This is a genomic window from Lactococcus sp. KTH0-1S (genome assembly GCF_052544945.1).
Genome location: NZ_CP195165.1, coordinates 2,246,689 through 2,303,522 on the forward strand (window position 1 = coordinate 2,246,689; position 56,834 = coordinate 2,303,522).

General features: G+C 37.4%; 59 protein-coding genes, 1 tRNA gene, 3 rRNA genes, 3 pseudogenes, 1 riboswitch and 1 other annotated feature (2 of these 68 only partly in view). Of the genes and pseudogenes, 26 read left to right on the top strand and 40 right to left on the bottom strand.

The genetic code is table 11. The annotated features are described in order from the left end of the window. Positions 1-239 carry the 3' portion of an anti sigma factor C-terminal domain-containing protein gene (locus ACRYLU_RS11065; RefSeq protein ID WP_445080994.1) on the top strand. 868 nt of this gene lie to the left of the window's left edge, so only the last 239 of its 1,107 coding nucleotides appear in the window; the start codon falls outside the window, past its left edge; the stop codon is at positions 237-239. A gap of 95 nt (positions 240-334) precedes the next feature. On the opposite strand, the gene ACRYLU_RS11070 is transcribed toward ACRYLU_RS11065, so the two are convergent. Beyond that, on the bottom strand, positions 335-1,681 hold the full coding sequence (locus ACRYLU_RS11070) for a glucose-6-phosphate isomerase (protein ID WP_010906353.1): 1,347 nt from the start codon (positions 1,679-1,681) through the stop codon (positions 335-337). Positions 1,682-2,024: 343 nt separating this feature from the next. Here ACRYLU_RS11070 and ACRYLU_RS11075 point away from each other — a divergent pair, with 343 nt between their 5' ends. Next, complete coding sequence (locus ACRYLU_RS11075) at positions 2,025-2,531, top strand: YkgJ family cysteine cluster protein (protein ID WP_021467077.1); 507 nt, start codon at positions 2,025-2,027, stop codon at positions 2,529-2,531. A gap of 33 nt (positions 2,532-2,564) precedes the next feature. Here ACRYLU_RS11075 and ACRYLU_RS11080 read toward each other — a convergent pair whose 3' ends face one another. After that, complete coding sequence (locus ACRYLU_RS11080) at positions 2,565-3,410, bottom strand: NAD(P)H-binding protein (RefSeq protein ID WP_058206112.1); 846 nt, start codon at positions 3,408-3,410, stop codon at positions 2,565-2,567. A 173-nt stretch (positions 3,411-3,583) separates the two neighbouring features. Between ACRYLU_RS11080 and ACRYLU_RS11085 the strand changes: the two genes are divergently transcribed. Continuing rightward, positions 3,584-3,916 carry a winged helix-turn-helix transcriptional regulator gene (locus tag ACRYLU_RS11085; protein WP_038602439.1) on the top strand — a complete coding sequence of 111 codons (333 nt, stop codon included), beginning with the start codon at positions 3,584-3,586 and terminating at the stop codon, positions 3,914-3,916. Positions 3,917-4,139: 223 nt separating this feature from the next. On the opposite strand, the gene ACRYLU_RS11090 is transcribed toward ACRYLU_RS11085, so the two are convergent. From ACRYLU_RS11090 to ywfG, 8 genes and pseudogenes are all read right to left on the bottom strand, one after another. Beyond that, positions 4,140-6,794 carry a valine--tRNA ligase gene (locus ACRYLU_RS11090; protein ID WP_118263640.1) on the bottom strand — a complete coding sequence of 885 codons (2,655 nt, stop codon included), beginning with the start codon at positions 6,792-6,794 and terminating at the stop codon, positions 4,140-4,142. Positions 6,795-6,835: 41 nt separating this feature from the next. Continuing rightward, positions 6,836-7,002, bottom strand: a binding site (T-box leader). A gap of 47 nt (positions 7,003-7,049) precedes the next feature. Further along, positions 7,050-7,706 (bottom strand): FusB/FusC family EF-G-binding protein, encoded by a 657-nt coding sequence (locus ACRYLU_RS11095; protein WP_445080995.1) that lies wholly within the window; start codon positions 7,704-7,706, stop codon positions 7,050-7,052. A 349-nt stretch (positions 7,707-8,055) separates the two neighbouring features. Beyond that, the gene (locus tag ACRYLU_RS11100; protein WP_003132639.1) at positions 8,056-8,304 is read right to left on the bottom strand and encodes a DUF1912 family protein; all 249 of its coding nucleotides are present in this window, start codon (positions 8,302-8,304) and stop codon (positions 8,056-8,058) included. 38 nt (positions 8,305-8,342) lie between these two features. Then, positions 8,343-8,687: an MmcQ/YjbR family DNA-binding protein gene (locus tag ACRYLU_RS11105; RefSeq protein WP_003132638.1), complete on the bottom strand. Its 345-nt coding sequence runs from the start codon at positions 8,685-8,687 to the stop codon at positions 8,343-8,345. Continuing rightward, the gene (locus tag ACRYLU_RS11110) at positions 8,688-9,197 is read right to left on the bottom strand and encodes a GNAT family N-acetyltransferase (protein ID WP_038602449.1); all 510 of its coding nucleotides are present in this window, start codon (positions 9,195-9,197) and stop codon (positions 8,688-8,690) included. A gap of 154 nt (positions 9,198-9,351) precedes the next feature. Further along, positions 9,352-10,059 carry a B3/B4 domain-containing protein gene (locus ACRYLU_RS11115; protein ID WP_445080996.1) on the bottom strand — a complete coding sequence of 236 codons (708 nt, stop codon included), beginning with the start codon at positions 10,057-10,059 and terminating at the stop codon, positions 9,352-9,354. 332 nt (positions 10,060-10,391) lie between these two features. Further along, entirely contained in the window at positions 10,392-11,933 is a 1,542-nt protein-coding gene (rlmD, locus tag ACRYLU_RS11120) for a 23S rRNA (uracil(1939)-C(5))-methyltransferase RlmD (protein ID WP_003132635.1), read from the bottom strand. Between the two features lie 226 nt (positions 11,934-12,159). After that, positions 12,160-14,960: pseudogene (gene ywfG / locus ACRYLU_RS11125) on the bottom strand (LPXTG-anchored alpha-1,2-linked mannose-binding protein YwfG). Positions 14,961-15,245: 285 nt separating this feature from the next. Between ywfG and recX the strand changes: the two are divergent. Continuing rightward, positions 15,246-16,055 carry a recombination regulator RecX gene (gene recX / locus ACRYLU_RS11130; protein WP_098394227.1) on the top strand — a complete coding sequence of 270 codons (810 nt, stop codon included), beginning with the start codon at positions 15,246-15,248 and terminating at the stop codon, positions 16,053-16,055. A gap of 97 nt (positions 16,056-16,152) precedes the next feature. Here the strand turns inward: recX and rrf are convergent. The 7 genes from rrf to gnd form a co-directional block, all read right to left on the bottom strand. Further along, positions 16,153-16,268 (bottom strand): 5S ribosomal RNA (gene rrf / locus ACRYLU_RS11135). An 83-nt stretch (positions 16,269-16,351) separates the two neighbouring features. Next, a 23S ribosomal RNA gene (locus ACRYLU_RS11140) occupies positions 16,352-19,252 on the bottom strand. A 138-nt stretch (positions 19,253-19,390) separates the two neighbouring features. Then, positions 19,391-19,463: transfer RNA gene (locus ACRYLU_RS11145), tRNA-Ala, on the bottom strand. A gap of 93 nt (positions 19,464-19,556) precedes the next feature. Continuing rightward, a 16S ribosomal RNA gene (locus ACRYLU_RS11150) occupies positions 19,557-21,103 on the bottom strand. The 16S, 23S and 5S rRNA genes sit together here with 1 tRNA gene alongside, the layout of an rRNA operon. Before the next feature lie 316 nt (positions 21,104-21,419). After that, positions 21,420-22,835 carry a gluconate:H+ symporter gene (locus tag ACRYLU_RS11155; protein ID WP_445080997.1) on the bottom strand — a complete coding sequence of 472 codons (1,416 nt, stop codon included), beginning with the start codon at positions 22,833-22,835 and terminating at the stop codon, positions 21,420-21,422. Between the two features lie 134 nt (positions 22,836-22,969). Beyond that, a complete protein-coding gene (gntK, locus tag ACRYLU_RS11160) occupies positions 22,970-24,481 on the bottom strand; it encodes a gluconokinase (RefSeq protein ID WP_003131772.1) in 1,512 nt (503 codons plus the stop codon). Positions 24,482-24,601: 120 nt separating this feature from the next. Then, on the bottom strand, positions 24,602-25,507 hold the full coding sequence (gene gnd / locus ACRYLU_RS11165) for a phosphogluconate dehydrogenase (NAD(+)-dependent, decarboxylating) (protein ID WP_445081387.1): 906 nt from the start codon (positions 25,505-25,507) through the stop codon (positions 24,602-24,604). 192 nt (positions 25,508-25,699) lie between these two features. Between gnd and ACRYLU_RS11170 the strand changes: the two genes are divergently transcribed. Next, positions 25,700-26,548, top strand: a complete 849-nt coding sequence (locus tag ACRYLU_RS11170; protein WP_012898662.1) for a MurR/RpiR family transcriptional regulator — start codon at positions 25,700-25,702, stop codon at positions 26,546-26,548. 37 nt (positions 26,549-26,585) lie between these two features. Then, positions 26,586-26,894, top strand: a complete 309-nt coding sequence (locus ACRYLU_RS11175; protein WP_010906371.1) for a DUF960 domain-containing protein — start codon at positions 26,586-26,588, stop codon at positions 26,892-26,894. An 81-nt stretch (positions 26,895-26,975) separates the two neighbouring features. Here ACRYLU_RS11175 and ACRYLU_RS11180 read toward each other — a convergent pair whose 3' ends face one another. The 5 genes from ACRYLU_RS11180 to ACRYLU_RS11200 form a co-directional block, all read right to left on the bottom strand. Continuing rightward, positions 26,976-27,749, bottom strand: a complete 774-nt coding sequence (locus ACRYLU_RS11180) for a metallophosphoesterase (RefSeq protein ID WP_445080998.1) — start codon at positions 27,747-27,749, stop codon at positions 26,976-26,978. A gap of 199 nt (positions 27,750-27,948) precedes the next feature. Further along, entirely contained in the window at positions 27,949-28,194 is a 246-nt protein-coding gene (gene rpsR / locus ACRYLU_RS11185) for a 30S ribosomal protein S18 (RefSeq protein WP_003131952.1), read from the bottom strand. Positions 28,195-28,368: 174 nt separating this feature from the next. Then, positions 28,369-28,869 (bottom strand): single-stranded DNA-binding protein, encoded by a 501-nt coding sequence (locus tag ACRYLU_RS11190; protein ID WP_003131953.1) that lies wholly within the window; start codon positions 28,867-28,869, stop codon positions 28,369-28,371. Between the two features lie 29 nt (positions 28,870-28,898). Next, positions 28,899-29,192 carry a 30S ribosomal protein S6 gene (gene rpsF / locus ACRYLU_RS11195; RefSeq protein ID WP_003131954.1) on the bottom strand — a complete coding sequence of 98 codons (294 nt, stop codon included), beginning with the start codon at positions 29,190-29,192 and terminating at the stop codon, positions 28,899-28,901. Between the two features lie 191 nt (positions 29,193-29,383). Continuing rightward, on the bottom strand, positions 29,384-30,238 hold the full coding sequence (locus tag ACRYLU_RS11200) for an undecaprenyl-diphosphate phosphatase (RefSeq protein ID WP_058206133.1): 855 nt from the start codon (positions 30,236-30,238) through the stop codon (positions 29,384-29,386). A gap of 182 nt (positions 30,239-30,420) precedes the next feature. Beyond that, a riboswitch (Lysine riboswitch) is annotated at positions 30,421-30,603 on the top strand. Between the two features lie 157 nt (positions 30,604-30,760). Here ACRYLU_RS11200 and ACRYLU_RS11205 point away from each other — a divergent pair. After that, positions 30,761-32,227 (top strand): amino acid permease, encoded by a 1,467-nt coding sequence (locus ACRYLU_RS11205; protein WP_445080999.1) that lies wholly within the window; start codon positions 30,761-30,763, stop codon positions 32,225-32,227. 34 nt (positions 32,228-32,261) lie between these two features. Here the strand turns inward: ACRYLU_RS11205 and dnaX are convergent, their stop codons facing one another. From dnaX to ACRYLU_RS11220, 3 genes are read right to left on the bottom strand one after another with little or no spacing between them, the layout of a single operon-like run. Next, entirely contained in the window at positions 32,262-33,920 is a 1,659-nt protein-coding gene (gene dnaX / locus ACRYLU_RS11210) for a DNA polymerase III subunit gamma/tau (protein ID WP_445081000.1), read from the bottom strand. Between the two features lie 48 nt (positions 33,921-33,968). Then, the gene (locus tag ACRYLU_RS11215) at positions 33,969-34,610 is read right to left on the bottom strand and encodes a phosphotransferase (protein WP_445081001.1); all 642 of its coding nucleotides are present in this window, start codon (positions 34,608-34,610) and stop codon (positions 33,969-33,971) included. A gap of 31 nt (positions 34,611-34,641) precedes the next feature. Next, the gene (locus tag ACRYLU_RS11220) at positions 34,642-35,130 is read right to left on the bottom strand and encodes a GAF domain-containing protein (RefSeq protein ID WP_003131959.1); all 489 of its coding nucleotides are present in this window, start codon (positions 35,128-35,130) and stop codon (positions 34,642-34,644) included. Positions 35,131-35,473: 343 nt separating this feature from the next. Here ACRYLU_RS11220 and ACRYLU_RS11225 point away from each other — a divergent pair, with 343 nt between their 5' ends. Beyond that, positions 35,474-35,938, top strand: a complete 465-nt coding sequence (locus tag ACRYLU_RS11225) for a chorismate mutase (RefSeq protein WP_259757796.1) — start codon at positions 35,474-35,476, stop codon at positions 35,936-35,938. Between the two features lie 88 nt (positions 35,939-36,026). On the opposite strand, the gene ACRYLU_RS11230 is transcribed toward ACRYLU_RS11225, so the two are convergent. The 9 genes and pseudogenes from ACRYLU_RS11230 to ACRYLU_RS11270 form a co-directional block, all read right to left on the bottom strand. Then, the gene (locus ACRYLU_RS11230) at positions 36,027-36,473 is read right to left on the bottom strand and encodes a hypothetical protein (protein ID WP_058219796.1); all 447 of its coding nucleotides are present in this window, start codon (positions 36,471-36,473) and stop codon (positions 36,027-36,029) included. A 289-nt stretch (positions 36,474-36,762) separates the two neighbouring features. Further along, positions 36,763-37,947, bottom strand: coding sequence for a tyrosine-type recombinase/integrase (locus ACRYLU_RS11235; RefSeq protein WP_225513070.1), 1,185 nt, complete (start codon positions 37,945-37,947; stop codon positions 36,763-36,765). A gap of 259 nt (positions 37,948-38,206) precedes the next feature. Next, positions 38,207-38,512, bottom strand: a complete 306-nt coding sequence (locus ACRYLU_RS11240) for a bacteriocin immunity protein (RefSeq protein ID WP_010905062.1) — start codon at positions 38,510-38,512, stop codon at positions 38,207-38,209. A gap of 121 nt (positions 38,513-38,633) precedes the next feature. Then, positions 38,634-38,798: a hypothetical protein gene (locus ACRYLU_RS11245; RefSeq protein ID WP_058224134.1), complete on the bottom strand. Its 165-nt coding sequence runs from the start codon at positions 38,796-38,798 to the stop codon at positions 38,634-38,636. A gap of 333 nt (positions 38,799-39,131) precedes the next feature. Further along, on the bottom strand, positions 39,132-39,473 hold the full coding sequence (locus tag ACRYLU_RS11250) for a hypothetical protein (protein ID WP_225513069.1): 342 nt from the start codon (positions 39,471-39,473) through the stop codon (positions 39,132-39,134). A 278-nt stretch (positions 39,474-39,751) separates the two neighbouring features. After that, a complete protein-coding gene (locus ACRYLU_RS11255; RefSeq protein ID WP_058223674.1) occupies positions 39,752-40,075 on the bottom strand; it encodes a hypothetical protein in 324 nt (107 codons plus the stop codon). Positions 40,076-40,857: 782 nt separating this feature from the next. Continuing rightward, on the bottom strand, positions 40,858-41,403 hold the full coding sequence (locus tag ACRYLU_RS11260) for a GNAT family N-acetyltransferase (protein ID WP_017865215.1): 546 nt from the start codon (positions 41,401-41,403) through the stop codon (positions 40,858-40,860). 695 nt (positions 41,404-42,098) lie between these two features. Further along, positions 42,099-42,650, bottom strand: a pseudogene (locus ACRYLU_RS11265) (hypothetical protein). A gap of 11 nt (positions 42,651-42,661) precedes the next feature. After that, positions 42,662-43,045 carry a helix-turn-helix domain-containing protein gene (locus ACRYLU_RS11270; protein ID WP_445081002.1) on the bottom strand — a complete coding sequence of 128 codons (384 nt, stop codon included), beginning with the start codon at positions 43,043-43,045 and terminating at the stop codon, positions 42,662-42,664. Positions 43,046-43,326: 281 nt separating this feature from the next. On the opposite strand from ACRYLU_RS11270, the gene ACRYLU_RS11275 reads away from it, so the two are divergent. Continuing rightward, the gene (locus ACRYLU_RS11275; protein WP_445081003.1) at positions 43,327-43,533 is read left to right on the top strand and encodes an XRE family transcriptional regulator; all 207 of its coding nucleotides are present in this window, start codon (positions 43,327-43,329) and stop codon (positions 43,531-43,533) included. A 398-nt stretch (positions 43,534-43,931) separates the two neighbouring features. Here ACRYLU_RS11275 and ACRYLU_RS11280 read toward each other — a convergent pair whose 3' ends face one another. After that, on the bottom strand, positions 43,932-44,627 hold the full coding sequence (locus tag ACRYLU_RS11280) for a DUF4145 domain-containing protein (protein WP_445081004.1): 696 nt from the start codon (positions 44,625-44,627) through the stop codon (positions 43,932-43,934). Positions 44,628-44,705: 78 nt separating this feature from the next. On the opposite strand from ACRYLU_RS11280, the gene ACRYLU_RS11285 reads away from it, so the two are divergent. The 16 genes from ACRYLU_RS11285 to ACRYLU_RS11360 all read left to right on the top strand — a co-directional run bounded on the left by ACRYLU_RS11285 (position 44,706) and on the right by ACRYLU_RS11360 (position 53,314). After that, positions 44,706-44,891, top strand: coding sequence for a helix-turn-helix domain-containing protein (locus ACRYLU_RS11285; RefSeq protein WP_063282780.1), 186 nt, complete (start codon positions 44,706-44,708; stop codon positions 44,889-44,891). Between the two features lie 113 nt (positions 44,892-45,004). Continuing rightward, positions 45,005-45,199, top strand: a complete 195-nt coding sequence (locus ACRYLU_RS11290) for a DUF1655 domain-containing protein (protein ID WP_046780971.1) — start codon at positions 45,005-45,007, stop codon at positions 45,197-45,199. A gap of 4 nt (positions 45,200-45,203) precedes the next feature. Then, positions 45,204-45,629 carry a hypothetical protein gene (locus ACRYLU_RS11295; RefSeq protein ID WP_445081005.1) on the top strand — a complete coding sequence of 142 codons (426 nt, stop codon included), beginning with the start codon at positions 45,204-45,206 and terminating at the stop codon, positions 45,627-45,629. Positions 45,630-45,640: 11 nt separating this feature from the next. Then, positions 45,641-45,919, top strand: coding sequence for a hypothetical protein (locus ACRYLU_RS11300; protein ID WP_195928045.1), 279 nt, complete (start codon positions 45,641-45,643; stop codon positions 45,917-45,919). 34 nt (positions 45,920-45,953) lie between these two features. Beyond that, entirely contained in the window at positions 45,954-46,193 is a 240-nt protein-coding gene (locus ACRYLU_RS11305; RefSeq protein WP_311867080.1) for a hypothetical protein, read from the top strand. Then, a complete protein-coding gene (locus ACRYLU_RS11310; RefSeq protein WP_311867078.1) occupies positions 46,190-46,444 on the top strand; it encodes a hypothetical protein in 255 nt (84 codons plus the stop codon). Before ACRYLU_RS11305 ends, ACRYLU_RS11310 begins: the two co-directional genes overlap by 4 nt. After that, complete coding sequence (locus ACRYLU_RS11315) at positions 46,441-46,752, top strand: hypothetical protein (protein WP_311867076.1); 312 nt, start codon at positions 46,441-46,443, stop codon at positions 46,750-46,752. The genes ACRYLU_RS11310 and ACRYLU_RS11315 overlap by 4 nt, the downstream gene beginning before the upstream one ends. After that, positions 46,749-47,075 (top strand): hypothetical protein, encoded by a 327-nt coding sequence (locus tag ACRYLU_RS11320; RefSeq protein WP_081200176.1) that lies wholly within the window; start codon positions 46,749-46,751, stop codon positions 47,073-47,075. Before ACRYLU_RS11315 ends, ACRYLU_RS11320 begins: the two co-directional genes overlap by 4 nt. A gap of 117 nt (positions 47,076-47,192) precedes the next feature. Beyond that, positions 47,193-47,987 (top strand): bifunctional DNA primase/polymerase, encoded by a 795-nt coding sequence (locus ACRYLU_RS11325; RefSeq protein ID WP_445081006.1) that lies wholly within the window; start codon positions 47,193-47,195, stop codon positions 47,985-47,987. Positions 47,988-47,997: 10 nt separating this feature from the next. Further along, positions 47,998-49,632, top strand: coding sequence for a DNA primase family protein (locus ACRYLU_RS11330; protein ID WP_311867071.1), 1,635 nt, complete (start codon positions 47,998-48,000; stop codon positions 49,630-49,632). Positions 49,633-49,767: 135 nt separating this feature from the next. Further along, positions 49,768-49,902: a hypothetical protein gene (locus ACRYLU_RS11335; protein ID WP_445081007.1), complete on the top strand. Its 135-nt coding sequence runs from the start codon at positions 49,768-49,770 to the stop codon at positions 49,900-49,902. Positions 49,903-50,134: 232 nt separating this feature from the next. Continuing rightward, positions 50,135-50,716 carry a hypothetical protein gene (locus ACRYLU_RS11340; protein ID WP_445081008.1) on the top strand — a complete coding sequence of 194 codons (582 nt, stop codon included), beginning with the start codon at positions 50,135-50,137 and terminating at the stop codon, positions 50,714-50,716. A 41-nt stretch (positions 50,717-50,757) separates the two neighbouring features. After that, positions 50,758-51,078 (top strand): hypothetical protein, encoded by a 321-nt coding sequence (locus ACRYLU_RS11345; protein ID WP_143459262.1) that lies wholly within the window; start codon positions 50,758-50,760, stop codon positions 51,076-51,078. Between the two features lie 123 nt (positions 51,079-51,201). Then, positions 51,202-51,468, top strand: coding sequence for a hypothetical protein (locus ACRYLU_RS11350; protein ID WP_133278216.1), 267 nt, complete (start codon positions 51,202-51,204; stop codon positions 51,466-51,468). A 484-nt stretch (positions 51,469-51,952) separates the two neighbouring features. Beyond that, complete coding sequence (locus tag ACRYLU_RS11355; protein ID WP_445081009.1) at positions 51,953-52,672, top strand: hypothetical protein; 720 nt, start codon at positions 51,953-51,955, stop codon at positions 52,670-52,672. Between the two features lie 441 nt (positions 52,673-53,113). Further along, positions 53,114-53,314 carry a hypothetical protein gene (locus ACRYLU_RS11360; RefSeq protein ID WP_003131983.1) on the top strand — a complete coding sequence of 67 codons (201 nt, stop codon included), beginning with the start codon at positions 53,114-53,116 and terminating at the stop codon, positions 53,312-53,314. A gap of 59 nt (positions 53,315-53,373) precedes the next feature. Here the strand turns inward: ACRYLU_RS11360 and glnA are convergent, their stop codons facing one another. The 5 genes from glnA to ACRYLU_RS11385 form a co-directional block, all read right to left on the bottom strand. Further along, positions 53,374-54,714 carry a type I glutamate--ammonia ligase gene (gene glnA / locus ACRYLU_RS11365; RefSeq protein WP_003131984.1) on the bottom strand — a complete coding sequence of 447 codons (1,341 nt, stop codon included), beginning with the start codon at positions 54,712-54,714 and terminating at the stop codon, positions 53,374-53,376. 61 nt (positions 54,715-54,775) lie between these two features. Continuing rightward, positions 54,776-55,141 (bottom strand): MerR family transcriptional regulator, encoded by a 366-nt coding sequence (locus tag ACRYLU_RS11370; RefSeq protein ID WP_003131985.1) that lies wholly within the window; start codon positions 55,139-55,141, stop codon positions 54,776-54,778. Between the two features lie 100 nt (positions 55,142-55,241). Beyond that, on the bottom strand, positions 55,242-55,679 hold the full coding sequence (locus tag ACRYLU_RS11375) for a low molecular weight protein-tyrosine-phosphatase (protein ID WP_015427213.1): 438 nt from the start codon (positions 55,677-55,679) through the stop codon (positions 55,242-55,244). A 156-nt stretch (positions 55,680-55,835) separates the two neighbouring features. Next, positions 55,836-55,988, bottom strand: coding sequence for a hypothetical protein (locus tag ACRYLU_RS11380; RefSeq protein WP_394530238.1), 153 nt, complete (start codon positions 55,986-55,988; stop codon positions 55,836-55,838). Between the two features lie 291 nt (positions 55,989-56,279). Further along, positions 56,280-56,447, bottom strand: a complete 168-nt coding sequence (locus ACRYLU_RS11385) for a hypothetical protein (protein ID WP_229049639.1) — start codon at positions 56,445-56,447, stop codon at positions 56,280-56,282. Between the two features lie 281 nt (positions 56,448-56,728). On the opposite strand from ACRYLU_RS11385, the pseudogene ACRYLU_RS11390 reads away from it, so the two are divergent. Next, positions 56,729-56,834, top strand: a pseudogene (locus ACRYLU_RS11390) (integrase core domain-containing protein); its annotated part runs 197 nt beyond the window's last position; the annotation flags it as partial.

Genomic DNA, 56,834 nt, shown 5'->3' on the forward strand with positions numbered 1-56,834 from the left:
AAAAGTCAGTAGCTGCTATTGCGAAAAAGAACCAAATCACAATTAACGACTTTAGCCCAAGTAAAGATGCACTTAAACAAGTTAAAAAATATCCTACTCTTAAATCAGCTAAATTTTCGGGGGTCATTTTAACAGGACAAACTAAGAATTTTGTGAATTTTGATAAAAATTCTTGGGTTTATGCAAGTAATGTCGGGCTTACAGTAGAACTTCGCCCTGATATTAAGCCACTTAAATAATAATTTTACTTACAGGATTTGTCAGTAAGAAATGGATACAAAAAATCACTGACAGAAATCTTGTCAGTGATTTTTATGACACTTTTAATCAAAGATTAAAGGCGGTCATTCAATTCTTTGCTGAGTTCTTCAAATCCTGGTTTACCAAGAAGAGCGAACATATTTTTCTTGTAAGCTTCAACACCTGGTTGGTTGAATGGGTTAATTCCGTTCAAGTAACCAGAAACACCGATAGCAAGTTCAAAGAAGTAAATTGCATATCCAAGTGTGAATTCGTCTTGTTCAGGCAATGTCACGATCATGTTTGGAACATTTCCGTCAGTGTGAGCAAGAAGCACGCCGTCAGCTGCTTTTTTGTTAACGAAGTCAACATCTTTACCTTGCAAGTATCCAAGTCCATCAAGGTCAGCGTCAAGTTCTGGAATGTTGATGTTTTTACGTGGTTTTTCAATACGGATTGCTGTTTCAAAAACAGTACGTGTTCCTTCTTGAATCCATTGTCCTAATGAGTGAAGGTCTGTTGAGAAGTTAGCTGAAGTTGGGTAAATTCCTTTTTGGTCTTTCCCTTCTGATTCACCAGCCAATTGTTTCCACCATTCTGAGAAATATTGAAGGCTTGGTTCGTAATTGATCAAGATTTCTGAGAACTTACCTTTACGGTAAAGGATATTGCGAAGTGCAGCATAGGCGTAAGCATCATTTTCATGAACATTTGTAGAAGTGTATTCTTTACGCGCAGCGTTAGCACCTTCCATCAAAGCTGTGATATCAGCACCTGAAGCTGCAATTGGCAAAAGTCCAACAGCTGTCAATACTGAGAAGCGTCCACCAACTGAATCTGGAACAACGAAAGTTTCCCAGTTGTTTGCGTCAGCATTAACTTTTACAGCACCTTTTTCTTTATCAGTGGTTGCGTAAATACGTTTGTTTGCTTCTTCACGACCGTACTTTTTAACTAACATTTCTTCGAAGACACGGAAAGCAATCGCTGGTTCTGTTGTTGTACCTGATTTAGAGATTACATTTACAGAGAAATCTTTGTCAGCAACGTAATCTACAAGGTCAGCCAAGTATGATGAAGAAATTGAGTTACCAGCATAAAGAATACGTGGTGCTTTACGTTCTTCGGCAGTTTGCAAGTTAACAAAGCTGTTGCTCAAAAAGTCAATTGCTGCACGTGCACCGAGGTATGAACCACCGATACCGATAACAATAAGAACTTCTGAATCAGATTGAATTTTTTTAGCTGCTTTTTGAATACGAGCAAATTCTTCTTTGTCGTAATCTTCAGGAAGGTCAAGCCATCCGATATAATCGCTCCCAGCACCTTTTCCTTCGTGGAGCAATTTAGCTGCCCCGTCGATTTGCCATTGGATTTCGTCTAATTCATTTTCAGCTACAAATGGAGTGAGTTTTGAATAGTCAAATTTAATATGAGCCATTTTAATTCCTTTCAATTTCTCGTTTTTTACGAGAATTTAGCTATTGAAGAACGACAACTTTTGCATTGTTTTATCTTCGAATTTTCTAGTTCATTTTATCACTTTTTCGGCTTTTTAACAATACTAAAGGTTATGTAAGCGCTTATTTGTTTAGCTTTCTATCTGTGAAACTTTTCCAGCTCTGAGACAGCTTTTTGTATCAAAATTTAGTTTAAGATTTCAATGAATATTTATTGTCATCAAAAAATTTACTGATAAGATAAGTCCTAACACTTTTGAGGGTGTCAAATCTCTTTGACGACTGACAAATCAGTCTTTCATGTAAATTTTTGCTAAAATATTAATGATGAAATATACATTTGAAATTGACCTTGACCGTTATAAAAATCTGGCCCAACAAAAACAAAAGACACATAAGAAATTTTTAGCTGGCCTTGCCAAAAAACCACCAAAGCAATTAGATAAAATCGTTAAAGAAGTTCATGAAGAGGTTTTTTTAGAAATTGATTGCACCAAATGTGCTAATTGTTGCAAAACCTTAGGTCCTCTTTGGACAGAGGCCGATATTGAACGCGTCGCCAAACATTTAAAAATGAAAGTGAGTGACTTTGAAGCCGCATATCTCCGAACTGACGAAGATGGTGACAAAGTTTTTCAAACCATGCCTTGTCCGTTTCTTGGTTCTGACAATCTCTGTAGCATTTACGAAGTTCGTCCTAAAGCTTGTCGCGAATTTCCCCATACTGACCGTAAAAAGATTTATCAAATCAATAATTTAACGATAAAAAATACACTTTATTGTCCAGCTGCTTATGAATTTGTTGAGAAATTATCTTATAGACTCAAATAAAAATTACTGACAGGTCTGTCAGTAATTTTTTTATTATGCCAAAAGTTCTTTCAAAGCTTCTTTTGTATCTGTCAGTGAATGTCCCAAGGCTTTTTCAAAATCTTTAGATTCCACATCTAAATCTTTTGCTTCAATATCTTTTTGGAAGCCGAGGAAAAGTTCCGCTACAAAATCTGGAAGTCCAGTTTCAACTAAATGACTGACAAAAGCTTTGTCATCAGCAGCGACTACTTCAAATTCCTTATCAGAAACTGCTTTTAGTGCTTGAGCAAGTTCGGCGTAAGTCAATATTTTTCCTGAAAGCTCCAAAACTTCTGGAAAATCTGCTCCAGCAAGTGCTTTTGCTCCAACTTCTGCATATTCGCGTTTCAAAGCCCAGCCCACTTTACCTGTTGGTGCATTGTAAACAAATTTTCCAGTTGAAAGTGCAGCAGCAATAATTGGCATTTCATTTTCAAAGTACCAGTTATTACGTAAAAATGTGTGGGCAATTCCTGATTTTTCAATCGCCTTTTCAGTATAGATGTGGTCAGCAGCTAAGTCACTTGTTGCCCTTTCTGCTTGAGGAAAACTTGTATAAGCAATATAAGAAATTCCAGCACTTTTGGCTGCATCAACCACATTTTGATGCTCAGCTTGACGATTTCCCGGCGCTCCTGAAACAAAAAGCAAACGGTCAATTCCTGTAAATGCTTGTTCTAAAGCAGTTAAATCTGAATAATCTGCCAAACGTACATCGAACCCTGCCGCTTTGAGTGGAGCTGCTTTTTCTTCTGTGCGAGCCAAAACCACAATATCAGAAATTGGAACCAATTCTTTCAAAAATCCGAGTGCATAAGTACCGTATCCACCTGTTGCACCTGTTACTAAATATTTCATGTTAAATCCTCCATTTATTTATTATTTTTTATATTTTAAAGTAGCTTGCTTTTTTGACTACCTAAGTGTATAATATCATTGTACTACCACCATGTAAAGTAAGCACTTGAAAGTTAGATACACCCCTTTTAGATACTATTGTATAATATCAACGATTTGAGGTAATAAAAAAAATGAAAAAAATTTCTGAACTTCCAGATTGTCCTGTTGAAACAGCACTTGTTTTGATGGGTGACCGTTGGAAAATGCTCATTGTCCGTGATTTATTAGAGCGAACCATGCGCTTTGGCGAACTTCAACGTTCAGTTGGACATATTTCACAAAAAGTTTTGACCCAACATTTACGTGCCCTCGAAGAAAGCGGGCTGGTTCATCGTGAAGTCTATGCAGAAGTACCTCCTCGTGTTGAATACTCACTGACAGACCTTGGAAGAACCCTCAAGCCCATCCATGATACGATGGCAGCTTGGGGAAATCTTTATAAAAAAGAAATCAGCAAAGCTTAGAGATAAAAATTACTGACAGGAAATTCTGTCAGTAATTTTTGTTTAATTATTTATAAATTTCTGCGCACTTTTTCTAATTTTTCAAAAATACGGTGAACAATCGGTCAGTAAAACAGCTGATTTCTGGTTTTTTCTACTATTTATTTTAGGTCAAAGTATCAATCTACATAAAAAACAAGTAGAAAATTTGCTATCTTTCTTATTTTTTTGATTTTATTTATGATTAGTTTTCTTTCAATTCTGCAATACGAGCTTTCACAGTATCGAATTTTTCTTGATAATCGGCTAATTTATCTTTTTCTTTTTGAACAACTTCTGCTTTAGCATTCGCAACAAAACGTTCGTTACCCAATTTTTTATTCACTAAATCTAACTCTTTTTGCCATTTAGCAAGTTCTTTTTCAAGTCGAGCAATTTCTTCTTCGATGTTAATCAGACCTTTGAGTGGTAAGAAGAGCTCAGCCCCTGTGATAACAGCAGTCATCGCTTGCTCATCAAGCACGACTTCTTCTGCAATAACAAGCTCTGACGGGTTAGCAAAACGTGTGATATAAGGAGCAACAGAGTTCAAAAATTCAGCTTGTTCAGACTTGATGAAGATTGGCACTTGCTTAGACAATGGAGTATTAACCTCAGCACGAATATTACGAACGGCTGTAATTAATTCGATTAACATCGCCACACCTTCGCTTGCCTTGTCGTCATTAAATTCTGGACGTACTTTTGGATATTCGGCAACAACAATTGAACCAGAAGTGTTTGGTAATTTTTCGAAGATTTCTTCAGTGAAGAAAGGCATAATTGGGTGTAATAGACGTAAAACTTGATCTAAAACATGGAGCAATACTGCACGTGTAATGTCTTTTTCAGCTTCATCCTCACCAAACATAACTTCTTTTGTTAATTCCAAATACCAGTTGGCGAACTCATCCCAAATGAAATTGTAAAGAATATGACCAGCAACACCAAATTCAAATTTATCCATTTGTTCAGTCACGCGCTCAACAGTATCATTCAAACGTGTCAAAATCCAACGGTCAGTGACATTACCAGCAGTTTTATTTGCAACTTTTGTCAAAGCCGAAGAAACAGCATCAGCGCTGACATCTTCTGAATTCATCAAAATATAACGTGAAACATTCCAAATTTTATTGATGAAATTCCAAGCGGCATCCATTTTATCATAAGAAAAACGCACATCTTGTCCTGGTGCAGAACCATTTGATAGGAACCAACGGAGTGCATCTGTTCCATATTTTTCAATCACATCCATTGGGTCAATTCCGTTACCAAGCGATTTAGACATTTTACGTCCTTCTTCGTCACGAATCAAACCATGAATTAAAGCACGTTTAAATGGTGATTTACCTGTAAATTCCAAACCTTGAAAAATCATACGTGAAACCCAGAAAGGAATAATATCATAACCGGTTACTAAAGTTGATGTTGGATAGTAGCGTTTGAAGTCTTCTGCATTTTCATCCGGCCAACCCATCGTGCTAAAAGGCCACAAAGCTGAACTAAACCAAGTATCAAGTACATCGGCATCTTGTGTCCAACCTTCTCCCTCAGGTGCTTCTTCACCAACATACATTTCACCCGCTTCATTATACCAAGCTGGAATTTGATGCCCCCACCAAAGTTGACGTGAAATAACCCAATCATGAACATTTTCCATCCATTGCAAGTAAGCATCACCAAAACGCGGTGGATAGAAAGCGACCACATCATCCGTTCCATCTTCTTTTCGTTGATGAGCAATCGCATTCTTAGCTAATTCGTCCATTTTGACAAACCATTGTGTTGACAAACGTGGTTCAACAACCACTCCTGTTCGCTCTGAGTGCCCAACTTCATGGCGGACTGGTTTTATATCAAGCAATTGGCCCAATTCCTTGAGGTCAGCAACAATTTGTTTGCGGGCTTCAAAACGGTCAAGTCCTTCATATTTTCCACCATTTTCATTGATGGTTCCGTCATTGTTCATCATGTTAATCATTGGCAAATCATGACGCATCGCAACTTCAAAGTCATTAGGGTCATGCGCAGGCGTAATTTTTACAACCCCAGTTCCTTTTTCCATATCAGCATGGTCGTCTGTCAAAATCGGAATGACCCGATTAATGATTGGGAGGATAACATTTTTGCCCACTAAATGTTTATAGCGTTCATCTTTTTCATTGACGATAACAGCTGTATCACCAAGGAAAGTTTCTGGACGTGTTGTGGCGATTTCAACAAACTCATCACTTCCTTCAATTTGGTAAGTGATGTGGTAAAAAGCCCCATCAATTTCTTTGTGAATGACTTCAATGTCTGACAAAGCAGTCATCGCTTTTGGATCCCAGTTGATGAGTTTTTCACCACGGTAAATCCAACCTTTATTGTAAAGTTGAACAAAAACTTTACGAACCGCTTGTGAAAGGCCTTCATCAAGAGTAAAACGTTCACGAGAATAATCCACTGAGATTCCCATTTTACCCCATTGTTCCTTTATTGTTGTGGCATATTCATCTTTCCACTCCCAAACTTTATCAAGGAATTTTTCACGTCCAAGGTCTTGTGGTAAAATACCATCTTCAGCAAGGCGGGCAGCAACTTTTGCCTGAGTGGCAATCCCCGCATGGTCCATTCCTGGCAACCAAAGCGTATCAAAACCTTGCATCCGTTTTTGACGGATGATGATGTCTTGCAAAGTTGTATCCCAAGCATGACCCAAGTGGAGTTTTCCGGTCACATTTGGTGGTGGAATAACGATGCTATAAGGCTCTGCATCGGGATTTCCAGAAGGTTTGAAAACATCAGCTTCAAGCCATTTTTCGTAGCGTCCTGCTTCAACCTCTGTCGGGTTGAATTTTGGGGTTAGTTCGTTTGTCATGTTTTTCTCCTTTGGGTACAAAAAAAGCACCCTGATTTATTCTCCAGGGTGCTTCCGCACGGTACCACCTGATTTTCGTCAATTGACGACACTCATTTTATGCCATAATTTTCTTGAAATGACGCAACCTTCATAAAGTTTGACTGAACACTTTCACCAGCCGTGTTCTCTCTATAAGTCTTGCTTTATTACTCCTCGTCAACTTGTTTTTATTTTAGCAGAATTCTTGTTTTTTTACAAGATACTTCTAAATTTTTATTTTTCTTTAATGATTTCTAAAAAATGCTCCAAGCCTTCTTTGGCTTGAATTTGCTGATTACATTGTTCAGAATCTAAGCAAATATAGGTGCCATTTTTAGTATAAGTGCCGTCAGCCCCTCTTTTTGTTGTCGCTAGAAATTGAGTGACAATACTTGTTTTTTGGCAAATGGCACAGATATTTTTCATACTGCCAGAGATACTGCCATAAAAACCACGCCCGTCAGCGGTCAAAAGATATTTTCGACTACTTGAAACTTCATTCCAAGCAAAGTAAGTGACATCACGTAAATCCCATTGACTTGTCGCTGGAATTTTTAACTTTTTAACTTTTTTGAAAGCTTTTTTCATTTGAGCTTCGCTCGGTAAATGAAAAGCTTCGACCAAAGTTTTAAGTTCTGTCAGTAATTTTTCAGCTTGTTCTCTTGATAATTTAGGATTATCAATGGCTGATAAGTATTCTTGGATAGCAACTTTTACTGACAGATTATTTTCACTGACAAGACTGTCAGCATTTTCAGCAATTTGCGAAATTTCTGTGGCGACTTGGGCGTAAACTGCCTCAACTGTCGATTTATCATTGACAGAGTGATAGACATTGACCAGGTCAAAGGTCAGGTATTTAATTCGATTATATTCATATGGTTTTAACATTTTCTTATTCCTTAAGATGTGAACCCGACTGCTTTGAAGTTATGAAAATTGAGAAAATGCGGTTCTGTGCAAGGCACAGGTTCCATTTTGTCCATTTTCATCCACTTCAAGGAGGGTGAACTCAATTTGTTCTTATCCGCAAAGAAATAAGACTTTGCGGTAATCTAAGCGAGAGCTCTTACTCGCACTTGATTACCAACCATCTTCTTAAAATTCATTTGAATCTCCTTAAGATGTGAGCCCGACTGCTTTGAAGTTATGAAAATTAGGAAATTGCGGTTCTGTGCAAGGCACAGGTTCCATTTTCTCTATTTTCATCCACTTCAAGGAGGGCGAACTCAATTATTAATTAAAATGTTTTTGTTCCAAAATCTGGAACGTCATGGAAATCTTTACCATTTTTGTAGTTTTCAAATTTTCCTTGCAAAAATTGGTAAGCGTCTAAACGACTTTCATAGCGAATAGCTGCTTCTTTCGCTTCTTTTTTACCGTCTTCTGTGGCAATTTTTTCAGCGGCTTTCATGGCAAGTTCAGAAATTTGAACTTGTTGGTCCACCCATTCTTGAAAATCTTTTAAAAAATTTTGTTCGTAAGTCATTTTTTCTCCTATTAAAATTCAGAGCATTCGGCTCATCATTATCTTTTGGGTTTGATTAAATCATAGCTTTGCTCAACCATTTTGCAAACTTGCTCATCAGCAACATCTCCACCAAGTAAAACATCGTTCCAATGCGTTTTATTCATGTGAAATGCTGGATTAATATCCACAAAGAAATCTCGCAATTCGATTGCGATTTCTGGCTTCTGCTTGATTGCGATATTGACTCGGCCTTCTCGCTCAGAAATATAAGCAAATGATTTTTTATTCTTTAAATGTCGCATCACTACCGTTGGCTGACCCTTCTCCATTTTGGCAAAGGGAGTATCTGCAAAAGTCGGCCCAAGAGACAAGCAAAAATCAATAAGTTCTTTTTTATTCATCTATTTATTCAGCTCCAATTGATAAGCAAAACGGTCACCTTCAAATTGAACAAGTCCTCGCTTTACAAAGCCTTCACGTTCAAAGACATGTTGCATCAATTTATTGACCGGGTGGGTATCTATGCGAAAATCAGAGTATCCTTTAGATAACATCAAGGTAAAAATATTTGAAAATAGATATCTTGTCAAAGATTGTCCACGAAATTCGTTAGACAAAGCAATTCGATGAATGGTCACATAATCAAAATTTTGATTTGACCAAGCGCCGTCAGTGATTTGAGTATAAGCTGGTTCTTCACCTGTAATAATTGCACAATAACCGGCTATTTTATCATCAACTAGCAAGACATAGGCCTGTTCTTTCGCAAAATCCTCTTCAATATCAAAAACTGCTGGATAAGCATTTTGCCATTGGTCACTCCCAGAATCAGCCAAAAAAGCTCTCGCTTCTTCAATAATTTTCATAATTGAAAGCAAATCTTTCGGGCCTGCTTTTCTCATATAAATCATATAAAACCTCGGATTTTTTCTATTTCTCATAAAAATAATTAATGACAGAACCGTCAGATTTACTGACGGCTCTTTTTTATTGACAGTATTATCAACTTTCCTATCAAATCTCTTATCTGTCAGTAAATCTGATTTCTTTAGATGTCACAAAACGCTAGTTTAAAGAAATTTCTGGATTTTCTTTAGTGACTAGGAGTACCTGTGCTGTTCCTCCTAAATATTTTTCACTCAATTCAGCTAATTTTTGAGTTGCAGCATCTAGAACTTCACCGCGTTCAGGGTCAACAGATTCAATAATCAAAAAAGCACTTTTGGTTTGTTCTGTCAGCATCGTTCTTTGACCATCACGCCAATTCCATGAGCGACAAACTGCCCCCTCATCATCAAGATAGCAGATTTCACCAGGCAAAGCATTATCAGCTTCATCATCACCCAAAGCCAAGAAATGTTCGCCACCAACAGCTTTTGTCAAACGTAGATTTCCTGCAAAAGTATCAATATCCTCACCACCAGCAGGTAGCCCATAGTTCAAGCTAATACTATTGTAAATATCAACCAAAGGATTAATCGAACCCACAGCTTTACCCTTATCTACTCGTTTAAGCAGATTTTCAATCGAACTTCTAGCCCCTTTTTTTGTTTTAAATTGTTGATAAGCCTTGCGCCAAACAGAGACTACAGGATTTTCACTAAAAATAGCTGCTTCTAAAAATTGCTCTGCATTTTCATTCGCCTCATCAAGATTTTTTTTGATTTCAGCACTTGATTCCATACTATTATCAATATTTTTAGCTAAAACAATTCCGATTTTTGTCTCAGGAAAAAGTTCCCAAAATTCAGGTTCAACAATAAATTTTTTCATAATTTTTTCTTACTTTTCTAATTTTAACTATAACATTTACTGACGAAAATCTTGTCAGTAAAATACGACTGAATAAGGAGTATTTTATCTGTGGATAAAAGAATGAACAGCGGAGTTGGTCATTCTATCCGTCGTCAGCGAGTGAATTGAGCATTTTAGTTGTAGATAAAAGAATGACCAGCAAAGCTGAGCATTCTATCCTTCGTCAGCGAGTGAACAACGGGCAGGTAAATCGTAATTAAAAGAATGAACAACTAAAATATCCATTCTGTCAGTAAATTTTCACTTAAACTTTAGCTACTAGCAACTAATAATTCTGTCAGCAAAATTTCTCAATATTTACCATATTTTTGCGGACGACGTCCACGTTTTTTACCCTTAGCAAAAGCTTCAGCTTTACGTTCTTCTTCCAAATGTTCAAATTTAACAATTTTCAAAGGTTCATCACGTTTTGTCAATTTAACAACTGCTTCAGTTCTTGCTGTATGCGGGAACATATCCACTGATTGAATGTATTCTACTTTATAATAATTGGCCAAAACGACTAAATCTTTTGCCAAAGTTGAAACGTTACAGCTGACATAAACCATTTTTTCTGGTGGGAATTTAGTAATTGTTTCAAGCAAGGCATCATCAAGCCCTGTACGTGGTGGGTCAACAATCATTGCAGTTGCTCTATGACCAGATTTGTTCCAGTTTGGAATAATTCGCTCAGCTTTACCAATTTCATAGTGGCAATTTTTAAGCCCCAAACGTTTGGCATTTTCACGCGCATCAAAAATTGATTCTGGTGTAATATCCATCCCATGAACCGATTTTACTTTTTTAGCCACCGCAAAACCAATCGTACCTACACCACAATATGCATCAATGACACGGTCATCTTTTTTAGGATTCAAAGCCTTAACTGCTTCACCATAAAGTACATTGGCTTGCTCAGAGTTCAATTGATAGAAAGCACGAGGACTTAATTCAAATTCATAATCCAAAACGCCTTCGGTAATTGTTTCTTTTTCATTGAATAAAATTTGTGTGCGTTCGCCATAGATTTCACTGGTTTTTCTTGGGTGGAAATTGACCGCAACCGTCACAATTTCTTCAAATTCTTCTGTCAGTGCTGACAACATTTTATCAAATTTAACAAAAGAATTTTTTTGACGTTTTGAAGGTTCTTCACGTAATTCAGGCCAAACTTGTCCGTCCAAAATAATTGGTGTTGAAGTCACAAAAATAATTTGTACTTCACCTGTTTTTTGTGAACGACGAACCATGACCGTACGAATTCCGCCGATTTTACGTTCATCATATACAGGTAAATCAAATTTTTCAATCAAACGGCAAATGTGATTGATAATTTCTTGGGTTTTGGGATCTTGAACCAAACAGTTATCTAAGTTAACCAAATGATGCGTTCCTTCTTGATAAAGTCCCGCAATCACTGTTCCGTCATTCAAACGACGCACTTGGAACTGCAATTTGTTACGATAACCAAGTGTATTTTCCATCCCCAAAGTTGCACGCAATTCATAATTACGCCAACCTGCTGGCTTATATTTTTCTAAGGCCTGACGCATAACATCACGCTTAAATTCCAATTGCATTGGATAAGAAAGATGCATGATGTGAGATTGACTCATTTCATGATAAGCTCTATCCTGTGGTTTCACACGGTTTGGTGATTTTTCAATAATCTTAACCAATTTTGCACGACTAAAATTTCTAGCATTTTCAGTAATTTCAACTAAAACTTCTTCGCCTGGAAGTGCATAAGGAATAAAAACAAGTCGTCCTGAAATGACGCCTATTCCTTCCCCATTTATTCCCATTCGCTCGATTTCGAGTTGAAGTTTCTGTCCTATTTTTAAATTTATCATTCTTTAATTATTTTCCCTCTAGTTCGTCAATTAAATGACCATTTTCAATCCATTATAAAAAATCACTAATAAAGGATTGTGTGATACACTATTATAACATTTCACAATTTCTTTTTGTAGTCTTTTTCTACTTGAATCCTAAAAGATTTGAACTTATTTTTTCATCTATGAATATTACTCTCCAAATAAAAAGCCTGACACTGTCAGACCTTTTATTTTTCTTTAATTATTGTTTTTTACGTCTAAGTAAAAGAGCAAGTGGCGAAATAATCACTGCCATAATTCCTAGCAGAGTCAAAACAATTTGTGATTTTTGACTATCACCAGTACTTGGGAGAACATCTGTTGGCTTACTATCTTTTACAGCCTTAGCCGTAGGTGCTTTTGATTGATTATTAGACGGTTGACTTGGTTTATCTGGGTGAACTGGAGGAACGATAATTCCCGCAGGCACCTTATGATAAACGACAATTCTTTCAATGTCCGCTGTATCTACCGTAATTCCTGTCATTTCATCAATCTTAAGTTGACTTGCGATGTAATCTTTAATGATTGGCGAAAGAACTGCAGCAAACCTTCCACCATTATCAGCTGTCCAGTCACTATAAGTTTTCTCACCCGTCACTTTGTCAGTAGTGATTGTCCGACCAAAGACAATTGTTGCCTTATAGTTGTCAGCAGCCTTATCCCCATTATCATAAACATAATGAATGACTTCATTAACTGATTTATTTTCCGTCTCAACTACTGTGCCATGTTTTAATCTCACAATATAATGTTGAGGGGTATCAGCAAATTTTGTTCCATCTTCTGGATAATCATTTGAAACTAACTCGTAACCTTTATCTGTATAAGATTTAATCGTCTCAGCCGTTGTATAACCTGAATCATCTCCAGTTCCACCAGATAAATCTTTTGTAGTCAAAATTTTTCCAGTTGTTTCATCAATATAAGTAACATCAATGGTTCCTTGATTTCGAGTGTAAGTTACTGTCACAGAAATATCTTCTGTATCAGCAGTAATCCCTATCATTTCAGAAACTTTAAGTTGATCAGCTGTATAGCCATCAATTACTGGAGATGTTACTGACGCAAAACTATCACCGTTATCAGCAGTCCAATCACCGTATGTCTTATCATTCGTTACTCTGTCAGTAGTAATAGTCCGGCTAAAGTCAACCGTAGCATTGTGGTCAGTAGCTGCTTCACCTCCACCTTCATAAACATAATGAATCACTTGATTGACAGTTTTTTATCAGTTGATTCTGTTAAGCCGTGTTTTAATTTTACTACATAGTGTTGTGGCTCATCCGTAAAGACTGTCCCACCACTTGGGTAATCATCAGAAACTAATTCATAGCCTTTATCTGTATATGACTTGATATCATCAGCAGTTGTATAATTTGCAGCGTCATTCGTTCCACCAGATAAATCTTTTGTAGTCAAAACCTGACCAGTCGTTTCATCAATGTAAGTAACTTCAATGGTTCCTTGATTACGTTTATAAACGACCTTTTTCTGAATATCTGCTGAATTAGCTGTAATTCCGCTTATTGCATCAATTTTTAATTGGTCAGCTGTTTCTCCTTTAATTGTTGGCGAAATTACTTCTCCAAAACTATCACCATTTTGTGCTTGCCAATCCCCATAAGTCTTTTCGCCAGTTACTTGATTGGTTGTCACACTTCTTGTAAAATTCAATGGTGGAGCATTATAATCATCTGCTGCCTTGCTTCCATCTTCATAAACATATTGAATTGTTTCATTGACTTGTTTTTGCTCAGAACTTACAACTAATTTTTGTTTCAAATTAACAACATAGTGTTGAGCTGTATCCGTAAAGACTGTACCACCACTTGGGTAATCGCTTGAAACCAATTCATAACCTGCATCTGTATAAGATTTAATGGTGTCAGTTGTGGTGTAATTAGAAGAATCACCTGTTCCACCAGATAAATCTTTTTTACTTAAAGTCTGTCCCGTTGTTTGGTCAATATAAGTAACATCGATGGTTCCTTGATTTCGAGTATAAACATAGTTTACAGTTTGGTCATTGGCAGCATAATTCCCCGAAGTCGCTGCTCCATTTGAAGCCTTAAAGGTATAACCTGGAATAGTCTTTTGACTTGTCGTATACAAAGTGTTAATATCTCCACTTGTTGTTTCTGACGGAGCAATCGTATTTCCTTGTTCATCCACATAATTAGCAATAACAGTACCTTGAGCTACCGTATAAGTAAAATTAACATTACGAAGTTGTTGCAAATTCATTTGGGCACCAGTTGAGGCCGCAATTGAGAAAGACATCGCCTGATTTGTTCCAATAAAAGAAGAAACATCTTGCGTCCAAGTTTGACCACCATAAGTAACTGACATTACCTTCGTCGCACCGTTATAGCTCATTGTAAAGTCCACAAAATTATTATTGGACGGATCAGAAATAGTCTTAGCAGTGGCAGCAATTGTTTTAGCTTGTCCATTCAGACCATCAACAAAAGCACCAAAAGATTTACCAGAAAAACCTGTTGGGTCTGGCAGAAAGCTTGCTTCACTACCAGTATTGAAGTAAGTATCAAGCTTAAAGCCAAAGGCCCCCGGAACCCCTCCGATACCTGCTGCACCACCAGGTGCACCAACAACATTTGTATCACCTGGGTGGAAAAGGAAACCAACACCATCAGCACCACCGTTTTTCTGTGATTTATCTCCTAAATTAATTTTCCCAGTGAAAGTAAAATTTTGTGACATATCAACCTTAGTCATCAAGGTTACATTACCCGCTTTACTTCCCTCGTTAGGGGTCAAAGTTTGTGTAAAAGTATTTGTATCATAAGGAAAGTTAGCGGCCGAACCATTTCTTTGGAAATAATTTAAGAAGTTGGTTGGTAAAACTGTAACCTCTCTGGAAGTAGCAGCATAAACTCTCTGTATTTTGAAAGAGTCGGGGAGGTTTGTTAAAATAACCCCGCCACCTGCCAGAAGTGTTAAAGTTCCCATAGTTAAAAGAGCACTCGATTTTTTATTCATTTCTTCATCTCCGTCATATTTGTAGATTGTTTGTTATAATTTTACTACAATAAGTGGAAGATATCGGATATTTTGTCTTGTAAATATTACATCATTTAAATTCTATTATTTTTAAAAAATAATAGAAACTTAATAATACCAACGTTTAAACGGTTTTTTAATAAAATCACAAAAATAATAATCTTTTACAAACAGGTTTATAAACTACGCTTTCATTTCATCTAATTGTTTTACTACACGATTTATAAGTGACAATTTTTAATTATTTTCGTATATAATATAGACATGGGAAAAATCACTGCAATAAAAAAATTAAAACGACTTTACCGCGTCGATTTATCTGGATTTGATGAAGAAAAAATATATCTTTCTGAGGATACAATTGTCCACTTTTTTCTAAATGTTGATAAAGAGCTCGATGATGCAGATTTAGAAGAAATTCAATCTTATGACCAATTTGCTCAAGGAAAATCACTAGCACTCTACTACATTTCCTTTAAAATGAGGACAAGTTCGGAAGTAAGAAAATATCTTAGTGAACACGAAATTGACAATACTGACCAAATTGACGAGGTCATAAATGTTCTTACAAAAAACAATCTAATTAATGATAAAGCCTACGCTGAAAATTTTATTGAAGGAAAAATTTCAATGGGAAGCGCTGGGCCCTATCAAATTAAACAGAAATTAATAACAAAGGGGATTAATTCACTGATCATTGACCAAGCGCTTTCTAATATTTATAATGAAGAAAAACAAATAGATGTTGCCTACAAACTTGCCGAAAAAACAAGCAGAACTTATGGGCAAAGATTGACCTTAAAACAGTTGAAAGATAAAATTATTCAAAATTTAATAAATAAAGGTTTTACGTATTCTATCTCTTCAACTGCTTTAGAATCGCTTGAATTACAAACAGATGAGGAAAATGAAGCCCAAATCCTCTACACAGCACTAGAAAAAGTCGCCAAACGCTATAGTAAAAACTACGATGGCTACGAGCGAAAGCAAAAAGTAACACAAGCTTTGGCAAGAAAAGGTTTTTCATATGATGATATTAGTAGTGCATTACATGATTATACTTTTCCAGAATAAAAAAAGGCCCGAAAAGGCTTTTTTATTTATTCAAACATTTTGTATCTTGAATCTCGTTAGCGAGATAAAAAAAGAGGAGCCATAGCTCCTCCAATTCACTTGGCCACTCGCCTATCTCCCAGGGGGCAACCCCCAAGTACTTCCGCCGTAGATGGACTTAACTTCTGTGTTCGACATGGGAACAGGTGTATCTCCATCGCAATGATGACCAAATCATTAAATGTTACCTTGAACATTCAAAACTAAATAACAATTCTTCTAACTTTTAAACCATAAGCCTATTATATTTGACTCTTTTGGTAAAGTCCTCGAGCGATTAGTACTGGTCCGCTCCAAGTCTCGCAACTCTTCCACTTCCAGCCTATCTACCAGATCATCTCTCTGGGCTCTTAATTCTTACGAATGGGTAATCTCATCTTGAGGTGGGCTTCGCACTTAGATGCTTTCAGCGCTTATCCCTTCCCTACATAGCTATCCAGCCGTGCTCCTGGCGGAACAACTGGTACACCAGCGGTAAGTCCATCCCGGTCCTCTCGTACTAAGGACAGATCCTCTCAAATTACCTACGCCCGCGACGGATAGGGACCGAACTGTCTCACGACGTTCTGAACCCAGCTCGCGTGCCGCTTTAATGGGCGAACAGCCCAACCCTTGGGACCGACTACAGCCCCAGGATGCGACGAGCCGACATCGAGGTGCCAAACCTCCCCGTCGATGTGAACTCTTGGGGGAGATAAGCCTGTTATCCCCAGGGTAGCTTTTATCCGTTGAGCGATGGCCCTTCCATGCGGTACCACCGGATCACTAAGTCCTAGTTTCCTACCTGCTCGAGTTGTAGCTCTCGCAGTCAAGCTGGCTTTTACCTTTACACTCTACGATTGATTTCCAACCAATCTGAGCCAACCTTTGAGCGCCTCCGTTACTCTTTAGGAGGCGACCGCCCCAGTCAAACTGTCCGTCAGACACTGTCTCCCTGGCCGATTATGCCAGCGGGTTAGAGTAACCATAAGTCAAGGGTAGTATCCCAACAACGCCTCAATAGAAACTAGCGTCCCTATTTCAATGGCTCCTACCTATCCTGTACATGACTTACAGGTACTCAATATCAAACTACAGTAAAGCTCCATGGGGTCTTTCCGTCCTGTCGCGGGTAACCTGCATCTTCACAGGTACTAAAATTTCACCGAGTCTCTCGTTGAGACAGTGCCCAAATCATTACGCCTTTCGTGCGGGTCGGAACTTACCCGACAAGGAATTTCGCTACCTTAGGACCGTTATAGTTACGGCCGCCGTTTACTGGGGCTTCAATTCATACCTTCGACTTACGTCTAAGCACTCCTCTTAACCTTCCAGCACCGGGCAGGCGTCACCCCCTATACATCACCTTGCGGTTTAGCAGAGAGCTGTGTTTTTGATAAACAGTTGCTTGGGCCTATTCACTGCGGCTGGCTTTTACACCAGCACCCCTTCTCCCGAAGTTACGGGGCTATTTTGCCGAGTTCCTTAACGAGAGTTCTCTCGATCACCTGAGGCTACTCGCCTCGACTACCTGTGTCGGTTTGCGGTACGGGTAGATATGACTTTACGCTAGAAGCTTTTCTTGGCAGTGTGACATCAGAGAGTTCGCAACCGTAGTTGCTTCCCCATCACAGCTCAATGTTAAAGAGAAATGCATTTGACACATCTCACACCTCACTGCTTAGACCAGAATCCATTAACTGGCATCTCTTAGCCTACTGCGTCCCTCCATCACGATCATATCTAGTACTGGAATATCAACCAGTTGTCCATCGACTACGCCTTTCGGCCTCGCCTTAGGTCCCGACTAACCCAGGGCGGACGAGCCTTCCCCTGGAAACCTTAGTCTTACGGTGGATAAGATTCTCACTTATCTTGCGCTACTCATACCGGCATTCTCACTTCTTAACGCTCCAGCACTCCTCACGGTATACCTTCATCGCGGTTAAGAACGCTCTCCTACCATTGATAAAATATCAATCCAAAGCTTCGGTAATATGTTTAGCCCCGGTACATTTTCGGCGCAGGGTCACTCGACTAGTGAGCTATTACGCACTCTTTGAATGATAGCTGCTTCTGAGCTAACATCCTAGTTGTCTGTGCAACCCCACATCCTTTTCCACTTAACATATATTTTGGGACCTTAGCTGTTGGTCTGGGCTGTTTCCCTTTCGACTACGGATCTTAGCACTCGCAGTCTGACTGCCGAACATGTGTATTAGCATTCGGAGTTTATCTGAGATTGGTAATCCTAGACGGACCCCTCACCCAAACAGTGCTCTACCTCCAATACACTTACATTTCGACGCTAGCCCTAAAGCTATTTCGGAGAGAACCAGCTATCTCCCAGTTCGTTTGGAATTTCTCCGCTATCCACAAGTCATCCAAACACTTTTCAACGTGTCCTGGTTCGGGCCTCCAGTGCGTCTTACCACACCTTCACCCTGCTCATGGATAGGTCACTAGGTTTCGGGTCTACATCATGATACTAAGTCGCCCTATTCAGACTCGGTTTCCCTACGGCTCCGTCTCTTCAACTTAACCTCGCATCATAACGTAACTCGCCGGTTCATTCTACAAAAGGCACGCTCTCACCCATTAACGGGCTCGAACTTCTTGTAGGCACACGGTTTCAGGTGCTATTTCACTCCCCTCTCGGGGTTCTTTTCACCTTTCCCTCACGGTACTGGTTCACTATCGGTCACTAAGGAGTATTTAGGGTTGGGAGATGGTCCTCCCGGATTCAAACTGGATTTCGCGTGTCCAGCCCTACTCAGGATACTGCTAGGTATAAGCGCTATTTCGTCTACGGGATTATTACCCTCTTTGATTAACCTTCCCAGGTTATTCGACTATAATGCTTAAGTCCACGTTGCAGTCCTACAACCCCAAGAAGCAAGCTTCTTGGTTTGCCCTTCTTCGCGTTCGCTCGCCGCTACTTACGAAATCGTTTTTACTTTCTCTTCCTGCAGGTACTTAGATGTTTCAGTTCTCTGCGTTACCTTTACATGAGCTATGTATTCACTCATGAATAACTGCTAGTAGCAGCTGGGTTTCCCCATTCGGAGACCTAGGGATCAAGGCGTACTTACTGCTCCCCCTAGAATATCGTCGTTAGTCACGTCCTTCATCGGCTCTTAGTGCCAAGGCATCCACCGTGCGCCCTTATTAACTTTGCCATGATGATTTATAATCATCGTTTTTCAAGTATAAGTTTGTAAATTCTTTAAAATTCACAGCTTTTGGTTTATTTATCGTTATTAGATATTGTTATTTAGTTTTCAATGTTCAAGTGATTTTAACGTCTTGTCTGACAATGGAGCCTAGCGGGATCGAACCGCTGACCTCCTGCGTGCAAAGCAGGCGCTCTCCCAGCTGAGCTAAGGCCCCACAATCAAGAATTTGATTCTTGCTTAGGTTTATCACTAAACCCCTCAAAACTGAATAAAGTTGAATGCTCACGTCTTTGTATATATTCCTTAGAAAGGAGGTGATCCAGCCGCACCTTCCGATACGGCTACCTTGTTACGACTTCACCCCAGTCATCGGTCTTACCTTAGGAAGCGCCCTCCTTGCGGTTAGGCAACCTACTTCGGGTACTCCCAACTCCCGTGGTGTGACGGGCGGTGTGTACAAGGCCCGGGAACGTATTCACCGCGGCGTGCTGATCCGCGATTACTAGCGATTCCGACTTCATGTAGGCGAGTTGCAGCCTACAATCCGAACTGAGAATGGTTTTAAGAGATTAGCTAAACATCACTGTCTCGCGACTCGTTGTACCATCCATTGTAGCACGTGTGTAGCCCAGGTCATAAGGGGCATGATGATTTGACGTCATCCCCACCTTCCTCCGGTTTATCACCGGCAGTCTCGTTAGAGTGCCCAACTTAATGATGGCAACTAACAATAGGGGTTGCGCTCGTTGCGGGACTTAACCCAACATCTCACGACACGAGCTGACGACAACCATGCACCACCTGTATCCCGTGTCCCGAAGGAACTTCCTATCTCTAGGAATAGCACGAGTATGTCAAGACCTGGTAAGGTTCTTCGCGTTGCTTCGAATTAAACCACATGCTCCACCGCTTGTGCGGGCCCCCGTCAATTCCTTTGAGTTTCAACCTTGCGGTCGTACTCCCCAGGCGGAGTGCTTATTGCGTTAGCTGCGATACAGAGAACTTATAGCTCCCTACATCTAGCACTCATCGTTTACGGCGTGGACTACCAGGGTATCTAATCCTGTTTGCTCCCCACGCTTTCGAGCCTCAGTGTCAGTTACAGGCCAGAGAGCCGCTTTCGCCACCGGTGTTCCTCCATATATCTACGCATTTCACCGCTACACATGGAATTCCACTCTCCTCTCCTGCACTCAAGTCTACCAGTTTCCAATGCATACAATGGTTGAGCCACTGCCTTTTACACCAGACTTAATAAACCACCTGCGCTCGCTTTACGCCCAATAAATCCGGACAACGCTCGGGACCTACGTATTACCGCGGCTGCTGGCACGTAGTTAGCCGTCCCTTTCTGGGTAGTTACCGTCACTTGATGAGCTTTCCACTCTCACCAACGTTCTTCTCTACCAACAGAGTTTTACGATCCGAAAACCTTCTTCACTCACGCGGCGTTGCTCGGTCAGACTTTCGTCCATTGCCGAAGATTCCCTACTGCTGCCTCCCGTAGGAGTTTGGGCCGTGTCTCAGTCCCAATGTGGCCGATCACCCTCTCAGGTCGGCTATGTATCATCGCCTTGGTGAGCCTTTACCTCACCAACTAGCTAATACAACGCGGGATCATCTTTGAGTGATGCAATTGCATCTTTCAAACTTAAAACTTGTGTTTAAAGTTGTTATGCGGTATTAGCATTCGTTTCCAAATGTTGTCCCCCGCTCAAAGGCAGATTCCCCACGCGTTACTCACCCGTTCGCTGCTCATCCAGTCGGTACAAGTACCAACCTTCAGCGCTCAACTTGCATGTATTAGGCACGCCGCCAGCGTTCGTCCTGAGCCAGGATCAAACTCTCAAATAAAGTATTTAAGTCACCTAGGTGACTGGCTTGTCTTTCATTATTGATTGACAGATTTTTGATGTATCTTACTACATCACATGAGTCATTCTTCTTTATTCAGTTTTCAATGGTCTAGCTTATCGCTTCAAGACCCTCGTCTCTTGCGACAACTATTATATTCTATCAAACCTACTTCTCATTGTCAAGAATTAACTGTGACTTTTATCCCTTTTTTTATCTTACGTTCGCTTTTTCCCGCTCCTGTATTCGCTTTATTTCATGCCACCACTAGCTTTGACAAATTTAAAAAATAAGTCAAAATTGACTTATTTTTTTATTAATGTACCCAGATACTCATCAACATGACCATTCCTAAACCTACAACTGCGATAATCGTTTCTAGTACTGTCCAAGTTTTTAATGTTTGTTTGACATCTAAATCAAAGTATTCTTTAAACATCCAGAATCCTGCATCGTTAACATGAGATGCGGCAATTGAACCTGCCCCTATTGCCAAGACCATTAGTGCGGCTGTATTTGGAGAAGCTGATGCAAGCATTGGTTGAACTAAACCTGCTGCTGTTAAAGCGGCCACGGTTGCAGAACCTAAGGCTACACGTAGAATGACGGTAATAATCCAAGCAAGCAGTAATGGCGAAAGTGGGGAATCTTTAAACATACTGGCGATTTGTACTGAAATCCCTCCGTCAATAAGAATTTGTTTAAGGGCTGCTCCACCACCGATAACTAACAATAGCATCGCAATTGACTTAACTGAATCTGCAATTGATACTGCAATTTCTGAATTTTTCTTACGTTGCATCCAACCCATAGTAACCAAGGCAAAGAGTAGTGAAATAATCATGGCCGATACGGGATTACCAATAAACATCATCACATTTTCAACAAAACTTGATGGGTAAGTAGTGGTCGTTACTACTTTTCCTGCTTTCATTGTACTTGTTGTTACTGCGGCAAAGGGTTTCCCATCATTAGTCGCGATAGAATAAATGGTGCTGATTGCCATTAAGATTACTGGCATTAATGCTGTCAAGATAGAAATCCCAAATCCTGGAGTTTCTTCTAATTTCCATTCTTTGATTTCACCAAAGGCGGATAATTTATTTTTTACAACAAAGGCTTCTGGGACCCATTTTTTAGCAATTTTTGTGAAAACCGGACCTGCGATAATGACTGTTGGAATTGCTGCAATAATTCCGTAAAGAAGAACAGTTCCAGGATTTGCGCCTAGTACACCGGCAATTGCAATTGGTGCTGGATGGGGAGGTAAGAATCCGTGAGTTACTGAAAGTCCTGCTGCCATTGGAATTCCGAGATAAATCAAGGGAACGCTTGCTTCTAAGGCAACGGCAAAGACAATCGGAATCAAGAGAACCATCCCAACTTCAAAGAAGAGGGCAATCCCAATAATGAAACTGGCAACCATAATTGCCCATTGAATTCTTTTTTTACCAAAACTGTTAATAAGCGTTTTTGAAATACGATAGGCTCCACCAGCATCAGCAATTAGTCTTCCAAGCATTGCCCCAAAACCAAAAACGATTGCTAACTCTCCTAATGAGCCTCCGATTCCGTTTTGGATTGAAACAGGGATTTGACCAAGTGGCATTCCAAGTCCTAACCCAACTAAAACCGCTACGACAATCAAGGACACAAAAGTATTAATTTTAAATTTGATAATCATCAGGAGGAGGATTAAGACCCCAATTAAAAGTACAAGTAAATCAATCATATATTTTTTTCCTTTCAAAAAATATTGAATAAACTGTGTAAGCAAAATTGACGGCGCTTACAATTTGATTTTAAAAATTAACTCAATACTTATTTGTGATATATAGAAGTATTAAGTCTTTAAAGAATATAAGTTTATTTTTCTTCTTCAAATTTTCTTTGGAAATTGGCAATATTTTCATATTCTGCCAAGAGAGAGCGAGAAAGTCGGATAAATATTGGACTAATTTCTCGGTAAATTTCGAAATTTTTTGGATTGGGTTGGTAGGTTTCGTTTGTTCCTACCATCGTTTCGATTTCACTGATATCTTCAATTAGGCCGAGGGCTTTTTCAGCCATGATAATGGCGGCTAAACAGCCAGCTTCTCGGCTCTCTGGCACATTGATTGGTTGTTCAAAAATATCTGCTAGGATTTGTGTCCATAGTTCAGAACTTGTAAATCCTCCTGTCGCTTGAATCATATTTAGGTCACCTACTACTTCAACAAGGCTAAGCGCAACCATATAAATATTGAAGATAACTCCTTCAAGAACTGATCTAGCCATATGACTACGATTATGTCCGTAGTTTAGGCCAAAAAATGAACCTCTGGCATTGGCATCCCAAATCGGCGCTCGTTCGCCTCCAAGATAGGGGTGGAAAAGTAATCCATCAGCGCCCGGGGAAATGTTTGCTGCAAGTTCCGTGACTTCATCAAAAGAAATTTTCCCATCAAAAATTTGGTCACGAGCCCAACGGAAAACATCTCCACCAGAGTTTACGGGGCCACCGACTACCCAATGCTCTTTGTCTAATGCATAGGTAAATGTGCGTCCTTTTTCATCTGTTTTAGGTTTGTCAGTAACTACTCGAATCGCACCAGATGTTCCAATTGTGATGGCTGCAACACCCGGTTTAATCGCATTTACTCCTAAATTTGATAACGGACCATCGGCTGCACCCCAAATAAATTTGGTGCTGCTTTGAATACCCATTTTCTTGGCATATTCGTGAGGAAGGTTTTCTTCTATCTCATAGGGTTCTACTACTTTGGGCAATTGACTTTCTTTGATTCCAGTCATCTCTAGCGCTTCTTTATCCCAATGAAGTTCAAATATATTGAAGATACCTGTACCTGTTGCGGTTGATAAATCCATTTTATTTGTTCCAAAAAGTCGTTGGAAAATGTATCCTTTAAGTTCCAAATAGTGGGCTGCTTTTTGATAAATGTCTGGATGTTCAGCTTCTAACCAGATAAATTTAGATAAAGGAGCCATTGGATGAAGAGGCGTTCCGGTTCTTCGATAAATATCAAAACCATTTTTAGAGGCTTTAATTTGTTCGGTGTATTTTACTGCTCTTGTATCAGCCCAAGTGATTAATCTTGTAAGTGGCTGCCAATTTTCGTCAAAAGCAATTAGTGAGTGCATTTGTGTACTAAATGAAACGGCTAAAAGTTCGTCTTCATCTTCTAAATTAATTGAAACTTCCCTGATTGTCACTAAAACTGCTTCAAAAATTTCTTCAAGAGATTCTTCTGCCATCCCACTAGCATCACGATAGAGGGGATAGGCTTGGCTACTACTTGCAACTATTTTTCCATTTTTCTCAAAAAGCACTGCCTTAGTTGCTGTGGTTCCTAAATCGACGCCTATTAAATATTGCATTTAGGCTCCTTTTCTTCTATATATTTACTGACAGACTTTAAACTTCTTTCATCATCAGTAGTTTTTTACTGACAGAAGTTTTTTGTCCTAGTTAGCTTACGCTTCTCATCTGTCAGTAAATTATTTTTGTTCTACGTCATGTCCGCCAAAGCTATTGCGCAAAGCGGCAACTACTTTTCCGGTCATGGTATCTTCTTGTAATGAGCGTTGACGCATCATTAGTGACAAGGCAATAACTGGGGCAGGAACGCCTAAGTCCAAGCTTTCTTCGACGGTCCATTTTCCTTCTCCTGAAGATTGAACATGACCGATAATTTGGTCTAGTTTAGGGTCTTTTGAAAATTGTTCTTGAGCAAGCTCCATCAACCAGCTTCGGATTACTGAGCCGTGATTCCATAATTTTGCAACGGCTTCATAGTCATAATCAAATGGTGACTCTTCCAAAATTTCAAATCCTTCAGCGATCGCTTGCATCATCCCATATTCAATTCCATTATGAATCATTTTCAAGTAATGACCACTGCCAAGTTTCCCTGTATAGAGGTAGCCCTCTTCCATTGAGATTGCTTTGAAGATTGGTTCTATAATTGTCCAAGATTTTTCATCATCTCCACCAATCATAAAATTCCCGCCTTGACGAGCTCCAGCCATTCCACCAGAAGTTCCGACATCAAAAAATTTAATTCCTTTTTCTGTCAGTAATTTATTTTGTTCTAAATTATCTTTGTAATTAGAATTTCCACCGTCTATCAGAATATCGCCAGCTGACAGCTTTTCAGAGAGCATTGCAATCGTTGAATTTGTAGGAGTTCCTGCTGGAAGCATCAACCAAACAATTTTGCTTGCTGGCAATTCTGTCAGTAAATTTTCAATTGTACTGACAGCGGTAATATTGTCTGAGTAATCCTTAGCTTCCTCTACCGCTTTTGTATTTAGATCGTAAGCAACAACTTCAATCTCATGGTCAACGGCATTTTTCACAAGATTCATTCCCATTTTCCCTAAACCAATCATACCAAATTTCATCATTTTTTCCTCCGTGGTATCGCTTTCATTTTATACCTTTAGTATAAGTAATTTTTTTTCATTTGTCAACAATATTTTTTGTAAAATATTTTCTGATTTGTCAAAACAATTTCAAGTTAGGAATTTGGAATTTTTGAGAAATCGCCGAATCTTATTTATGGTATAATGTAGTCAATTAGAAGGAGGCTTGATATGTCGCGTACTTTAATCAGCCGAATCCGAAGTTATTATGATAACCTCAGTAAATCAGATCAGGCAATTTCTGACTATTTAATTGCGAATATTGATAGTGCAGCGAGGCTTTCAATTCAGGAATTTGCTCAAAAAACTCATGTCTCTACGGCTACAATTTCCAGATTTTCTAAAAAAATCGGCTTTAATTCCTTCCAAGAATTAAAACTCGCCATTCATGCCACGGACTCGACACGAAACGATGAATTTTTTAGCGAACTTTCACCAACTGACGATTACAAAGAAATACTGACAAAAAACTTCAACGGCAATATTTCATCATTAAATTCTACATTAAACCTTATCACTAACAGACAACTTGACCAAACCATGGAAATTTTGCTCAATGCCAGCACTTGCGGTTTTTTTGGTTTGGGTGGTTCAAACGCTGTCGCATTGATTGCTTTTCATAAATTTTTGAGAATGCCTTTGCACTGCGTTTATCATCAGGATTTTCATTTTCAACAAATGCAAGCTGCAAAATTAACGAGCGACGATTGTGCTTTTGTTATTTCACATACAGGAAAAAACAGAGATACAATGCACTTGGTTGAAATTTTAAAGAGTCGCGGGGTTCCAATTATTGCATTGACTTCTTTTGCGAGTTCCCCTTTAGCCAAAGCGGCCGATGTCGCTCTAATTTCAATTTCTGAAGAAATTTCATTTCGACCTGAAGCTGTTGCTTCCACAGTTTCTCAAATTAGTTTGCTTGATGCCTTGTTTATGATGTACGGAATGAAAATGAAAAATGTTTCTGAAGGGACTTTATCTGAAATCCGAAAAGTCATTCGAGATTCCCGTATTTCCTAGAATTTATCCATTGATCTTATAGAAAGGATGTGATTTTATGGCATTTTCTAACACTAGACGACGCTACGCAAGTTTTGATACCGTTGCGTCAATTCCTGGAGAAGTCATTGATGCCTTTTGGTTTATTATTGACCATCACCTCAAGGGCGTTTTTCCACTAGAAACAATTATCAATTTTGACTTGGTTAATTCGGGTAATTTACTTTCTATTCGTTTTTCTCAAGACAATAGTCCAACAACCATCCTCGTTGATTTTGGCTACCCTTTTAATCCTGAATGGCCTCTACACTACCGAGCCGTTGACAATATGGGACGCGAAACGATCATGACTGCAAGAGAAATGTAATGACAGAATTTTTAACAAAGCTGTCAGTAAATTTTTAAATAAAAAAATAAAAAAATCTGTCAAAATTACTGACAGATTTTTTTAGATGTAGTAATACACAATTTCTGGAGGCACCCCAAAACGAATAGGCAAGAAAGTCAAACCAATTCCACGATTAACATACAATTTTGTTCGGTCATTGAGCTGATACAAACCAGCATCAGCACTACTTGACCCCTTATTACGTAAACGCCAATTTCCTATCCGAATTTGCCCTCCGTGACTATGACCAGAAAGAATTAAATCAAATTCCTTAATTGTCTCCATGTCTAAAATAGTATCCGGTTCGTGAAGGGCTAAAAGCGAAAATGTTGCATCAATGGGCTCAAGTTCAAAATCAGGCCGTCCCTCACGCCAGTCATCAACCCCAGAAATAGATAAATTATCTTTGACAACTGATGAATTTTTCAACAGAACAAAACCAGCTTTTTCTAGAAACTCTTCAACAAACTTTGACGATTTTTCATCATCAAAATCATGATTACCAAGTATCGCAAATTTCCCAAGAGGAGCTTTAAGTTCTGACAATATCGTCAGTAAATCAGTCCAATCTCGATTTTTTGCCCAAGCAACCTTGTCAAATAAATCTCCAGAAAAAATAATTAAATCTGGCTCTTCATTAGCAATATTTCGAGCAAATTTTTTAAAACGATGACTAGTCGTGTGCCAAGCAAAGTGGGTATCGGTAAAATGAGCAATTTTTAAATTTTGTTTTTGAGCGATTTTTACATGTCTCACTTTCATCAAATGAGGCTCTATAAAAATTCCATAAATTAACAAACTTAAGAGCACTGCTCCTATTATCAATTCAATCATTTGTCCATTTTATCATAAATTCACTGACAAAAACATAGTATTAATCAAAAATACTTGATGAAGTTATCAATCTATTCTCTTTTTCTGACAAATTTCTGGTCAGTAAATTCGGACGGAACCAAACATTCTGTCAGTAAATATCAACTCTATTTGTCAAATTTTTATACAAAAAAAGACTACCGAAGCAGCCTTTCATTTATTAGTTTTGGTCTTCAGCTACGAATGGAAGCAAAGCCATTACGCGCGCGCGTTTGATTGCGTTAACCACTTTACGTTGGTTTTTAGCAGATGTACCAGTCACGCGACGTGGCAAGATTTTACCACGTTCTGAGATGAAACGTTTCAAAAGTTCAGTGTCTTTGTAGTCAACGACTTCGATTTTGTTTGCAGCGATGAAGTCAACTTTTTTACGGCGTTTGAAGCCGCCACGACGTTGTTGTGCCATTTTATTTCTCCTTATATTATTTTTAGATGTCTATTTAAAGTTTTCTTAGGATTACGACGTTATTATGAAAAGCCGATTCTGCTTTTCATAATAACGAGTAAGAGGGTTAGGAAATCCGCCATAGCGGGTTTCTCTGAAATAATTAGGCGCTTTAGCGTCAATTATTTCACCCTATTAGAATGGAAGGTCATCATCCGAAATTTCCATCGGTGAGCTACCAAACGGATCAGCATCACGACCGAAATTCGGTGTTGCATTATTGTTATTCGTTTGTGGACGTGGAGTATTATTTGTAGATTGGCTAGGTGCAGAATATGAACCAGCAGAAGTTCCGCCTCCCATACCTTCACGAGCAGATCTACTTTCCAACATTTGGAAACTGTCAGCCACAACCTCAGTCACATAAACGCGTTGACCTTGTTGATTTTCATAGTTACGTGTTTGAATTCGACCAGTTACCCCAATCAAAGCTCCTTTTTTAGCCCAATTCGCCAAATTCTCAGCTTGTTGGCGCCAAATAACGCAGTTAATGAAATCAGCCTCACGTTCGCCATTCGCATTTTTAAATTGACGGTTTACAGCCAATGAAAATGTTGCGACAGCTTGATTTTGAGGGGTGTATCGAAGTTCAGGATCGCGAGTAATGCGTCCTACTAATACAACATTGTTAATCATGATGAACTTCTCCTTAGAAATGAAAGCTCTTAAGCTTCAACTTTAACGATCATATGACGAAGAATGTCAAGGTTGATCTTAGCAAGACGGTCAAATTCGCTCAAAGCTTCTGAAGTTGTTTCAGCTTCAAAAGTTGCGATGTGGTAGATACCTTCGCGGAAATCATTGATTTCGTAAGCAAGTTTACGTTTTTCCCAGTCTTTAGACTCAAGATTTGCAGCACCGTTGTCAGTCAAGATTCCATCGAAACGTTCAACGAGGGCAGCTTTTGCTTCTTCATCAATGTTTGGGCGAATAATATAAAGAATTTCGTATTTAGTCATTGATTTTTCCTCCTTTTGGACTAATGACGCAGGTTGAGTCCTGCGTAAGTTGTGAGTTTTTCCCACAGAGTTATATTCTATCACTTTTTTCTATTTTTAGCAAGAATACATTTAAACTTTCCCTCAGCAAAGAGAAGTATTTTAAAATAAAAAATACCAACTAAAGAAAGTTGGCATAATTTATCTCATTCTCAGCCCAAAAAGGCTTTAAACATTGCATAAATAAGAAGGATAATCCCTAACACAATTCGATATTTCCCAAAGAAAGTAAAGTCATGTTTTTTCACGTAATCGGTCAAGAACTTGATGGCAACCATTGATACCCCAAAGGCAACTATACAAGCCACTAACAAGACCCCAAATTGTTCAAAACTTAAAGAATTCCCATTTTTGAAAAAGTGAAGTATTTTGATGAAACTAGCCCCAAACATAACTGGAATACCCAAGAAAAAGGTAAATTCTGCGGCAACTTCCCGACTTACACCAATTAATAAAGCACCGACAATTGTCGCACCTGAACGCGATGTCCCTGGAAGTAAAGAAAGTACTTGGAATAATCCAATGTAAAGAGCGGCACGATAAGGTAAACGGTCAATATCCATTACGGAAAATTCATGGTTTGGTACCCACCGACGCTCAATGACAATAAATGCTACCCCATAAATAATTAACATGAAGGCAACAGGAACAAAATGGTAAAAATGTTTGTCCAACCAGTCATTAAGTGGTAAACCAATAATCGCTGCTGGTAAAGCCGCAATCAAAACTTTCAACCACAAACGCCAAGTTAATTGAATTTCACGTGGGGTTTTTTGTTTGTCAGCTGGATTTAACTTATTAAATGGATTCAGTTTATGAAAATAAAGAACAACAACTGACAAAATTGCTCCTAGCTGAATCACAACATCAAACATCTCTTTAAAAGCTGCTGATTGATTAAGACGAATAAATTCATCAGCAATAATCAAATGCCCTGTTGAGGAAATAGGTAACCACTCAGTGATTCCTTCAATAATACCTAAAATAATGGCACGAATAAAATCCATATTTTGCTCCTAGAAAATTTCAGTAAAAAGACTGATTTTTATTGACTGACATAGCAGTCCTATCCTCATAAGTATATCATAAATGACAAATGAATAAACTTACAAAGAAAGTGATTATTTGTAATTAATTTTACATTCTCTTCCTTGACATCATCTTAAAATTGCGCTAGAATTACAAATAACACATCGATAGAGGTCGCAACCGATATGAATCTACGCCGAGTTGGAGCACAACAAAGACGCGTATTTAGAGGAGGAGAGGTTGCCGAAAGAATTTTGTTGCTCAGCAAGGTTCTTGGGCTAGTGAGAAAAACTCACTAGACTGTCGCAAATGGTTAATAACCATGCGGAGGGCTATTCGTTCAAGAAAATTTTTAAAATTTTGTCGGACCTTTAGCAATCTATTCTATCTAGTAGGATTGCTTTTTTTGTTTTTCTCAGACTTTTCTAAACTAAACAGGGGTAAGGTTGAGTCTGAGTCAAACAAGTCGGTGTAGAATAAATTTTATTAGGGAGAGAATTTTGGAAAATTCTTCAAACTCAACGACTGAGACGCAAGTAAAACGCGGCTTAAAATCACGTCATGTTTCCATGATTGCCCTTGGCGGAACAATCGGAACTGGATTGTTTCTGACTTCAGGCGATGTCATTCACACGGCAGGACCCTTTGGTGCACTGACTGCCTATGTTCTTATCGGAGCAATGGTTTACTTCCTCATGACATCACTTGGTGAAATGGCCACTTATTTACCCACTTCTGGTTCTTTTTCAGACTATGGAACACGTTATGTTGACCCAGCTTTTGGTTTTGCTCTAGGTTGGAATTATTGGTTAAACTGGGCAATTACCGTAGCGGTTGATTTAACAGCCGTTGCCCTTTGTATCAAATTCTGGTTACCAGATGTTCCAAGTTGGATTTTTTCACTGATTGCCTTAATTATTGTCTTTGCAATCAATGCCTTATCAGTTAAAACTTTTGGCGAAACTGAATATTGGTTGTCAGCCATTAAAATTACTGTTGTTGTTTTATTCTTGATTATTGGTTTCTTATCTATTTTTGGAATTATGGGCGGTCATATTGACGTCGCTAAAAATCTTTCAGTTGGTAATCATGGTTTTGTCGGAGGACTTGGTAGTTTCACTACCGGCGGTGGGATTCTTGGCGTACTCTTAGTCGCTGGTTTCTCTTTCCAAGGAACAGAATTGCTCGGAATTACAGCTGGTGAAGCTGAAAATCCTGAAAAATCAATTCCTAAAGCTATGAATTCTATCTTCTGGCGTATTCTTGTCTTTTATATCTTATCTATCTTCGTGATGGCGGCTATCATTCCATTTACCGACCCCCACTTAGTTGGAGGAGATTCAGCTGCTCAAAGCCCTTTCACAATTGTATTTGAACGTGTTGGTCTCTCTATTGCAGCTTCTATCATGAACGCCGTTGTTTTAACTTCTGTCGTTTCAGCAGCAAACTCTGGAATGTATGCCTCTACTCGGATGCTTTATTCACTAGCTAAAGATGGTGGCGCACCAAAGATTTTCTCAAAAACTTCAAAAAATGGGATTCCTTTCATTGCTTTATTAGCTACAACTGCTGTTGCTTTACTCACATTCTTGACATCAATTTACGGAGTTAGCTTCTTTACATTCCTCGTCTCAGCCTCTGGTTTAACAGGGTTTATTGCTTGGATTGGGATTGCAATTAGCCACTTCCGCTTCCGTCGCGCCTATGTTGCTCAAGGAAAAGATGTTAAAAATTTACCTTATCATGCAAAACTATTCCCATTTGGTCCAATCTTGGCCTTAATTATGACTGTTTTAGTCACACTCGGCCAAGACCCAATGCTTCTTTTTGGTAAAACTTGGGTGCAAGGTGTCATCATGTATGCCGCAATTCCACTCTTCTTCATCCTTTACTTGGGTTATAAATTTAAAAACAAAACGAAACTTATCCCCCTTAAAGAGGTTGATTTAAGTCGTCATAAAGATTAAAAAAAGTCGCTCAATGAGCGGCTTTTTTATTAGTTTAATCATTAATTTCAACTACTTTTTCACCAAAGAGTTCTTTAGCTAAGTTTACCGTTTCATCCGGCTCTTTTTCATCTTCTTCATCTTCTTGAACATTTTCAGATTTTAAATTAGAAACATATTCCGCTCGAACTTCTTGCCAGTCTTGTTCAGCAAGAGAAATAATTTCTGGCGAAAATCCAACAATTGAACTCAAGAGATTCCCACAAAAAAGTTGCAATTCTTCATTTTCACTGACTCTTTTAGCAAGATTCTCATGAGGAAAAGTCACCACAAGGAAATTTTCTGACGCAGCGACAGGCGCTGTATTATTAAGTAAAGCTCGGTCTGCCGGTTTAGTAACTGAAGCAACAAGTTCTGGCCAAGCACTTAGAGCAGCTTTTCTAGCATCATTTGTCGCCTCAGCCAAAGCTTTATAAATTAAATTTTTGTTAATTTGGCGTTTTTTAGACGCTATTGGTTTCGGACTGGCTTTAACTTTTCCTGTCAATAAATTATTTTGTGAATCTGAATTTACCTGAATTTGACCAGCTGAAATTTGAGCTTTCAATTGATTAATTTCGGTTTTTAGAGTAGCAATTTCGGCTGTCAGCTGATTAGGGATTTCTCCTTGCGAGGCTGTCAGTAAATTATTTTGTCCAATTTCAGCCAAACGCATGGTCATGACGTCTGCCGCAATTTTTGTTTGAGTCGTTTCCTTTATCGTTTTCAAACTTTCAATTGCAATATCAATCCATGAAAAAACTTGACCACGGTCATACTGAGAATTTTTATCCAAGAGTAAATCCCGAAGGTATGCTAATAAATCTTCCGTAAATCGAAGCATATTTTTTCCTTCAGCAAAAATCTTATCAAGTTCCGCCAGTGCTTTTGCTTCATCATGCTCAAAAAGTGCCGCAACATATGTTACTAAAGCATCTGCAGCAATCGATCCTGTGACAAGTAGCGCATCATTTTCTTCTAATTTCCCTGATGAAAACGATAAGGCTTGGTCTAATAAAGAGAGGGCATCACGCATTCCACCTTCAGCTGCTTTAGCAATAACATCGAGTGCTTTACCGTCAAATTCAAGTCCTTCATCAGCCATTATTTTTGCTAAATAAGTCCGAATGTCTCCTGTTGTGATTGATTTAAAAGCAAAACGTTGAACACGCGAGATAATGGTTGCTGGAATTTTTTGTAATTCAGTAGTAGCCAAGACGAAAACAACATTTTCTGTAGGTTCTTCGAGTGTTTTCAAAAGTGCATTAAAAGCCCCTGTGGAAAGCATATGCACTTCATCAATAATATAAACCTTATAAGTGGCTTGACTAGCAGCATAAGTTGATTTATCTCGAATTTCTCGAATTTCGTCAACCCCATTATTTGATGCCGCATCAAGTTCAATGACATCATCTAAGCTTCCTTTAGTGATTGAGTCACAAATAAAGCAATTATTGCAGGGCTCTCCATCCACTTGATTAGGACAATTTATTGCCTTAGCAAAAATTTTAGCTGCTGAGGTTTTCCCTGTCCCTCTTGGACCAGAAAAAAGATAAGCATGTGAAATTTGATGATTGACAATCGCATTTTTTAATGTTGTTGCTACAACTTCTTGCCCCACCATTTCATCAAATCTTTGACTTCGATATTTTCTATATAATGCTTGATATGCCATTTTTCTCTTCCAATTTTTTACTTAGTATTCTTTTCATATCCGCTTGTTTCAATAGAAATCTTGCCCAAGACTATAGTTTAAGTCTTTTAAAATTTCAGTTGAAGCATCACGTGATTGAATCAATTCATCAATATCTTGTGATTGATAATTTCTGAGGGCCTGCCTGAGGGCGAACATTCTCGCTCGATTAATCGTTGCCTCATCTGCTTCGGTTGCCGAAAAAAATATTTTACGTGCTTTTTCATCAAAAATCGTCCAAGCAATTGCTAAATCAAAAGCTGGATCACCAATAACAGCTTTGTCAGTAATTTTGACATTAACTAACTTTCCGTCAGTAACTTTTAAATTTTGCGTAAGCAATTCTCCCAAAACCCAAACAGGTTTCTTGGACCATTTTGTTTTTGCTGCAAAATCAAATTTTTCTTGCAAAAGGTCTGCAGGAACAACTTTTTGATAGACTTTCAAAAGTTCTATCATCTCAGCTTCAAAGAAAATCAAATCAGAACCAGCAAAAGCATTTTCAAAACTAGGTAATTTTGCATCTGTTGTTGGTAGCCGATGTAATTGATAGAGAAAACTTCCTAATTCTTGCGCAAATTCACGAACATCTCCAATATTACCTGGATTTACAGATGTTCCTTCTTTTTCCCCAAAACGGTCAGCAATAAATTTTTTTACTATTTCACTCATTTTTTTCTCCGATACCCTTTAAAATTTTGATTTAACCTACTTCAAAAAATTTAAAATCAGTCATTTCACATAAAATGTTAGCAAATTCTTCAAGATATTTTTGGTCGATTTCATCGTAAAAACCAATTTCTGAACTGTCTAAGTCAAGAACCCCAACTAATTTACCGTCTTTAACCATTGGAACAACAATTTCAGACATTGCTCGACCGTCACAAGAAATATAATTTTTGTGTTTCTTTACATTTTCAACAATAATGGTTTGACGATTTTGAGCTGATTCCCCACAAACCCCTTTGCCCATTATAATTTCAACGCAAGATACCGACCCTTGAAATGGCCCTAAAATTAATTTTTCACCATTGTAGAGGTAGAAACCTGTATAAACTTGCTCAGGCAAAAAGCTCCAAAGTAAACTACTTGCATTGGCTAAGTTTGAAAGTGTATAATTTTGTTCGCTAAGAAGCGCTTTTAGTTGCAAATTAAGCAACTCATAACCTTCGATTTTTTCTTCTTTATTCATCTTGTTGCTCCTCAAAAATAATATAATCCATTATATCATTTTTTAAAGGCAAATTTTAGATTAGTTTTGATATAATCATCACTGCTTCTACTACGCTGTCCGTTTTGACTAGCCGCTCAAGCAACTGCCAAAAAGGCAACACGCTAAAGCGTGAATGCGCAGACGAAAAGGTGAAAAGCTATGCTTTTCTAATCTGCAACCTGAAAGCTCCCTTTTCAGTCGCTTCCAGCTATGGCGTCCTTCCTGCCATTTCGCCTTACCAGCTTGCTGGCTTCGAGCGAGCCCTTTTATCCGTTGCTTTAGCAATGCTGACAAAATAGACACCTGTGGTATGGACAACGTAGTGAAACAAAGTAGATACCTTATTACTTCTCTACGCTACGTTGTCCGCTCTCGCTATGTTGCTAAAGCAACAAGTCGAGCCGCACTCACTCGGCGGAAAATTATCGTCCCGCTGAGTTCGGTCATAATGAGAGAAAGAAGTCAGCAACATGAAACGTTGTTTCGTGTTACTGGCTATGATATAATAAAAACCATGAATAAACTAGAAGAACTTCGGAACAACATTGATCAAGTGGACCAAGAAATCGTTCAGCTTCTTGAGAAACGTATGACAATTGTTCAAGAAATTAGCCAAGAAAAACAAGCACAAAAAATTACTATTTTAGATAACTCTCGCGAACAAGCCGTATTAGATTTGGCTCGCCAAAATATTAAAAATTCTGCTTACCAAGAAACGATCATTAATACTTTTAAAGATATTATGAAAAATTCTCGCCTTTATCAAAGAGAAAACCGTGAACAATAAGAAAAAGTTACTGACAAAAATTCTATCACTCCCATCTGCTTGCTTACGCAACTTACAGACTGAGCGATAATTTTTGTCAGTAACTTTTTTATAATTTAAATTGTCCAGCCAAACTGTCTCGCAACATCATGTATTCTAATTGCGGCAAATCAAGCAGAACCAATTTACTATTTTCTAAAAGATTATTTTCTTTCAAGCTGTTAAGAAAACCTTTAATTTCTGTTGTTCCCAAATAGAGACACTCAACAAAAATAATATGTTTTTCCTTGGTCATCTGACCGATAAATCGCGAAAAATCTTCTGGAGTCAGTGCCTGATCAATATCTGAACGACCAACTACCACTAAATCCTCGTTTTCATCTTTAACTGTAGCAGCAAGCTCTTTAAAGATTCCAGAATTTATCTTTTCATCTTTACTTTCCGCTTCAATAGACTCTTCAATTTCAGCATATGCGCCTCGGTCAATCATCGCGACAGTTGCAATTTCACCATATTTTAAAGCAGTCAGTGAATCTTTCAAATCATTGAGTTCCATATTTTCCTATGCAAATCTACTTTTAGTAAAAAGTATTAAGATTCGCTTCCTTTCTCGCATTAAATTCATAAAACCTATCTCAAGTTTACACTGACTTTGTGAATTTTTCAAAAAATATGGCTCTTTTTGTGATTTCAACTTTGATTTAAAGTTTTATCAGTAAAAAATAAGTGCCATTTGCTATAATAAAACTATATAACAAGAGAGAGCTATAAATCCCTTTGTAACAAGTATTCCACTAATTAAAACTATCTTTTTTTACGCTTTTTACTACGTTCGCCCCAAAAAATCATAATGCTTTTAAGATATTGCTGAACTTTTCGGCAGTCTCTTTTTTCTTGTCCTTGGCAAGGTGGCTATATGTATCTAAGGTTGTTGTTATTTTAGAGTGTCCTAACCGCTCTTGTATCTCTTTAGGGTTTACATCGTTGTTCATTAACAAGCTGGCATGAGTATGGCGGAAACCATGCAGACCGATATTTGGAAGTCTTGCTGATTTCAAGTGAGAAGAAAGGCGAAACCTCTCACTTTCATAAATCAATCTTTGACCGTCATAAGAGAATACTACACTATCAGACAAACCTATAACTTTATTATGGTTATTTTGGTATTTACGCCAATTGGCTAAAATTTGTAAAGTGGCATTATCAAGCGAAATAATTCTATTACTTCCTTTAGTTTTGGGACTATCTTGTACTTCTCTGCTCTGTAAAGTTGTCTTTGTTACATTAACAAGTTTTTCGGAGAAGTCAATATCAGACCAATTCAAAGCCAAAGCCTCACCAATACGTAAACCAGTAGCCAATAATAGACGATATAAGGCATTATGTAGCTGGTTCTCTATACTTGGCTCTAACGATTCAAGATATTCTAAGAACATTTTCAGCTCTTTATCATCAAAATACTTAATCTTACTTACAGTTCTTACCTTTAATTTAGGAGGAAAAACTTTAGTAGCTGGGTTGCTCTTTATTGCTCCTAGTTGCATGCCATAATCAAGAATACGTTTGATGATATTGAGCATTATCTTAAAATTTTTACCTTTACCTTTTTCACGCTTACCATTAACTATTACAGCCGTATTAGCATTTTTAGACCAATCGTTAACAATACTTTGTAATAACATCGGAGTTATTTTTGGTAAAACGTATGTCCCAAGAGCTGGTAAAATGTATACTTTTAGATAATTTTTCACTGAACGTACACTATTTGCTTTAACTGTCAGCTTATAACTTTCAAACCAACCCAAAGCCAAAGCCTCAAAGTTATCAAAAACGACTTTTTCCCTTGCAATTGTAGACCCATTATTGATAAAATTGTTTATAGATTGGCGTGCTTTAATCTCACACATTTTTCTACTATTGGCACTTACACTTGTTCGTACTTGCTTACCAGTCAGACTATCTACGCCCAAATAAACGTTAGTTCGGTACACCTTTGTACCGTCTTTTTTTATATATTCTTTAATATTCATACTATTTCTTCCTTTCCATTTTTGTACTAATGTCAGGCAAGGCATGTACGAGGATTGAGAAATATTGTTATTAGAGCTTATACGATTAATTAGTTAACTGGTTTATTAGTTTATAGAGTTATTGAATTCTCAACTGATATAGTATATTTTACGGTATCAACGGTAACAAAGTATTATAAAGCTATATATAATAAGGGTTTATAGTGTTACCTTTCTCTAAGATAAGAGTAACAATAAGGTATCAAGGGTAACAAGATAATTAGAGAGGAATTCCTAAACTAGAGCCAGTACCTGGAAATGCTGGTAGAATCTCTGCAAGTATTTTAGGCAATGTACTATAAAACTCACTCACACTTGGAGATAAGTTACTATTTATGGCATCCAACGTAAAATTTGTCTGCATACGTCTGATGACATTGGGAATATACTCTCCTTTTTCTACTAGATTCTTTGCTTTAGTCAGCACTCTACGTTCTTCTTCTTTTATATCCTCACTAAGGATAAGATTATAAAGTGTATTTAAAAAATCTAATTTTATTTGAGATGTTTTATCATTGTCTGCCATAAATATCTCCTATCAGCTTTTAACGTGGTTCAGGTTTGCACGTATTGGGGGTAATTAAAAAAGATTCAATAATTTACTTATGGAATTGGTGGAAAAAGGGGGAATTTGTTATAAACGACTATTATTTCAATGATTCCGCAAGCGTTAGAGTTTTTCTATCAACTACTCTTATATCTTCATTTTCGAGCCGAACAATATAACAATTTTGCAAAGTTGTAGATTCGTCGCCAGTAACAATTGTGGCAGTTTGTCCGTCTGATAGTTTGATAACGTCGTCTTTTTTCATGGTGTAAATTCTTTCTAAGTTTATAGTGGATATAAACCACTTTGATTATATTGGGGAGTTTGAAATACTCCTTCACGGATGATATGAACTTTCTCTTTTTTCCGAAAGTTGAGAACACAAAAGTGTGGACTCCTCAGATTTAGGAGAGCGCAACTTTGCGCTGAGTGATTATTTAAGTTAATCAACAATGGATAGGGTGTATTTTGAGGTACACCCTATCATTACAGGCTTTCTTCTGTTAATTTAGATACAAAACCTAAGATAGTTAATGAGCCGAATTTTCGGCTGATTGCTAAAGTCGTAAAATGCGACCTCAGGTAGTTCAATTAAAACCTAAAGCAATGATGAAACCAAGAGCCATATAAATAATGCTCCAAGCAATGCTACGACAATAAACCAACTGGCTTTACCTTTCGGAGAATTGGGATTAATAGACCAACCAATGCCATATCTTCTTGGAATAAATAATGACTCTTTATCATCTTTGTACATCTCTTTATAGACAAAGTATGAACCTATAGATAATATAACTGAAAACAATATTAAAATAGCTCCCATAAAATCCTCTGTGCGTTCGGTTTTATCAAGTAGAGCCATCAATATCACCATAACAAGTATAGCTACTAAAGAAATCCATGAGATAATGTCATAAATTTTTGTTTTTGTTTGTTTCATTTTTATCTCCCAAGAGTTTAAATAACTCTTTATATAGGTTGTTAATTAATTTGGTTTATTTTCAAAATTAAACCTAAGCGGCATTTTCCAAAAGGGAAATAAACACTAGTTCCAATTTTGTTAGAGTCAACTAAAATTGCTGTTATGCGGTTTGTGAGTTTGCTCCCGACATCTTTGTCGGTCGCAAAATATGCTATTTCAGAGTGGACCTATAGAGATTTGTACAAAAATGTTCATATCCTATTATTGGTTTTCGAAAAAAGTGAAACCAAAAAACTTTACTCATCATCTATTTTAATGTAGTAGTGTTTAATAAAATATTTTTTAGAAATTACTCTACCGTTTGTTATATCTAAAAAATCCCCGATATCCCCCATAAAACAAACAGAACCAAAACTGTTAAAAGTCCCCAAAACACCCTTTAATCCAATTGCTATATTTCTTTTTGTATTAGGTTTTATTCCCATCATAGTAATTTTTAATCTATCCCCATACCAAGAAAGATAATTCTCTTTAAACGCTTGCTTAACCCAATCAGGTTGTTCATTTGTTTTACTAATTTCCCATACTTCGACTGATTTGTTTTTATATTTTACTTCCATAAAATCATATAACTTCTTTCTTTGATATCATAATATTTTGGTTAGGTAAAACTAGCAAGGTTCTGACAAGTTTAATCACAAAAATGTGAGAAAGTATCCGGCTATTTTGACCGCCCTAAAAAGGGTGTAACGAATCGTTACTACCTAGCAAGTCGCGAATCACGCCCCCCTTAGGACAACCACGAAAATTTCCGTTTTGCCACTTGTGGCAGAAAGCTATGCCGACATCACGTCGGGTTACAACAACATACAAAATTTACATACTGTTATGACCTAATGCAAGGATTCGTTGCGTCAGCTCCCTTGCTAGTTGTTGGCAATTGTTGGCTTGAAATTGACTTGGTACGTCATTGTATTTATTATTATTTGTGTTTTTATATCATTGAAAAGTAGGAATAATAAAGATATATGGTAGAGAATAGTACCAATAATAGAACAATCAACCCGAGGGACTTTATAAAAATAGCAGGAGTACCAGTATAGAACTGCTTAATTATTCCTTTTTTTGAAAAAAGTATTCCAATGATTAAAAATAATACTGGAAGAATAAACACAAATTCTTTTCTAAACCAGCTATATACGCCACCTATACCGATTTTACTAGGGATATAAGCAGGTAGTTTGTTATAAAGATATAGGGATAATAGTAGAAAAGGTATAGTGCAAATGCAATAAGCAGTCACTATTTTTGAATAGATTTTATCAATGAATAATAAAAACTTCATATTCCATCTCCTACCAGTTTTTAGTGACTGGAAACACATAGATTTATAGTGTGATTTTTAGCCGTTTACTATTTTGGAATAAACATAGACATCTTTAAATTCATCTCCATAGACTAAATATTCTTTGAGTGTTGCCTCATGCTCAAAATCTAGCCTCTTAGCTACTGCACAACTCTTAAGATTTTCGGTTTCCGCCATAATTATGAACTTATGAATATTGAGCTCATTAAAAGATATTTCTACTAATCTTTTTACACTCTCCGTCATGATTCCATACCCTTGAAAATCTTTAGATATCCAATAACCTATTTCTGCGCGATGATTTTTTTCGCTAATATTGTGAAGATCCACCATTCCTATAGCTCTATCATTTAAAAGAATTGTTAAAAATAGGGCTTTATAACTGGCTGTTTCTTCTCTAGCAAATTTAATAAAGTTCAGTTCATCTTCTAATGAGTTCGTTTCATCGACCCCTGGAAGCCACCTAGAAATATACGAGCGGTATTTATCAACTATCTCGTACAAGTCTTTTGCATGCTCAACTTCAGGTAAAGTTAGTTTTACGATATCTTTTCCTGTTTTAAATTCTGTAAATATAAACATAATCTATCCCTTTCAAGTACTTTTTATTTTGCGTTCCTAAAGTTTAGGGTTACTAATTCTAAACTAACGAGAATACCCATAAAATAAAATTTACAGGGTTAAGAGTTTTTATAAAAGTGATATGTAAATCCTTTTTTAATTCATGTTTAAATGAATCGCTAAATGATGACTTACTATTTATTGTTGCGTAAACTGCCTTGCAAATATCTAGAAATAACACTAAGAAAAAGACTACAACATATAATAGTGGAACTGCTTTTAGAATTATTAAGATAAAATTAAACACATTACTCATACTGAACTCCTCTTTTATTTTAAATTTTTTGCATTCCTAAAATTTAGGACTTGTTATATAGTTTTGAACCTTAGCATTTCTAAGCATTGGTTTATCTCATAAGATGACAAAAATTAACAAATATAGCTTTTTTATACTGTTTTTGTCTGTCATCTTTTGCGTTACCAGTACTAAATAATATTAAAGGTTTAATCTTATAGCGAGTTGCTATAACCTTTAGAACGTGGGCAGTTTCCCATTGGTTACTTATTGAACCTTTAGAGATATGTTAAGAAATGTTGAGATTCACAGCTATATACTGAAAAAAATAATTTCAAAAATAGCAAGGATTATAAACATTATTGATAAGATAATAGCCATTATTCCTATATCTATTTTTTTCATAACCCACCATCCTTTTTTAACCCACCAACTCAAACCAGCACAGCTCATACAGCAACGCACACGCCTCGTCATAAGCGTTGTGATGATAGCCGTAGAAGTCTAAGAAGTTGTATATATTTAATGTGTCGCGTGTGATGATATCGAAACGGCTGATGTAATCAATGGCACACTCACGAAAGCTCTTTTTGCTCATATCACAGCACATTGATGTTATCAGTCGTTTAGTGGCTTCATAGTGGCAACCAGTTATCTGACAGAATCGTGTTATATCGTTAAAGCTTCCGCCATACTATATAAACAAGTCCCAAAGCATGAGAATCGCTTCTTTGTTAGCTCTTTTTTCTGCAGGGCTTAACGTATCACATTCGCCTAGCCGTCTATCATCTTTATAATATGCGTGCATGTACTCGTGAGCGTGGTCAAAGGGTGTTGCGAGTTCTGTATATGCTCCAAAGCCCAGTTCTAAAGAAATAAAAGCTTTTTGATTATCTAACTCCCCCAACCGATAAACAACGCCTAATTTTTCTATTTCACATATCAGTAGACTATTTAACTCCTGTTTGTCCATAGTCTACCGCCTTATTTATTATTATCTAAGTCTTTAGCTTTTTGTGTAATATTGTCCCACTTATCAGAGAACAACAATTTGATAGCCATTTTGTCTTTTTCAGTCAAAGGACGACCACCAGAAGACAGCAAACGAGACCATACAGCGTCATCGTCAGAGTTTGCGACCTCCGCCAAGTCTATCGGCTCATTGATCGGCTTAGCTTCATCACCCCCCAGCAGATAGTCGACCGATACATTGAAATAGTCGGCAACAGATTTAACTGTTTTGACACTTGGGTTTGTTTTTCCCCAGCGACGAATTGTTCCGTTTGCTATTCCTAACTTTTCTTCGACTTGCCTAATAGACACCTTTTTTTGTTTAGCGAGTTCTTTTATTTTTTCGTACAAATCCATTTGTATCAACCTTTCAGAATGGTACAAGAAAAAAATAAATAGTTTATATGTACAAATTGTTGACAAATGTGTACAGTTAATCTATAATAGTCTTGTAAGATAAAAAGTAAGCAAAAAGCCCTTATAAACAAATTCGATAAGCTACCCAGCCATTGATATTAGTTTATCAAGTGATTTTTTCTATACACTCATTGTAGTTTATATGTACTTTTTTGTCAAGTGAAAAAGCATAAATGTACTTACAAACTACCTTACACACAAAACGAAAGGAATACTCGTAAATGATTGATACAACGCAAAACATGGACGAACAGCGTTTAAAAATTAAACAGTTTTTGTCAGCTAAAGGCTGGACACAACAAACACTAGTTAGATTAACAGTATACCCTAAGCAAGATGTTTCGGCTATCCTTTTAGGAAAGCGAAAAGGCACACCATACGTTAACAAGTTTATAACTGCTGTCTGTGAAGCTTACAAGATTAAATAGCCTATGACAAGATTAGACACCGCAATAACAAACAGCAAGCAGTCGAAACCGTACTATCACAAAATCATTCTTGATTTACTCGTACAGCTTACGACGAGCGGTAAATATCACAGTCTTAGAGCTTTAAACAGTCAGGCGACAAATTACCGCAGAACAAAAAGAAACGCTCAGGCGCTATACTGACAGCATTATCTTACTGTTAGAGCTAGGCATGGCGTTTCATGAGATTAAACAATTTTTAGTAAATTAAAAAGCCCGATTGGGCTAGGAAGGGCATTTATAATGAAAGAAGAATTAGAATTGTATAAAGCTTTAGTACAAACTCAAGCGATTGCACTTGAAAAACAAGCGGCAGTCATTGCATTTCAAGATAAAAAAATTATCAGTCTTACTAAAAATTAACTTTCTAAAAGTTCTTGAGCTTGGTCTACCATCTCATCGGCAGATATGAACAGTGCTACAGCATTTATGAAATTCTTTAAATCATTAATATCGTAGTCTTCATGTTTACGAGTATAGTGTGTTTCATCATTTCCAATCCAAGCAGAAGCTTTTGAGAGTTTTTGAATTTTAGGAAATTCATTAAAATATGTGCTTATAACATTACCTAACATATTGTTCTCAATAAACTCAATATCTTCTGGTGATGAATTTCTTAGAATCGCAAAATCTTTTACTAAAAATTCAAGAGCCTTTCTATAAGCCATACCAGCGGTATTTAATTTTTGGAGCTTTTCTATTTCAAATGCCTCTTCATATATCTCGAAGAACTTAGGAGAAATATTTTGTAGGTTTTCTGGCAAATGATACCCGAGCAAGGCAGAATAAGGAAGTTCAATTTGTCTTAAATCAGAGTAATTTCTTACATCACACGGTTCGAATTGACATGCAAAAAATTTTCCGCAATCTTCATTTGAGCATGAAAATAGAACACCAATTTTTTGACTACCACTATCATACTTATCGTTTGAATAGGCATAATAAAAATTTGGTTTCATTGTCATTGAACAATGAGGACAAGAAGTTGGAAAGTTTATTTCTTTTTCTAAACTTCTACCATTCATTTTATAAAAAACATCTATTTTTTCTCGCATGAATTATTACTCCGTTTTTCCTTAAAGATAAAACCATTATACACCCAGTTTACTACCAATACAAGAAAGGCTATAAAAATGTGGGATAAAATCAAAAAAGAATTAGACAAACAAGGCATAACCGAGTACCGACTTGCCAAAATGACAGGCATAAGCCCCCAGCAGTTACACCAAATTAAAAAACGCAATACAAAAAATCCTAAATGGCTCACAGTCGTTAAGATTGCGGAGGCATTAGGAGTGAGCTTAGATGAATTTAAATAAGCGTAAAAAAAAGCCGAACATCTCCCCAGATAAACGACTTTAAACTATAAGTAAGGCAAGCCTTGTAGAGCTTTTCTTACTCTAATTATAACAAATTGGAGAATAAAAACAAAATGAATAATACAACAAACAAAGAAACTTATATCCTTGATGATTCAATCGCCTTTGAACTCATGGACTTATTAAAAGCCAAAGCACGCCACTTTATCCAACTTAATGAGTACGTATACCGGTTGTTTGACGGTCAATCAGTAGTGACTTTCACAACTTTAGAAAACGATATTCAAGTAGAAATGGTTAAGGGGTAATAAAATGGCAACAATAGACGAGCAGTTGAACGTACGCACAGAAATCGAACAAGCAGTCGCAAAGCAATGCGATTATACAGAATTTAATCCATTGTTTGAGAATTTATTTTTCTCTCTTAACTGGCTTGAAGAACGTGACGGTTTGAAATTAGAAAAATACGACATCTACCAAGCGCTAATGACAGCTTACAGCGTAGGATTTAATCGTGGTAAAAAAGCTCACAAACCTACAAAATGGCTTGAAAAAGAAACCGAAGAATTTGGAAATTATTGGCAACTTTATAACACTGTGAAAAATCAGGCTATAAAAGATATATCAGGAGGAAGCGTTGCAAGACAATGCCGTGAATTTAATGCTTTAGTCACTCGTAGAATGTACGAAGCAGGAATGGCAGAAGAAAAGAAAAACTGGACTTCTTGGGATAAGTAAGGAGGAACTCCATGAATGACGACACTCTAACAAACCTTGTGGCGCATGGCTTAGTTGATTCTGTGATTACTGACTTTAACCAGTATGCAAATAAATTATTAGAACTAAAGCGAGACCGCAAGTTACCTTATATTTCTAGGCAAGAAGTTATAAAAGAAATGGATATATCAGACGGCACACTTGATAATTGGGAAAAGCACGGATTGAATCGCTACAAACCACGATACAAAACTTCACTTATTTACTATTTAATCGATGATATATGCAAATTCATCATCATAGATACTTAGCAACTTGTCAGGCAAGGCAAAGAGGATTGAGAAAATGACAAATATTATTAGAGCTTGCCCCTATGTGGCTGGTATTGATAGCTTAGGCATGCGAAGTTTAAAAACCTATCATGCAGAACTTATAGACAAGCAGATTGAAAAGATAGACCCATTGAACGCAAACACAGGAACAGTTGATTATAGCTTTAAAGTTCGTAAATATAAGCACGGTGTCCGCTTTGAGGGCGAAAAAGAGGGCGGAGAAATCAGCTTATTTGATGAGGTAGCGAGATGATAGAACACCACCAAGGCTACACGGCTATAAAACGGTACGGACGGAATAGTTTTAGACCGATAGGCAAACACCCATTTAAGATGATTCACAATGCACGAGCGATTAAATATGACTTAATACAGCAGTTCGAAGCAAGTACAGGCATAATCTTACCCAGCGGAGTAAAAAGCAACTTATGCACGCAAGTAAGCCCAGTTTTAGGCAAACAACTGGCTGTGACGAAATTACAAATAAAGGAAAATAAAAAATGACATTAAAAAATTTAAGTGACGACGAGCAAAAAGAACTTTCTGAATTTATGGAGAGTGGCGCAGCATATCAAATGCTGAAAGCTCAATCGGATACTGAAATAAAAACTATTACAATTGAAGCCTTGTATAAAGGCGACGACTTACTGGCAGTTACACCGCAATTTGATGACATTTCAAATCTTGAAGCAGTCAGTATCTTACTTAATGTATTAGTAGCTGACGCAAGACAAATTACAGAAATAGAGGACTTTATCAAGACTATTATTTCTATGTGGGGGACTTATGACGAAGCGGAGGGGAAATCATGAAATTAAGAGAACTACAAAAGCTTGACCAAAATATTATTAAAATGCTGGCAGACCATAAGGGGATTGATAGAGCAATCAGAGGCGAAGTATTGGCTCAATCCTTGAATATTGATTTGAGAACCCTACAAAGTCGTATTTCTAGCTTACAAAAGAAACGTTGTGCCATTGGTACGATTGACGGATTAGGCTATTTTATCCCAACTGATGAAGCTGAACGCACGGCAGGAATCACTAAAAAAGAAGAAATGGGCTTTTCGATTCATGATGCTGTTTCAGGCTACAGGCGTGCAGATTTGGAATGGCTTGATAAGATGATTGATTAGGAGGGCTGACATAGTGAATTGTTATTTATGCGGTAAACCTCTTAAAGAAAATGAAGTCATTCCCTATCAAGAACGCCAAATTTGTGATGAATGCGAGTATCGATTGGAGGTTGACGATTGACACCAAAAGAACAAGCCCTAAACTGTATTAATCGCGGTTTTTCTGTTATCGCTGGTTTTCCTCCAGGCAAAAGTGAGAGGGCTGTTATCCGCGGGACTTCAAGCGGAACACTTGATGAAATTACAGTGAGTGAATGGTTTGATGAAATACCGAACCGCAACATTATGATTAATCTTAGAAATAGCGGTTTGATTTGTATTGACTTAGACCAGCACCAAAACGGACAGAATGGCAGAGCTGTATTCAGTCGATTGTGGAATGAAAACAGCGAGGGCGAAATATTAAGTACCTATGTTGAAAAGACACCCACAGGCAACGGCTTGCATGTTTTCTTTAAAGTTCCGAAAGAGATATTCAATAAATCTCTTGTCAGTGAACTAGCGGACGGCGTAGAGATAAAAACACACTTCACACCCATATATCCGAGCAAACGGACAGACGGCGATTATATGCCTTTGAATGATACAGAAACTGACGAGCCTTTAACTTTCGATAGTCTTTGCGATTGTCCTGACTGGTTACTTGAAATGATACAGCGACCACAAAAAAGACAGAACACAACGCTAGGCAGTCGAACTTATGGCGCTGAAATGTGGGAATTATTCAACCAAGGCGCAAGAAAAGGGAATCGAAACAATGACACGAACCGTATTCTCCACTACTGGCGAAAGATTGGCATTGATAACAATAGTTGCATGGACTTATTGCGAACTTTTAACAACCGAACCAGTCCGCCCTTACCTGATGACGAGCTGGCGACCATTTGGAAAAGTGTATTCAAGATGAGATAGAAAGGAACTCATGACAGACCAACTAGAAAAACTTGTGGCAGAAACACCACAGGAAAATGTAAGAAGTCCCAAACCTAAAATAGAGGACTTCACAGATTATGGCGAAGACGGCAAAAAAGTCGTTAATATTTCAGGTTATCAAGACAGTTTGACAGACTGGCTAGAACAAGAAAAAGAAATCATCAATAGCCCTGATTATGTCAAAGCAAACACTCAAACGCTTAGAGCGGTTAGAAAACTATTCTTTGAACACCGTAACTTATTTTTAAGCACACCTAAAGAGGACGGCAAGCCACCGAAATCATTAACTCCTTTAGAGACAGCAAGAATCATTTATAAAACGCTCAAAGTCATCAAACTAGACCACCAAAGCGGACTGTTAGGCGTTTATAATCCTGAACTAGGAATATACGAAACGAATGAGAATTTCTTTCATCGGCTCATTTATTGGCTAGAGCCGTCTTATAGTCAAGCACGTTCTAAAGAGGTTCTCTTTAAACTTGAAACTCTATCAGAAGTAAAACAGCAGACGGCAGAGCCTCATCTTATCCCAGTTGCGAACGGTATTTTCAATAAGAAAACACAGCAATTAGAGCCGTTTAGTCCTAAGTATGTCTTTACTTCAACGATTGCGACCAAGTACAACGCCAATGCCAAAGCACCTAATATTAACGGTTGGAACGTAGATGACTGGCTCAATGATTTAATGAGTGGAGATAAAGAACTCGTTAGCCTTTTATGGCAGATTATTTCCGCAAGCACCAACGGCAACTACTCCTATCGCAAAGGCGTTTGGCTTGTCGGTAAAGGAAATGACGGCAAAGGGACTTTTCAGAGCCTTATCATGAATCTTATCGGACGTGAGAACGTCGCAAGTGTCAAAGCTGAACAGTTTTCTGAACGCTTTTCTCTTTCCCAAGTCGTTGGGAAGACATGTATTATCGGAGATGACAGCCAAGTCAGCTACTTAGATAATGCAGGAAATTACTTTTCTGTAGTTACTGGCGACCCAGTACCGATTGAAGCCAAAGGAAAACAACCGACACTAGCCGTCTTTAATAAATTAGTCATTCAGTCCACTAACTTTTTACCAAAGTTTAGAAATAAGTCAAATGGAACTTATAGGCGTTTGCTTATTGTTTCCTTTAACAAGTCTTTCACATCAGATAATGACAACTGGAAAATCAAAGATGATTATATTAAACGCAAAGACGTTTTAGAGTATGTCCTTAAAATCGCTTTATCGCTTAACTTTGAGAAGTTTGACGAACCAAAAGCCACACAAGGACTATTAGATGACTTCAAAATCAGCAATGACAATGTATTGGCTTTTGTAAATGATATGTTTGAGGAGTTCGTCAGTGATTTTCTACCGACCGCCTTTATAAGCGCCTTATATCGCGCATGGTGTGAAGATGAGGGTGTAAAGCCATTTACTAAGCGAGAGTTTGAGCTTAAATTACCTGACCACATTAAAAAGGAATGGGAGAAGACAAGTAAAAGACCACATACCGCAGGTTTTAATCGAGCCATCGATTTACACCGAGCAGAACAATACGAACTTTTTAGACGGCTCTTTCATTGGGATGAAGACAAGCATAAAAGCATGACAAAAGGGTATCTACGTAAGAAAAAGCGAAAATGATACTGTACTTCGGTATCATGTTACCGATAGCGGTAACAACTTTAACCGCACGGTTAAGCCGTTTACGGAGAGTTGTTACCGTGTTACCGTACTTTTCCTACTTCGCTAGGAATTATATAGAAAAAGGAAAATATTATGAATGATAAAGAAATTGAAGAACTTGGAAAAGTTCTTGATGAAGCAGAAAAGCAAGGGTTGACAGACAAAGAAATCACGTCAGCTTTAGTTGCCGGTGCTATATTAGGCGGATTTGAGGTAGTAACTAAATAATGTAACTGTAGTTCGGTAACACGTTACTGTTAGAAGTAACAGCTTTAGCCCTATGGTTAAGCCGTTTATAGGTGTCTGTTACTCTGTTACCGCAAAAACACCTACTCGTTAGAAATTTATCAGAGGAAATAAAAACACGAGAAAAGCACGCTGTCCGACAAATTGAATTGTTGACAAATGTTGGCATAAAAAATACTACAAATTACTACATAGAAAAATCGGAGAAAATCAAATGAACCAAAATACAAAAACAATCTTATCTAACCTTTTTACACTAACCAGTGAACTTTCAGAACCTACTTCTAACCTTATTCATATTGAGGGAGCGAACGAAACACCAGCTACTCAAAAAGACTTAGCGAAAGGATTGCATGAGAACCTCATCAACCTTACTGAAGTTTTGGGCTTATCTGTGGACGAACTGACAGCACCGCAAGAGTATGAACCACAGGAAACAGTAAAATCAATCATTGAGGAAATGCAACAACTGACCTTTGCACCTCATGAAATCTCAGGCAATGACGTGCAAGTATTTTCAAACTTACTGACTGATAATGTCGAGCGTTTGATTAAGGCGTTAGGATTGAATGAAATGAGCCTATCAGCAGAGAGCGAGAATAAACCGCATGAATTGGCACTCAAAGCACAGGTACAAGACTTATACTCACTTAACGATTCAATGATTACTGCAGACCCTAACCATATTCCAAGATATACAGACGGAACGATTATTAGATTATCTGATTTAGTCGATATGAATGTACAAGCCTTAGGCAATATCGCGGAACTCATCGGATTTGAATTAGAAGATTAAATAAAAAAGGCTGTCAATAAAACAGCCATAGGGAGAATAAGATGTTAAATTTTAAACCACATTCTAACATTCAGCGATTGAGATTAGAGAATCAAAAGAAGCTAGATAAAATAGATAAGACAATTAATCAATCTAATCACACAAAGCGTCAGGGATTCAATGTCTTGTTTGGAGGAGGGATTCCAGTCAGGCATAACCGCTTGTCAAAGTCTGATTGGGTGAGTATCAAACAGACATTAAATCATGCTGCTCAATTACATCTAGAAGCTAAGCATTGCAATACAGTTGAACGTGAGGAATATATCCAGAAAGACATTGCAAAAGATTTAGATAAGATACTTAGAAATCTAGGGTTGTCATAGTACTCCTTTCGATATATCTATTATATCACGGAGGAAGCAATGTATATCAAGAAACCAAAGGCGAACTACTTGGGATTAAGTCATGAGCAATGGTTAAAGCTCAGGGACATCTTAGCTATCATCATGAGACATAAGCCACAGCCTTATCAATCCAATCTGATTATGTCAGCTCTTAATAGGATTGAAGATAAAGCACAACGAAGTATCTTTGAGTGCTACTACTTTAAACGTGAGGGGATTGTTTCTATTGCTAAGAGTAGAGGGCTAACGGAGCGAGTGGTCGGTCAGCTACTCATACGAGCCGTACAAGCATTCATTGAACAGTACGACGATGGACACTTACTCTTAATGTTTAAAGATTCCGAACTAGAAAACGAAGAAACAGAATAAATCTTATCTTTTCTGTCAAATATACCCCCGGGTCTAAAATAATTGGGTCTATTTCCGAATTTGCCACAGACCGGTTGGGGTCTTTTAACCAAAAATAAAGCTATTTTTTGATAGGGGGGGGTGAGAACTGAAAACAAAATATTAAACGAAACGCACTGTTAAGCCATTTGCTCTTGTTTCATTGAAAACATTGCCGAAAACGCTGAAAACAGCCATTATCTGAATTAACTCAAGGCTTAGAGAGGGTTTAAGAGAACTAGAAAAATATAGGGAAAAAGCCTTTTAAAACAGCCGAAACTGAGAACGGTGCTGAGAATGCTGAGAACACCCTAAAACCCTAAAAAGCGATTGAGGAGATTTTGTAATTCTAAAAAATATAAGGGAAAAACCGCCCTAAAATGGTCAATAATGTTAAAATAACTGTTAAAAAACAGCTAAATGTTAACAAACTGAGAACAATTATTTAAAAATGAGGAGAACTAAAATGTTAGAAAACACACAAAAAATTTATCAATTAATTATAGAGACAGAAAAGAAATTTAACGATGAAAAGACGAAGCTGGTCAAAAGACGAGAAACGCTTCAGAAGAAAATTGATAGCAAGGTTCCTTTTTCAAGTGCAGCCAAAAAACGTGAAGCAAGATATGAAATCGAGGAAATTGATAGTTCACTCGAGGAGCTAGAACGCGATAAAAAACAAGCCGTTCTTGATTTAGAGGTATTGCCTCAGTTGAAAAAAGCTCATGATGAAGATAGTAAGACATGGGAAAGCTCAAATAATAAAAAGATCGATGAGCTTTTAAATGACCTCGATTCTAAAATTATTCCTCTCATGAATGCTGCAGTGAAAGAAATCAGTGAATACAGAAGTTCAGAACGTGAGCTTAGTAGCAACTTAGAAAATAAATTGAAAGAATATGATTTAGAACTTTTACCCTTACAATCTTATAAAGAAGCTCATGGAGAGCGGCATGTATCTGAAAGACTAAAAGGCATTCTTCGTGCTGTTCACAAAGATTTTGACCCGAGACTCATCGCAATGCGAGAAGTGCAAAAATATAACGCTGAGATGAATCAGTATCGTGAAGAATATCGTCAAAAGGAAATTGAAGAGACGGGAGCTTATCATGATGATGGGGGTGGTCTTATCATTCTAGAAGAAACTAAATATAGAGCATGGCTTCGTAAAGAATATGGAGAATAGACGAAAGAAAAATGATATAATAGGAGTGTACTTTTTAAATAAAAAAACCGCTGAGACAACTCTTGGCGGTTTTACTATAGCGTTATTTCATCCTTTCATATATAAAAAAACGACTTAAACATATTTCAAAAATTAAGAATCGCTCAACCACGGGAATCTCAAAATATTTTTTTACGTTCGTTTAAAAAAGTCAGCAAAATAAAAAGCCATATATCGTTGATATACAGCCCCTTGCCTGACAAAAATTTGTTCATTTTTTTAACGCTTTTTACTACGTTCGTGTTTTTTTACGCTTTTTACTACGTTTAAAAACATGTATATTGTGGTCTAATGGGTCATTTTTTATTGCATAATTGCATAAAATGCGTATAATACCCTCTATTTGGTTCTAATGGGTTGTCGTGGTATACTAAAACTATAACAAAGAAAGGACTTTTTATTATGAAATTTAAATTTAAAGGAATCAATTATTACGAGGACTCAGAAAACAATTATGTCGGTGCTACAAACACTTGCTCAATCGTCAAAGAATTCGCTGATTTCCAAGCAGCTATTGACTATGTTGCTGAACACAAAGGATTCTTGATTGCCGAAGACGGAAAAACTGCCTTCAACGTTTTGACAATTACTGAAAACAACTAAAATATTTAAATGGTCCAAAAAAATCACTGACAGGCTTTGTCAGTGATTTTTTATATCAATTAATAAAGTTCTAAATAGTTATCAATTTCCCATTGCGATACGAATTGTGCATAGCTTGCCCATTCAATGCGTTTCGCTTCAACAAAGTTAACCAAAACGTGTTCTCCAAGCGCTTCAGTCACAATTGTATCTTCACGCAATGCTTTAACGGCATTGTGCAAAGTAGATGGCAAATCTGTAATACCATGTGCTTTACGTTCTTCTTCTGTCATTACGTAAATATTTGATTCGATTGCTTCTGGCGCTTCCAATTTATGTTCAACACCGTCAAGACCAGCTGCCAATAGAACAGCCAATGCAAGATATGGATTTGCTGTTGGGTCAACCGCACGAAGTTCAACACGAGTTGACAAACCACGTGAAGCAGGTACGCGAATCAAAGGTGATCTGTTACGTCCAGCCCAAGCGACATAAACGGGTGCTTCATAACCAGGAACCAAACGTTTATATGAGTTAACAGTTGGGTTTGTAATTGCTGTAAAGTTATATGCATGTTTCAAAAGTCCAGCAATAAAGCTATGTGCAACATCTGAAAGCCCCATATCTCCTGTTGGATCAGCAAAGGCATTGGCACCATCTTCTGTAAATAAAGACATGTTACAATGCATCCCAGAACCGTTGATTCCGTGAACTGGTTTTGCCATAAACGTAGCATGTAAACCATGTTTACGCGCAATTGTTTTAACAACAAGTTTAAAGATTTGAATATTATCACAAGCTTTCAAAGCGTTGGCATATTTAAAGTCAATTTCATGTTGACCGATTGCTACTTCGTGGTGAGAAGCTTCAACTTCAAAACCAAGGTCTGTCAATACATTTACGATTTCACGTCTTGTGTTTCCAGCAAGGTCAGTTGGTGCAAGGTCAAAATAACCACCTTTATCATTCACTTCAAGTGTTGGTTCATCATTTTCATTAAGTTTGAAAAGGAAGAACTCTGGTTCAGGTCCAAGGTTAAAGCTCTTGAAGCCTAATTTTTCCATTGATTTAAGATTACGTTTCAAGACACCACGTGGGTCCCCCGCGAAAGGTTCACCTTCTGGAGTGTAAACATCACAAATTACACCTGCCACTTTACCATACTCATCTCCCCAAGGAAAAACAATCCAAGTGTCAAGGTCTGGATAAAGATACATGTCTGATTCATTGATACGAACGAATCCTTCGATTGATGAACCGTCAAACATCATTTTGTTTTCAAACAATTTGTCCAATTGTTCATCTGTAGCTGGAACTTCAACATTTTTAAGTGTTCCAAGAATGTCTGTAAACATCAAACGTAAGAATTTAATATCCTTTTCTTTGACGTCGCGACGAATGTCTGCTGCTGTGATTGTCATGCTTTACTCTCCTAGTTAAATTTTCGCTGTAAACTTAGTTGACAAATAAAGTAAACTAAACTTACATCCGCGGTTGGGTAAAATGAGTGGGATCAGGAGTTCCGAATCTACCTTGTTGGGCAAATTCGCGTTCAAGTGCATGGTGGACTTCTCCGATAGATAAAGTTTGAGCCTTCTTAGCATCCCTTTTGGCATAAATTTCTTTGATATCTGCAATATTATTACCTTCTTGCAATAAGTCAGCAATATCAAATAGAGCATCTATGTCATTGAGCGAATACATGCGACGATTACCATCACTTCGCTCCGGGAAAATAAGCTCTTGCTCTTCGTAATAACGAATCTGCCTTGCGCTTAGGTCAGTGAGTTTCATGACAGTTCCTATTGGAAGTACTGCCATAGAGCGTCTTAATTCACGTTCTTTCACCAAATCTCGCCTCCATGCCTTTCATTATAGACCTTGTTATTAGCAAAGTCAAGTTTTAATGTGAGATTTTCTCACATCGGTTTATTTTATTTGAAATATTTTATACAATTTCATCCAATAATCTTTGACAACCCGTCTTAACAAGTTGATAAGTTTCTTGGAAATCGCCCGTGAACCATGGATCTGGAACACCTTGTTCTAAAAGCATCGCGATTTTTTGACGCGTTCCTTCTGGTGCCATTTTTCTAAGATTTTCTAAATTGGATTCATCCATTGCGATAATTTTATCAAATTCATAAAAATCTTCACTACTGATTTTTTGACTTCCCTTGTGAAGGTCAAAAGCAATCTTTTGTTCTTTTAGTTTTGTTTGAGTTCCAGAATGAATTGGATTTCCATGCTCCCAAGAAGAAGTTGCTCGACTTTCAATCAAAAACTTTGATTCATTCCCTGCCTTTTCAACTAAATCTTTCATGACAAATTCTGCCATTGGGCTACGACAAATATTTCCTAAACAGACAAAAACAATCTTTTCCATGACTTCCTTACTTTATATCATTTATAAATTAACTAATTTTGAGCATTTATTCTATTATACCCTATTTCACAAGATATTACTGACAGAATTCTAAAATGAAAAAGTCTGCCAAAATTTGACAAACTTTTTTACTGACAGACGAACTAATCTTTCTGCTTAATTTTTTTCTTTTTTTTCCTTCAATTTTTTATAAATTTTATTGTTATCTACCAAAACTTTACTTTCATTATTTTTAAAAGAATTTTGGAGTTGTTCAACCTCCCGAAAAATATCACTTTTAGGCTGAGGGGCAGGTGTAATTACTGACATAAGTTCTCCTTATCTTTCATTCGATTTATCTCTTAATCGGAAACAAATACTAATAGTGGCAGGAATTCGTCAGTCATATTTCATCAACATTTTTTTGTTCTTTCAAAAATCTTTGTTGATTATTAACAGTGAGACGAAAACCGGAAGCAAAGCAAATACCGCAAGTGATATCAATAACAAGCGAAACACTGTCGAGTTTATTTTTTCTTCCTTATTTTTACTTTTGAAAACAATTATTAGAAAATATATAAACCAAATAATGTAGTATTCTTTCACATCAATTCCCTTTCACTAAAAAAATACATCCATATAACCAATTTCTTTTTCCGCTTCATCAAAATTTGTCACCAAACTCAGTCCTTTTTCGGACAATAGATAAGTTTGGTCACAGAAATGTTCAATTTCCTTGAGATTGTGTGAGGTTAATAAAACAATTTTTTCTTGAGCGATTTTTTTCACTTCTTCATAACCTAGGGATTTTTTGAAACATCAAGTCCGCTGAAAAGTTCATCAATGATTAAAATATCGCAGTCGATAACGATAAGTTAAGACTATCAATAAAAATCATCAAAAGTTTATTATTAGACGTTTTGGAATGTACTTTCTGGAATTATTCAAACTTTTGCGATCAGAAACGAATATCCAAGCATGCATTACTACGCCTAAAGAAATACTATTGGAAATATTTCAATTATTTAAAGTGGTCCTAACTATTTTCATAAAGTTCATCCGAGTTATAGTATTCTGACCAAGGCTCTCAATTCAAAGCGAAAGCCTTTAGAAAAGTACTCGATAAAAATAATATTCTCGCCTCTTATTCTAAGCCTAGATATCCCTATGACAATT

Excerpts from the sequence above, each read along its gene's own strand:
- ACRYLU_RS11255 (WP_058223674.1), bottom strand. The coding sequence starts at position 40,075 with ATGGAAGTAAAATATAAAAACAAATCAGTCGAAGTATGGGAAATTAGT.
- ACRYLU_RS11305 (WP_311867080.1), top strand. The coding sequence starts at position 45,954 with ATGACAAATATTATTAGAGCTTGCCCCTATGTGGCTGGTATTGATAGC.
- ACRYLU_RS11170 (WP_012898662.1), top strand. The coding sequence starts at position 25,700 with ATGTCGCGTACTTTAATCAGCCGAATCCGAAGTTATTATGATAACCTC.
- ACRYLU_RS11220 (WP_003131959.1), bottom strand. The coding sequence starts at position 35,130 with ATGAATAAAGAAGAAAAAATCGAAGGTTATGAGTTGCTTAATTTGCAA.
- ACRYLU_RS11290 (WP_046780971.1), top strand. The coding sequence starts at position 45,005 with ATGAATAATACAACAAACAAAGAAACTTATATCCTTGATGATTCAATC.
- ACRYLU_RS11080 (WP_058206112.1), bottom strand. The coding sequence starts at position 3,410 with ATGAAATATTTAGTAACAGGTGCAACAGGTGGATACGGTACTTATGCA.
- ACRYLU_RS11355 (WP_445081009.1), top strand. The coding sequence starts at position 51,953 with ATGTTAGAAAACACACAAAAAATTTATCAATTAATTATAGAGACAGAA.
- ACRYLU_RS11260 (WP_017865215.1), bottom strand. The coding sequence starts at position 41,403 with ATGTTTATATTTACAGAATTTAAAACAGGAAAAGATATCGTAAAACTA.
- ACRYLU_RS11200 (WP_058206133.1), bottom strand. The coding sequence starts at position 30,238 with ATGGATTTTATTCGTGCCATTATTTTAGGTATTATTGAAGGAATCACT.
- dnaX (WP_445081000.1), bottom strand. The coding sequence starts at position 33,920 with ATGGCATATCAAGCATTATATAGAAAATATCGAAGTCAAAGATTTGAT.
- ACRYLU_RS11380 (WP_394530238.1), bottom strand. The coding sequence starts at position 55,988 with ATGTCAGTAATTACACCTGCCCCTCAGCCTAAAAGTGATATTTTTCGG.
- rpsR (WP_003131952.1), bottom strand. The coding sequence starts at position 28,194 with ATGGCACAACAACGTCGTGGCGGCTTCAAACGCCGTAAAAAAGTTGAC.
- ACRYLU_RS11245 (WP_058224134.1), bottom strand. The coding sequence starts at position 38,798 with ATGAAAAAAGACGACGTTATCAAACTATCAGACGGACAAACTGCCACA.
- ACRYLU_RS11100 (WP_003132639.1), bottom strand. The coding sequence starts at position 8,304 with ATGACTTACGAACAAAATTTTTTAAAAGATTTTCAAGAATGGGTGGAC.
- ACRYLU_RS11190 (WP_003131953.1), bottom strand. The coding sequence starts at position 28,869 with ATGATTAACAATGTTGTATTAGTAGGACGCATTACTCGCGATCCTGAA.
- ACRYLU_RS11275 (WP_445081003.1), top strand. The coding sequence starts at position 43,327 with ATGATTGATACAACGCAAAACATGGACGAACAGCGTTTAAAAATTAAA.
- ACRYLU_RS11180 (WP_445080998.1), bottom strand. The coding sequence starts at position 27,749 with ATGATTGAATTGATAATAGGAGCAGTGCTCTTAAGTTTGTTAATTTAT.
- ACRYLU_RS11110 (WP_038602449.1), bottom strand. The coding sequence starts at position 9,197 with ATGATTTATATGAGAAAAGCAGGCCCGAAAGATTTGCTTTCAATTATG.
- ACRYLU_RS11360 (WP_003131983.1), top strand. The coding sequence starts at position 53,114 with ATGAAATTTAAATTTAAAGGAATCAATTATTACGAGGACTCAGAAAAC.
- ACRYLU_RS11285 (WP_063282780.1), top strand. The coding sequence starts at position 44,706 with ATGTGGGATAAAATCAAAAAAGAATTAGACAAACAAGGCATAACCGAG.
- recX (WP_098394227.1), top strand. The coding sequence starts at position 15,246 with ATGGGAAAAATCACTGCAATAAAAAAATTAAAACGACTTTACCGCGTC.
- ACRYLU_RS11235 (WP_225513070.1), bottom strand. The coding sequence starts at position 37,947 with ATGAATATTAAAGAATATATAAAAAAAGACGGTACAAAGGTGTACCGA.
- ACRYLU_RS11280 (WP_445081004.1), bottom strand. The coding sequence starts at position 44,627 with ATGCGAGAAAAAATAGATGTTTTTTATAAAATGAATGGTAGAAGTTTA.
- ACRYLU_RS11155 (WP_445080997.1), bottom strand. The coding sequence starts at position 22,835 with ATGATTGATTTACTTGTACTTTTAATTGGGGTCTTAATCCTCCTCCTG.
- ACRYLU_RS11330 (WP_311867071.1), top strand. The coding sequence starts at position 47,998 with ATGACAGACCAACTAGAAAAACTTGTGGCAGAAACACCACAGGAAAAT.
- ACRYLU_RS11315 (WP_311867076.1), top strand. The coding sequence starts at position 46,441 with ATGACATTAAAAAATTTAAGTGACGACGAGCAAAAAGAACTTTCTGAA.
- ACRYLU_RS11085 (WP_038602439.1), top strand. The coding sequence starts at position 3,584 with ATGAAAAAAATTTCTGAACTTCCAGATTGTCCTGTTGAAACAGCACTT.
- ACRYLU_RS11070 (WP_010906353.1), bottom strand. The coding sequence starts at position 1,681 with ATGGCTCATATTAAATTTGACTATTCAAAACTCACTCCATTTGTAGCT.
- ACRYLU_RS11090 (WP_118263640.1), bottom strand. The coding sequence starts at position 6,794 with ATGACAAACGAACTAACCCCAAAATTCAACCCGACAGAGGTTGAAGCA.
- ACRYLU_RS11115 (WP_445080996.1), bottom strand. The coding sequence starts at position 10,059 with ATGAAAAAATTTATTGTTGAACCTGAATTTTGGGAACTTTTTCCTGAG.
- gntK (WP_003131772.1), bottom strand. The coding sequence starts at position 24,481 with ATGCAATATTTAATAGGCGTCGATTTAGGAACCACAGCAACTAAGGCA.
- ACRYLU_RS11300 (WP_195928045.1), top strand. The coding sequence starts at position 45,641 with ATGAATGACGACACTCTAACAAACCTTGTGGCGCATGGCTTAGTTGAT.
- ACRYLU_RS11250 (WP_225513069.1), bottom strand. The coding sequence starts at position 39,473 with ATGAAACAAACAAAAACAAAAATTTATGACATTATCTCATGGATTTCT.
- ACRYLU_RS11340 (WP_445081008.1), top strand. The coding sequence starts at position 50,135 with ATGAACCAAAATACAAAAACAATCTTATCTAACCTTTTTACACTAACC.
- ACRYLU_RS11345 (WP_143459262.1), top strand. The coding sequence starts at position 50,758 with ATGTTAAATTTTAAACCACATTCTAACATTCAGCGATTGAGATTAGAG.
- ACRYLU_RS11215 (WP_445081001.1), bottom strand. The coding sequence starts at position 34,610 with ATGAGTGAAATAGTAAAAAAATTTATTGCTGACCGTTTTGGGGAAAAA.
- glnA (WP_003131984.1), bottom strand. The coding sequence starts at position 54,714 with ATGACAATCACAGCAGCAGACATTCGTCGCGACGTCAAAGAAAAGGAT.
- rpsF (WP_003131954.1), bottom strand. The coding sequence starts at position 29,192 with ATGACTAAATACGAAATTCTTTATATTATTCGCCCAAACATTGATGAA.
- ACRYLU_RS11095 (WP_445080995.1), bottom strand. The coding sequence starts at position 7,706 with ATGTTAAAACCATATGAATATAATCGAATTAAATACCTGACCTTTGAC.
- ACRYLU_RS11240 (WP_010905062.1), bottom strand. The coding sequence starts at position 38,512 with ATGGCAGACAATGATAAAACATCTCAAATAAAATTAGATTTTTTAAAT.
- ACRYLU_RS11375 (WP_015427213.1), bottom strand. The coding sequence starts at position 55,679 with ATGGAAAAGATTGTTTTTGTCTGTTTAGGAAATATTTGTCGTAGCCCA.
- ACRYLU_RS11295 (WP_445081005.1), top strand. The coding sequence starts at position 45,204 with ATGGCAACAATAGACGAGCAGTTGAACGTACGCACAGAAATCGAACAA.
- ACRYLU_RS11230 (WP_058219796.1), bottom strand. The coding sequence starts at position 36,473 with ATGGAACTCAATGATTTGAAAGATTCACTGACTGCTTTAAAATATGGT.
- gnd (WP_445081387.1), bottom strand. The coding sequence starts at position 25,507 with ATGAAATTTGGTATGATTGGTTTAGGGAAAATGGGAATGAATCTTGTG.
- ACRYLU_RS11270 (WP_445081002.1), bottom strand. The coding sequence starts at position 43,045 with ATGGATTTGTACGAAAAAATAAAAGAACTCGCTAAACAAAAAAAGGTG.
- ACRYLU_RS11335 (WP_445081007.1), top strand. The coding sequence starts at position 49,768 with ATGAATGATAAAGAAATTGAAGAACTTGGAAAAGTTCTTGATGAAGCA.
- ACRYLU_RS11320 (WP_081200176.1), top strand. The coding sequence starts at position 46,749 with ATGAAATTAAGAGAACTACAAAAGCTTGACCAAAATATTATTAAAATG.
- ACRYLU_RS11310 (WP_311867078.1), top strand. The coding sequence starts at position 46,190 with ATGATAGAACACCACCAAGGCTACACGGCTATAAAACGGTACGGACGG.
- ACRYLU_RS11350 (WP_133278216.1), top strand. The coding sequence starts at position 51,202 with ATGAGACATAAGCCACAGCCTTATCAATCCAATCTGATTATGTCAGCT.
- ACRYLU_RS11075 (WP_021467077.1), top strand. The coding sequence starts at position 2,025 with ATGATGAAATATACATTTGAAATTGACCTTGACCGTTATAAAAATCTG.
- rlmD (WP_003132635.1), bottom strand. The coding sequence starts at position 11,933 with ATGATAAATTTAAAAATAGGACAGAAACTTCAACTCGAAATCGAGCGA.
- ACRYLU_RS11175 (WP_010906371.1), top strand. The coding sequence starts at position 26,586 with ATGGCATTTTCTAACACTAGACGACGCTACGCAAGTTTTGATACCGTT.
- ACRYLU_RS11105 (WP_003132638.1), bottom strand. The coding sequence starts at position 8,687 with ATGAATAAAAAAGAACTTATTGATTTTTGCTTGTCTCTTGGGCCGACT.